Genomic DNA, 57671 nt, shown 5'->3' with positions numbered 1-57671 from the left:
ATAATATTTTGAAGCCATAACCAGGCAATAACTATTCCAATAACCGTCACAAGTAAAATTATAAAAATGGTTAGCTTCTCTTTCATTTTGTATCCCCCTCATATAAATCTACAATAAGATTACCAAATCGTTTGAAATATGTAAATGTAATACGAAATAAGTAGTTTCTATATTCATAGTGAAAACCTTAGAAATAGGGAGTTTGACAAAGCAATAGCTCAATGTTCACGCTTTCTTGGCATTTTGAAAAATAATGCTTCTGTGGTAGAATTCATTAATTGTGTGAGCCAAAAGAACGGGTCAAAATAAGAAGAAAGAGGTAGTGCATTGAGAATAGAACAGTTGAAGCAGGAATGGTTTGGTAATGTCAAAGGTGATGTATTAGCGGGGCTTGTGGTTGCATTAGCGCTAATTCCGGAGGCTATTGCTTTCTCCATCATTGCAGGGGTAGACCCAATGGTGGGGTTGTATGCATCTTTTTGTATTGCTGTTGTGATAGCGTTTGTAGGGGGGCGGCCGGGCATGATCTCCGCGGCGACTGGAGCCATGGCTTTGTTAATGGTAAATCTGATCGCGGATCATGGTTTGCAGTATTTATTGGCAGCAACCATCCTGACAGGAATTATACAAATAATTTTTGGGGTTTTTAAGCTGGCAAGAGTAATGAAATTTGTCCCGCGTTCGGTGATGATCGGATTTGTAAATGCCCTGGCCATCATGATCTTTATGGCGCAAATCCCTCATTTCCAGGGCGAGGGCTGGGTGATGTACGGGCTTGTGGCATTAACATTGGCCATCATTTATATTATGCCTAAGCTTACCAAAGCAGTACCATCTACACTGATAGCTATTATTGCGGTAACGGTGCTTGCTGTTTTTGGAAATATTGAGGTGGGCACTGTAGGTGATATGGGAACAATAACTCAGCAGCTTCCCGTCTTTCTTATTCCGTCTATTCCATTAACACTGGAAACGCTGATGATTATTTTTCCATACTCATTGGCATTGGCAATTGTCGGACTCCTTGAATCATTGTTAACCGCAAATATCGTGGATGATATGACAGAGACAGAAAGTGATAAAAATAAAGAAAGCCGCGGCCAGGGAATCGCGAATATTGTTTCAGGATTTTTCGGCGGCATGGCGGGCTGTGCGATGATCGGCCAATCCGTCATCAACGTCAAATCCGGCGGAAAAGGACGTTTATCTGCACTTGTTGCAGGCGTATTTCTTATGTTTTTAATTGTGGTGCTGGGAGGACTGGTTGTGCAAATTCCACTTGCTGCTTTGGCTGGAGTGATGATTATGGTATCGGTCAGCACCTTTGACTGGTCCTCCGTAAAAAACCTTCATAAACTGCCGCGCACAGATGCATTTGTCATGATTTCAACAGTCGGTGTTGTATTGTATACAAATGATCTGTCAAAAGGGGTACTGGCAGGAGTGCTGCTGAGTGCGATTTTCTTTGCGGCGAAAATATCCAAAGTGAAAGTTACGGATGAACTGGTAATGAAAGAACAAAAAAGAATTTACCGTGTAAATGGGCAATTGTTTTTTGCATCGGTTAGTGATTTTCCGAAAAAGTTTATTTATACGGATAGTGTAAACGAAGTTATCATTGATTTAACACATGCACATCTTTGGGATGATTCGGCAATAGGGGCATTGGATAAAGTGGAACAAAGATTTGAACAAAATAATATTAAAGTGCACTATACCGGCGTTAATGAAGAAAGTAAACAATTAAAAGAAAAAATAGGCGGCCTTTCAAAAGCAGCATCCGGACAATAATCTGTTATACTATAAAAAAACCCCTATTTTAATGAGGTGGAGCAATTGTTTCAAAAGATATTGGTCGCTGCGGACGGCTCAAAGCATTCGATACGCTCGGCGGAGTATGCACTCGAAATTGCAAAAAAATTTAATGGAAAAATTGACGTTGTTTATGTAGTGGATGGACAGATGGCAAAAACGGATGTGTTACAGGCACGGGATAAATTTGAGCTTGAAAAAAAGCGTAAAGAGAAGCTGAAAGTCATTAAGGATCTGCTGGAAGAATCAAGCGTACCTTACGAAACCCATTTTTTGCATGGTGAAGCAGGCCCGACGATTGTAAACTATGCGAATGATCATGAGTTTGACTGTGTCGTTCTTGGCAGCCGGGGATTAAATAACCTGCAGACATTTTTGCTTGGAAGCGTCAGCCATAAGGTGGCGAAACGGGTGGATTGTCCGGTATTGATTGTTAAATAAAATATCCTGGGATTTCCATTTCCAAAGAATATGGGGAAGCTATCGATTCGATAATGGGAGAGCGAATCGATAGCTTTTCTAATAGATTTTAGTTTTATTTTTCGAATTTTAATCCAGATTTATTGTCTGGTAGATTGACGGTTCTTCTCATCAGCATCTTCTGTCAAAATGCTTCATATTAAATAGAGATAAATGATCGGAATCCGGGGCTGCACCAAAATGCCTGGGACATCAGCGGTGCTGAATTGCTCCTGCTGGTAACAATTATTTCCTTATCCCTCTACAAAGCTTGTGCCACATCATAATTATTTAAATCAAGATCTATCTTTTTACCCTGTGAAAGCCTGGCTACTTGTGAGCCAATGTAAGGTCCCATCGTCAAGCCTGAAGCTCCCAGCCCATTAATCAATAGAAGTCCGTCCCAGCCGGTAAGCTCTCCGATAATGGGAAGAAACCCCGGTGCAACCGGCCGGAAGCCGACACGGGTTTCCACTACAGTGGCAGAAGCTATTCCGGGAGCGGTTTCCATTGCTTTTGTTAAAATTTCATGCATACCGCCTGCTGTAACCCGGTAGTCATAACCAGCTTCATCTTCATGAGTGGAGCCAATGACCACCCTGCCATTACCGAATGTAAGCATGTACTGATTATTTGGCGGCATAACAAGCGGCCACAAGTCCGTTTTCACATTCTGCATTTGTATATGCATAATTTGTGCACGCTGCGGCTGGACATGGAAATCAACACCCAAAGGCTTAAACAATTCACCCATCCATGCACCGGCAGCGGCGATCACTTTAACTGCATTTATTTCTTTCCCTTCAACTTCAACACCATAAATGGAATTGCCTTTAAATAATAATTGAGCGCTGCCTTCCAAAAAAACGGCACCGAGACTTTTAGCTGCTCTGATTAAGGATTCGCGAAGTTTTCTGCCGTCTACCCGGGCGGCACCACTTACATGTACGGAACCAAACCCATCCGCCAATAAAGGAAAAAGTGCTTTTGTCTGTTCTTCGTCAAGCAGGGTTATCTCGCCGATTTCCGGGGCATTTTCCCGGCGTTTTACCGCACGTTCTTTCATTGCCTGCAGTTTTTCCCCGTCTTTGTGAAGGCTGATCGCCCCCACCTTTGCGTATCCGGTATCCATTTGCCCATCTTCCGCTAAATCATCGATCAGCTGCGGATAAAATTTTACACCCTCTTTTGCCAGGTGATACCATGCTTTATTTCTTCGCTGGGAAAGCCAAGGACATAAAATCCCTGCTGCGGCATCCGTTGCCTGTCCAGCTTCTTTTCTGTCAATGACAACCACGGGGCACTCGTTTTTGGCAAGATAGTAAGCTGTTGCAGCACCGGCAATTCCGGACCCGATAACTATATACGGGGCTGTATTATCTGTTGACAATCATATTCAACACCTTCATTTGTCCGGTATGCTCTGCTTCATGCTGGGTAATCATCAGGAATATATCCCCATACGTTTTAAAATTGCCAAAGGGCATTTCAAAAGGAAGATTTTTGTTAAAAAATGTTTCATCCAGATCATTTATTCGCTTTTTTTGCTCGCTTAAATGTTCGATAATCTCTGAAAGCTCTGGTACTTGTTCGGGCCAATCAGCTGGTTTTGTACCTGTTGCGAAAAGTTCCTGGTATGCTTCCGGAAAATTTTTGGAGTGGTTTGGGAAACCAAATAACAGACTTTCTGCTGTGACAAGAATATGTCCGGCATGCCAGCGGAGTGTATTGTTAAGTTTTTCCGGCTGGATATCCACTTTGCTTTCATCAAGCCCTTTCATAACTCCCAATGTTGCCTCACGTGTGTAATTGAAATGATTAAACATAAAAATTTCCTCCTTCAAAAAATTGATTTGTGCTTATCTCAATCATAGAAATGATTCGGAAAAAAGTAAAATAAAAAAGGATTTGCTGGGGTCAATAAAGAATAACATTACAGAGGGAGGAAAAATAATGAAGGTAAATATTATTGGTGTAATTTTATTTATAACAGGCGTTGTCATTATTATTGTTGGTTTATATAGTGCTTATCAGAGTGCAAATTATGAAACTCCCATCGCGGGTGATCCATACGCAACTACGATGGATTGGCATATGTTTTTCATGATGCTGCCCAGTTCTGTGGCATATGGAGCGGCATTGATAGGGATTTCAGAGGTAATCCGTCTATTACATAATCAGCATAACGACAAATTAATAAATTCTGCCGAAAGCGTATCGGCAAATACAGCACAACCTGCTGATGTGGAAGACCCTGCCAAAGTATGGACAATCAGTGAAACAGATGAGGAAAAAATATATGAATTATATTCCGATAAAGCCATTTTGGAAATCATACCGTCACAAAAAGAGGGGTATTGTATCATAAAATTGCAGGATAAGGATGGGCCTTTAAATCCGTATATAAAGATCGTTGATGTATCTGGTCCCGATGCAGAGGAAGTGCAGGATGAACCTGTAAGACAAGAAATAATGGATTGGTACAAGGCTGAAGGATATCAAAAATAGACGGGATCCAAAAGGTGTAAACGTAAGGTTATATAAGAAAAGAAATAGAGAGCAGTGCAAAAAATATAAGGTGGAGGTGACTTGTTTTGGCAGGAAAAAGAAAGTATGGCTGGTTTATATGGACATTAATTATCGTTTTATCTGTGACGGTTATTGGATCTGTCATCCTGTTTTTTAACCTATTTAACCTTGATATTAATGAAGTATTGAATCAGCAGACCTCCACATCCACGGAAAGTGAAGAGATACCCGAAGAGACACAGCAGCAGATCGAAGAAACTCAGGAGGCGGTTGGAAAGGAACATAGCGAAATAGGAGAATTTATTACCAATCAGCATGATTTTTACAACGATACAACAGGTTATGGCGGTATAAATAATTTGGACTGGGAAGAGCAAACAGAAGCTGCCGGTGAAATAATTGCTTATATTGATCAGCATATTGATTCGGTTTCAAATGAAGCACTGCAGCAGGATTTAAATGCGGTTCGGAATTTAGCCGCAAATGTTATCGAGGAAGAGGACCCGGAACAGGTCCGTGATTTGCACCGATATTTCCATGATTTGGATATCGCATTAAACAGCTACAATCGATATGACAGGATTTGGAATATAACCGAAACACTCCCTGTAAGTAATTAAGGGAGCAAAAAAGCCATGGGCTTCGCATCCGTGTAATTCTGAAAATGGTTAATGCAGCTCCAATTATAACGCAGCTCATGACATAGGACCGGTTTTTATGATAATCTAATAGTTGGAGAGTTGAATTAAAAGAGGTGAATGGATATGGAAAAGACATTGATTTTTGGACATAAAAACCCGGACACAGATACCATTTGCTCTGCAATTGCTTATGCAGATCTGAAAACAAAAATGGGAGAAAATGTGGAGCCGGTAAGACTTGGTGAAGTCAGCAAAGAAACCAATTTTGCTTTGGAATACTTCGGGTTTGAGGCCCCGCGTTTCATTGAGAAAGTTGATTCTGATGTAAAAGATGTTATTTTAGTTGACCACAATGAATTCCAGCAAAGCGTGGATAATATCAATGATGTACGAATCAAAGAAGTAATTGATCATCACCGCATTGCTAATTTTGAAACGAAAGAGCCGCTGTATTACCGTGCTGAACCGGTGGGATGCACGGCAACCATTTTAAATAAAATGTATAAGGAGAATAAGATTCCTGTATCCAAAGAGATTGCAGGACTGCTCGTTTCGGCAATTATTTCCGATTCCCTGCTGCTAAAATCGCCCACCTGCACACAGGAAGATATCGATGCTGCCTATGAACTTGCCGAGCTTGCCGGGGTAAACCTGGAATCATATGGTCTGGATATGCTGAAAAAAGGTGCTGATTTAAGTGATCACAGTGTAAAAGAACTCCTGACCATGGACGCGAAAGAGTTTTCCATGGGTGACGCCAAAGTGGAAATCGCTCAAGTGAATACAGTGGATACGAACTCTGTGTTCGAGCTTCAGGAAGAGATTGATGCAGAAATGGCAGAAATTATTAAGGAAAAGAATCTTGATTTGTTTCTATTTGTTGTAACGGATATTTTGAATAATGACTCCGAAGTACTCGCCCGGGGAAATGGAGCGGATAAAGTGGAACAAGGATTTGACGTGACACTGGATAAAAATAGCCGAGCCCTCCTAAAGGGCGTTGTTTCAAGGAAAAAACAGATTGTTACGGTGCTGACAGATGAATTTATAAAATAAAGAGAAAAGCTGCCGCTGGAATTTAATATGCTCCCGTTAAGATAGACAGATTAGGAAATAAAAATCTGTTTCTATCTTATGGGGAGTTTTTTTGTTCCAAATTATTGGAAATTCAGATGCGGCAAGAGAAAGAGAGGTAAGAACGTGTAAATACAAACGAAAGATCTCCTGGATAAAAATCCCGCCTTTTACTACAAACCTCCAACCGATTACCGTCACTCTATTTCCAAGAAAATAGAACTCGCATGCAAAACTAATTTTGGTTATAAGTTATATAAATTATAATACCTTTATTAGCAATTTTGTATATTATTGTATTTAAATTTTAATAGTATTTTTATTAATACTGTCCAGATACCTTAAAAATGGGATTTAGAATTTTTATTCAATATATTTTCAAGTTAATTGTTTTTGGCATCTTTTTTGCATATATATTAAATGAAAGCGCTTTCTGCATATACATCATGTAGATATTCTAAAAGGTTAAAAAGCAAATTAATAAGATGCAACTTATGTATTAAATAAGGGAAGGAGATGAAGAATTACTGCATATCATTTGCCGTCTGTTCAAGATAATAAAGACTTATCAATTCTTTGCAGTGCTGCCGGCAGGTTGATATGCAATTATGTTGAAGATGAAAAAGGCCAAAATCGGAATATTAATGTTAGATACTCAGTTTTATAGACCGGCAGGAGATATTGGCAATAAGCATACTTTTCCTTTTTCCGTTGTTTACAAAATGGTAGAGGGAGCAAGTATTTCCAAAGTGGTAAAGGAAAGGGACACTGGTTTAATAGAACCATTCGTCCAAGCAGCCAAAGAACTTGAAGAAGAAGGCATCAGGGCTATCACAACAAGCTGTGGGTTTCTGGCTCTATTCCAAAAGGAAATACAGCAACAGTTAACTGTCCCATTTTATTCGTCCAGTCTACTTCAAATACCGATGGCAAGTATTACTGCTGGTGAACCAATTGGTATTGTTACAGCCTCGGAATCCAGTTTGACAACAGCTCATTTAAGCGGGGTAAATGCGCATCACCAGCATGTCATTATTAAAGGTATGGATAATATGCCGAAATTTTCGGGTGCTATTGTTCATGAGGAAATTGAATTGAATGAAGCTGCTGTTAAGGAAGAAATGAAACAGATAACAAGTGAGCTAATTTCAAGTCATCCGGGTTTAAAAGCGATTATTTTGGAATGCACGAATATGCCGCCGTATAGGGATGCAATCAGGGAAGTAACCAAGTTGCCGATATTTGATATTACTACTTTGGTAAATTATGTTTATTTGACCATTTAAGATATTACCTAAAATATAATATCCGCAGTAAGCAAAAAGAGTATTTATATAGAATATCTTGTACAAATTTAAAAAAATGGGGGAATTTTATGCTGGAGATCATTGTGCCGCTTTTGCTATTATTTACTATTGCTTTGGTAAAACAAATACCGGTAATCGGAGGAAATATAAAGATTGCATTACTTGTGGCTGCACTCTCTTCCGCGATTATTTCGGGCCTGGCACCATTGGAAACGCTGCTTGCTTTTATCGACGGAATTGACCGCTTATCCTGGGTAATCATGCTATCCATTTTTGGATCAATCTATGCCGAATCCCAAGTAAGGCTTGGTGCGATGGATACAACTTTAATTGGTCTTCGTTCTGTGTTTGGAAATTCTCCGAAGGGTTTAATTGCAGCGATTTTTATAACATTAATTATTGCAGGCTCTTTTTTAGGGGATGCTATTGCAGCTGCAACGGTTATTGGGTTTCTGGTGATTAATTCATTGAATGAGTTAAAAGTCAAACCGGAACAGATTGGGATGATTATTTTGGTAGGGGCTTCGATTGGCTCCATTATGCCACCTATTTCCCAGGGGGTTTTCCTTTCATCTTCTCTAATTGGGATTGATCCGGGCCCGGTCATTAAAATTGCCTATATTACTGTTAGCATTGGTGCATTAATAGCTATTTTTGAATCTTTCCGATTTGTAAAAGGAAGGAAGATGCCGGAGCATTTAAAAACAACACAATCAATTTCCTCCATTTTAAAGGAAAGATGGATGACACTGGTGCCGCTTGGCGTTTTAGTAGCTATTGTCATTGCGAATACAGGCTTTGATTATAATATATTTGCAGAATGGACCATTTTTTCAGCCATTTTAAATCCATTAATGGAAATTCCAATTTTACAGGGAATCACATTTCAGGTGGTAAGTGCCATTATCATTGCACTGCTTGTCAGTTTTCTCTTCCCAATTGTTCGAAAAGAGACAAAGGGCGTGTTGAAAGGCGGGTTAATTAAAGTAAGTCAAACTGTGCAAATACAGCTATGTGCGGGGGTGATGGTTGGTGTTTTTTATGCTTCAGGCCTTATTGAACAGGTTGCCGTGTTGACTGAAGGATTGGCTGCTTCCATGGTAAAGGTTGGCGGCGCCATATCCATGGTCATTGTAGGAATGCTGACGGGTTCCCAGACAACAGCTCAATCGGTTATTGTTACTTTTCTTGGACCCATTCTTGAGAACATGAGTGTGGATCCGACATTCATCGCAATTGGAGCCTCGCATATTGCAGCTGCAGGTCAGAATATGCCGCCGGTAGGATTGACCGCATTTGTTGTCTGCGGTCTGATTGGGGGAATCCTAAACAGGCAAGTAGATCCGCTTAAGGTTATGGTTCTCGCCTTGCCGAACTCTTTCTATTTTTTAATGGTTGGATTAATTGCCTGGTTTATCTTTTAGTAGATATTAATAAGAAGACTGAACCTTTCCGGCACTAATTTGTTAAATTTTTATTGGATCTTATATTATAAATAACTAACTTATGAGGAGGCAGCATGTGAGTTATAAGGTTGTTGTTGCTGGCGGTGGTCTCATAGGAGCTTCCACCGCCTACTATCTTACAAAATCAGGAGCAGAAGTCACCCTTATAGAATCAAAAGATATAGCATCTGGCACTTCGGGAGCCTGTGATCGTGCTATTATGCTTCAATCAAAAAAACCGGGGCCGACATTGGATCTTGCTATTGAAAGTATAGCATTATATAAAGAATTGGAAGCAGAATTGGAAACGGAACTGGAATACAGAAAGAGCGGCGGGATGATTATTATTGAAACTCCGGAAGAGATGGCGGCGATGGAACATATGGTGGAACGCCAGCAAAAAGCCGGAATAGACGTTAAACTTATTACCGGCAAGGAAGCACAGGAACGCCAGCCGGGATTATCCAAAGACCTCATTGGTTCCACCTGGTGGGAGGAGGATGCGGAAGTGAATCCGCTGAAAGTTTCATTTGCTATGGCAAACGCGGCGAAAAGTAGGGGAGCGAAAATTAAATTAGGTACCCCTGTAAAAAGGCTTCTCACAGAAAATAACCGGGTTATTGGCGTAGAGACACCAACAGAAAAAATATATGCTGACGCGGTTGTTGTGGCTATGGGGGTATGGACTCCCAAGCTATTCGAGCCTTTCGGTGTGGATGTGCCGATCATTCCAAGGCAGGGTCATATTCTTGTGTCGGAAAGAATGCCTTCCTTTCTGCATACCGGCATATTAAGTGCCGCTTATATTGCAAACAAATTAAAACGAAACCATCAGAGTGAAGATCCGGACCCGTTCGGAGTAGGACTGGCTATTGGACAAACCCATAGCGGATCTTTGTTAATAGGCGGCTCCCGTCAGTTTACCGGATACAATACCGAAACAAATCCCGAGGTAATCAGAAAAATAGGAGAAGCAGCAGTCCGTGCTTTTCCTTTATTGGCAAAAGCCCGGATTATTAGAGCTTTTACCGGTTTGAGACCTTATACACCGGACGGCATGCCGATTCTCGGTCCGGTGGAAGGTATGGATGGTGTTTATATAGCTGCCGGTCATGAAGGAGACGGCGTCGCGCTTGCTCCCATTTCAGGAAAAATAATGGCCCATATGGTATGCGGGGAAAATTCCGGTATGGATATCAATACATTTTCATTAAGCCGATTTTAACTGTATTTTTAAATATGTAGGGAGTGAATGGTTATTGTCAAATACTTTACGTTTGAACAGTTCAAGCAATAAATTAGAAACAATAGAATTTTATTTTAATGATAAAAAACTAAATGGTTATAAGGGAGAGCCGATTGCGGCTTCTCTTCTTGCCAATGGAATCAAGACCATCCGCACCTGTGAAATTACCGGGGAAAACCGCGGTATTTTCTGCGGCATTGGTCATTGTTATGAATGCCGGGCTGAAGTGGATGGGATACCAAATGTGCGTACATGTTTAACACCAGCAAGACAAGGAGCTAAAGTGTTCAGTCAGGCTTCGGGGATAAAGGGAGATATGGAAGATGAAAGTTGATGTTGCAATTATAGGCGCAGGGCCGGCGGGTTTAACTGCTGCGGTAGAAATTGCCCGGAACGGTTTATCTGCAGCTGTTATTGATGAATATTACCGTCCTGGAGGGAGGTTGCTGGGGCAGTACTATGAAGACCCATATGCCCCAGCTGATCAACGAACCTGGGACGGTAAAAAGGAAGCAGATCAACTTGAGGAGAAAGCACGATCACTAGGTGTGCATATTTTTATGAATGTTACCGTATGGGCTGTCAGCGGGAAATGGAGGGTAGATATGGCAGGTGGAGACCTCCCGGCCATTACTTCAAATGTGTTACTATTGGCAACCGGCTCTGTTGAAAAAGCCTTGCCTGTACCCGGATGGACCTTGCCTGGAGTGATAAGTGTTGGTGCAGCCCAGACTTTTACGAATCTGCATCATGTCGCTGTGGGAAAAAAGGTGATGATGGCAGGGATAGATCCACTTTCTTTATCTGTCATGATAGAATTGAAAAATGCAGGGGTTCATGTAGCGGGAATGGCGCTTCCTCCCATGTCTTCTGTAACAGGCAAAAATAAAACCCCTTTGCAAACAGTGGAACGTCTTCAGGATGTTGCCGGCCTTGCACCAAATTTGTTGGTCCGCAAACTGGGAAAATTTGCACTTAAACGTTTCCCGAAGTTGACAGCAAGCGGATTACGGTTTAACCTTTTAAAAGTAAATAATGTGCCAATCCATTTACGTAAAGCAATTGTGAAGATTGAAGGGGAGAAAAATGTAGAAGCAGTTACACTTCAATCGGTATCCGTGGACGGGAAACCTGCGGGTAAAACGGAAAGCGTGGAAGTGGATACAGTATGTTTATCGAACGGACTTTATCCTTTGATTGATTTGGCACAGACTGCCGGGTGCAGACTCGTTGATATGCCCGAACTGGGAGGAACTGTTCCTTTGCACGGTCCGGATATGACGACAAAAGTAAGTGGATTGTTTGTAGCAGGAAATATCACCGGAATTGAAGGTGCTAAAGTTGCTATGGCACAGGGACGGCTCGCAGCGGCTTCTATTTTACAGTCACTTGGGAAGCAGGCAGCCATCACTGTGGATGAGGCGATGACCGAAGTAACCAATGCGAGGGAAAAAGCTCCCCTTCGCTTTTTACCAGATATTGAAGAAGGCAGAATAAAAATGAATAAGATTTGGGAGGCGGAAAGCGCTCATGGATGATATGATTATTTGCAGATGTGAAGGAGTTTACTTATCAGATATCCTGAAAGCAATAGAAGAAGGCGCTTCCAGTGTTCCCGGCATTAAAAAAAGAGTCAGGGCCGGGATGGGATATTGTCAGGGGAGGGTTTGCCAGCCTGTAATCCGTGATATGCTGGAATCAAAAACAGGTGGAGAAAAAATGCCGCCGCAGCAGCGTGCCCAGACCCCTGTCCGCCCTGTTTTATTAGATGATATGATTCGAAGATAATGGATTGGAGTGAAAGTATGTACCTGCATGGAACTGCTCAAGTAAATGAAAAGGGACATTTGGAGATCGGCGGCTGCGATACTGTGAAATTAGTTGAAAAATACGGCAGCCCATTATATGTATATGATGTAGAATTAATCAGAAACAGGGCAAAGGCTTTTAAAAAGATGTTTGATAAACATGGCATAAAGTCACAGGTCTCCTATGCAAGTAAAGCTTTTTCCTCTGTAGCTATGCTGCAGCTTGCTCATGAAGAAGCACTTTCACTTGACGTGGTATCAGGCGGAGAACTTTACACAGCTGTCGTTGCTGAATTTCCAATGGAGAAAATCCATTTTCATGGGAACAATAAAAGTGAAGAAGAACTCAAAATGGCATTAGATCATGGTATTGGCTGCATTGTCGTCGATAATTTTCATGAGCTTCATATGCTTGATCACCTGCTTCAGGAAAGAAAACAGTCAGTTAATATATTGCTGCGTGTCACACCGGGCATAGAAGCACATACCCATGATTATATTCTTACAGGACAGGAAGATTCCAAATTCGGTTTTGATTTGAAAAATGGTCAGGCGGAAAAAGCACTCGCTTTTTCGCTTGAAAGTGATTATATAAATCTTCTGGGCATTCATTGTCATATAGGTTCCCAAATTTTTGAAACTGATGGATTTGTACTTGCAGCAAAGAATATTTTGGAAAGACTCGGAGCATGGAAGGAAAAATACGGCTTTACTGCCGGGGTGCTTAACCTTGGGGGAGGCTTTGGCATCCGCTATACAGAAGAGGACAAGCCGCTTCCTCCAGAGGAGTATGTGGAAGCAATGATAGTGGAAATGAGAAAAGAAACAGAGAGATTGTCCCTGCCGATGCCGGAAATTTGGATTGAGCCTGGCAGGTCGTTGGTAGGAGATGCGGGCACTACGCTCTATTCCGTCGGCTCCAAAAAAGAAGTGCCGGATGTAAGGAAGTATGTTGCGGTGGATGGCGGTATGAATGACAATATCAGGCCGGCTTTATATGATGCTAAATATGAAGGGGTACTTGCCAATCGTGTTCATGACAAAAAAGATGACGTCGTATCGATTGCAGGAAAATGCTGTGAGTCCGGTGACATGCTAATCTGGGATTTGCCTTTGCCGGAGCCGAATTCCGATGATATTTTGGCTGTCTTCTGTACAGGAGCTTATGGATACGCTATGGCGAATAATTATAACCGAATACCAAGACCGCCAGTTGTTTTTGCGGAAAAAGGCAAGAGCAGACTGGTAGTAAAACGTGAGTCCTATGAGGACCTCGTACGGCTGGATATCCCACTTCGAAAAGAATCCGACCTTACATCTGCAAAGTAATCAGGATGTAAAAATAAATATAGTTAAACAAATTGGTCTATTGCAAGTAATTTCACCCGCTTTTGTACTCCAAAGTGTTAAAAGGAGTAAATAAGCGGGTTCATTTTTATTTCCATATGTTAAAATTATATAAATTATAATAATATTTCATAATATAAAATATGCAGGAGGAAATAAGATGACATTGAATTTGCCTCTATCCATTCTTATCATTGGCTATCATAAACAACTGATGGATAAAATTATGGATTGGAATAAAAAAAGAATGATTTCTCTGGTTGGCCGGATCGATCCGCTTTCCGACCAAACAAACAATAATAGCAGTATCCAAGTAAAGCGCAGAGAGCAATTGGCCGACCGGCGCATGGATATTATTTTTATCGCGGGAAAAGAAAAAGCATATTTTGAAGAAGCACAAATGTTAAGGCAATCCCTTTGCTGGTTCAATCCTTAATAAAGAGCATAGGGCAAAGAATAGAACTGAACCCAATAGAGCTTACGAATCAAGGAATTTCTTTACTTGCAGAACATGATTGGCCAGGGAACATCAGGGAGCTCGAAAATTTTCTAGAGAGATTGATGAACGAGAGTACGTCCTCTGTCATTCCGGATTCTTTGGTGAAAAAACATATAAAAAGAGCACTGGATACTGTTGGCATCAAAAGGGAAGAAAGAGAGGATCCAGATTCTCTTTTGTCTTTAAACCAAGTGGAAGAAAATTATATTAAAAAAACATTGGATTATTATGGCAGGACCTTAGAAGGGAAAAAGGAAGCAGCACATTCTCTGGGAATTTCTATTTCAACACTTTACAATAAAATCAGAAGTTATAAACTGGAATAATGTGCAAATAAAACTGGAGATTCATCATACCTGGGGGCGTATGGATATTACCACAACAGTAATTCTTCTGTTTGTTGAATAAGCTGTAATGGGTCCTCCTGTATGAGCTTGTTTTTCCTTCAGTAACAAAAGAATAATTGCCCCCGCTTTCCCAAATGCTATACCCGAACGGAAAGGAGGAGGCAATAATGGGAAATCGTCCAAAGGGGCCAAAGCAAAACAAGAATCCGGATTTGCCGCAAAGTCCGCAGCAGCCCTATGGTGAACCATTGCAGGGATCTAAAAAAGTAAAGAATAAAAACCATTCCAGACAAAATCATAATCCGCATCATGGTTTGTAGGAGCGGGCGATAAAATAGTCCTTCCTCATCCTATCCCGTACTACGGTGAATTGTGGTACGGGATTGTTTCGTCATTTGCCTGTTTTCTATAAAAAAATTTGTTCAAATGACATATACGATCTGCTATGATGAACGATATACATGTATGAAAAGGAGAGAGTTACCTATGTGGAAGGATTTTAAGGAGTTTGCTTTTCAGGGAAATGTGATGGACTTGGCGGTCGCGGTGGTCATCGGAGCTGCGTTTGGATCCATTGTAAATTCTTTGGTGGAAAATATCATTACACCCATTGTAGGAGTTCTGCTGAATGGTGTGAATTTTACGGGATTATCATACACTGTCGGGAGCTCCGAAATTACATATGGCGTATTTCTCCAGTCCGTGTTTGATTTTATTGTTATTTCTTTTTCCATATTCCTGTTCATCCGATTACTCATGAAATTTAAGCGCAAAAAAGAAGAAGAGAGAGTAGAGGAAGAGGAGGAAGAAGCTGATCTTCAACTCGAGCTGCTTACGGAAATCAGGGATTTACTTAAGGCACAGAATAAAAGATAAGGGATTGTCTTTATTTTGCAGCTATATAAAAATATGCAGGAGGAGAATTAATATGACTTTCATAACTGATCCTTGGTTCACAGTAGAGAGAATAGATGAAACAACCTTCGCCATTAGTGAATATGGACATTGGGAAAAGGTTCATTCTTTTTTATTGCTGGGCAGTGAGAAAGCGGCGCTGATTGATACAGGATTGGGAATCGATAACATTAAAAGAATTACCGATCAGCTGACGGATTTGCCAATTACCGTGATTACCACACATGTCCATATAGATCATATTGGCTGTCATGGTAAGTTTGATGAAATTTATGTTCATGAACTTGAAAAAGATTGGCTTATTAATGGGATTAAAGGCCTGCCGATTGAACAAATTCGTAAAGATATCGGGCGGGATATAACGCTTCCCACACCAGCATCCTTTGATCCTGCTTCCTATACCCCTTTTCAGGGTCATCCATCTGAAACGATGAAGGATAGGGATATCATAAATCCCGGAAATCGTCCGTTAACGATTTTACACACGCCCGGCCACTCCCCGGGGCATGTATGTATTCTCGATGAGAATTCCGGATATCTTTTCACCGGTGATTTACTATACACTGGGACGCCGGTTTACGCGTTTTATCCAACAACAAATCCTGTTGATTTAGTTGATTCTCTGGAACGGATTGCCAATTTGAGCGGTTTGAAAAAAATATACGGTTCGCATAATCAGTTAGGGCTCGATATTCATATTTTGGAGGATGTAAAGGAGGCAGTGAAGGAGCTGCGGGAAAAAAACGCAATCAGGCACGGAAGCGGCCTGCATACTTTCGGAAGATTTGCTGTTAAGTTTTAATTGTTGTATGAAAATCAGCTTTACTCTTACCCAAACTTCCTTGGAGTACTTATAAAGAAAGAAATGGTGACCAAGCTATGTTTCAAGCCGTAAATTATTCAGTAGAAGGAAATAATAAACAAAAAAGAGCATATCAGGCCATCCAAGCTTTAAACCTTATGAACGACCTGAAGGAATTTACCCCAATACTTTGTGGAACTGTTCCCATTGGCATTGATGTTGATACCTCTGATCTCGATATCATCATGGAAGTGGATGATTTTTCCGCGTTTGAGAAGATAATCAGGGAATTATATAGTAAACAAGATAACTTTCAGTTGAAGCATACCAATATCAGGGGACGAAAAGTGGTTAAGGCAAATTTTGTTTACGACGGGTTTGAATTTGAACTTTTCGGCCAATCCCAGCCTGTACTTAGTCAACATGCCTATTTACATATGGTGATTGAAGGGGCATTATTGAAAGAAAATCCCAAGCTAAAAGAAAAAGTGATCCAGCTGAAAAAAAGGGGATATAAAACGGAGCCGGCCTTCTGTAAGGTGCTGGGAATACCCGGAGATCCTTATGAGAATCTTGTCGTATTTGGCAAAAACAAGGGTATTATAGATTAAATAATTCTGCGGGGGAACCTTTCCCTCGTTTTTTCGTATGATTAATTGTCTAAAATTTAAAAAAAGGAATGAATGACAATGCCTAAATTATTGATTCACCTGGAAGGATTGACTGTTTTGCTTTTATGCATTTATTTTTATTCCCTCACCGATTATGGCTGGTTGCTGTTTATCCTGTTATTGTTTGCACCAGACCTTTCCATGCTGGGATATCTGGCCAACAATAGCATTGGTGCTTTCGTTTATAATATTTTTCATACATACGTGCTGCCCTTGATTTTTATCGCAATCAGCTTACTGTTCTCGATCCAGGTATTATTGGCAATTGGCTTAATCTGGACAGCGCATATTGGTTTGGATCGATCAGTGGGATATGGTCTTAAATATCACACCGGTTTTAAAGACACCCATTTGCAGCGCATATCATCTCCATCTTGAGGCGGAGGGATTTTCGTACTTCGGTTTGTAGTTAAGTTATGATAAACATTATAAAATAAATTTGAATGTTCAAGGAGAGGATGAAGTGAATGGAAAGCATTATTGAAGTGAAGAATTTGAAAAAAACGTACAAAAAAAGGAAAACCAGAGAGTACATACATGCAGTGAGTGATGTCTCGTTTCATGTACATCGTGGAGAAATACTGGGACTGCTTGGTCCCAATGGTGCCGGAAAGACAACGACCATCAAAATGCTCTGCGGGCTATTGATTCCGGACTCAGGATCCATTCAGGTGAACGGCATTGATATGAGAAAAAAAAGGTTGCACGGGCTTCGGCATATAAGCGCTGTACTGGAAGGAAACCGAAATTTATATTGGCGGTTGACGGTTCGGGAAAATCTTGAATATTTTGCAGGAAATCGGGGTTTTTCAAGAAAAGATGTGGCTGTGCGGATCGATGAACTGCTGGTGCAATTTAATTTAAAGGAAAAAGAAAATGAACTGGTCAATCGCCTTTCCCGCGGGATGCAGCAGAAGCTGGCGATTGCAGTTGCGATGCTTGCCGAAAGTGAAGTGATTTTACTGGATGAGCCGACACTTGGCCTGGATGTGGAAACGGGCTACGAGGTCAGGGAAATTTTAAAAAATATTGTACGGGATGAGAATCGGACAATCATCATCAGTTCTCATGATATGGATGTCGTACAAGATCTTTGCGGGCGGACGGTTATTATTAATGAAGGAAAGATAATTACGGACGATAAAGTAGAGAATTTATTAAAGTTATTTGAAGTGCGTTCTTATACCATTACGCTCGGCGGACTTTTGACGGAGGAACAGCAGCAGCTGATGCATCAAAAATTTCCGCACGTTGTATATACGCCGGATACGGTTCAATCTACTTTGGAAATCGATCTTGCCAAAAGTGAAGATATTTATGACTTATTTAACGTGCTGAAATTGAATCACATACCGGTTGAGTCCTTTGACAGAAGTACGGTTAATTTTGAGCAAATATTCATGAAAATTTTAAAGGGGGGAGAAACACATGGTTCGCTGGCTCAATCTTCTTAAAGCTAATACGAGAAAAGAATATATTGAATTAAAACGCTATCTTCCCAATACCCTGGCCATGCTGTTTACCTTTTATTTTATTTTCCTTGGAATGTTCCTTGGCATCCAGGTTATCGGGGATCCAGGTTCTCAGGATATCAACACCCAACACGTCATCGTTAATTATATTTTCTGGTTTCTGGCCTTTATGATTATAAACAGCATTGGCTGGGAAGTCATTAATGAAGCAATGCGGGGAACACTGGAGCAGCTGAACATGTCACCGATGGGGATATGGCGTATTATGACCTCCCGTTTAATTGCAACTACTTTACTGTATGCTGTCATGATTGTCTTCTTGTTGTATTTATCCATGTTTACGACAGGTCAATGGTTAAATATTGATATAGTTTCCATTATTCCTGTATTAATACTTACATTAATCAGCATGTTTGGGATGGGCTTCATCATCGCCGGGATCTCGATTGTATTAAAACAGGTGCAGGCCTTCTTGCAGATTTTGCAGTTTATACTGGCTGCACTGACATTTGTTCCACTGAGTCTCTCCCCTTTATTGGCGTATCTGCCATTTGTAAAAGGGGTTGACCTTGTTCGTGATATTATGATTAATGGTGTGACATTAACCCAAATCCCTGCTGGTGATTTTTTGATTCTTGGTTTTAATGCCATATTTTATTTGCTGCTTGGGCTTGGCATTTTCTTCTATTGTGAACGGGTGGCAATGAGTAAAGGATTAATGGCACATTATTGATTTTTGCCTTCAAAGACAGTACGTATAGTTATTTTTATTAAAATAGGTAACTGTCTTATACAATCTCTGGCCTCTTACCATAGGTTATTAGTGTAATCAAAATGGAAAGGGGATTGTTAAATGGGACATTTTCATAAAGGTTGCGGCTGCCCTAAACAACAAGTAGTTCATCCAACAAAGCATAATTGTGTCCAGCACTGTACGCAAAGTGAAGTGGAGCATATTCATCCTTCTCATACAACTGTCATGAATCATCATACGCAGGTAAATAAACATGTATTCCCGCATTCTACATCTGTTCAGAATACAGCAAACAGTGTAGATGTGTATGGAGGTTCTTTCCAGACACCGCCTCAACAGGGAATGGGGCCTGGCGGTCAGGTAGCTGGAGCAATGACACCAGGATTCGGACCCGGCATGGGAGCAGGCGGTGGCCAAGTTGCCGGTGCAATGGCTCCGGGCTACGGAGCAGGATATGGAGCTGGCATGGGAGCTGGCTATGGCGGCGGCCAGGTAGCAGGAGCTACTCAGCCTGGCTATGGACATGGTCATGGTCATCACCACCATCAGCATGGAGCGAAACATTGGAATAAAAAAGACAAATGGTGTTAACTTATAGGGAGAGCTGGCATGCTGTATGTCAGCTCTTTATTTTCGATCTTATCAATGGAAGGTGCCGCTTACATATGAGAATTTTAACGGTGACAGGATATAAACCAATGGAATTAAATATATTTAAAGAGGACGACCCCCGAATTACCTTTATTAAGGCAGCCTTGGAAAAACGGCTTGTAGAATTTGCGGAAGAAGGGCTGGAATGGGTGCTGATCTCCGGGCAAATGGGAGTGGAATTATGGACAGCAGAAGTGGTATTGGATATGAAGGAAACCTACCCGGTAAACCTCGGGATTTTTCCGCCATTTGAAAACCAGGCAAGCCGCTGGCCTGAAGCCCTGCAGGAAAAGTATGAGGGAATCATTGCTGTGTGTGATTTTTATAAGCCGATTTATCAGGGAGAATACAGGGGGGCATTTCAATTTAAGGCGAAAAATATGTGGCTTGCCGATAAAAGTGATGGCTGTCTTCTGCTCATGGACGAGGAGTTTCCAGGCAGTAACCGATATTTTCATGAAGCGGCTAAAGGAGCCGGCGGCAATTACCCTATTTATACTATTACGCCAGCAGATTTGGATGATGTCGTAGAAGAAGTTCGGATGAGTGATCCGGATTATTGGGATTAGGGCGGGGTATGGCGCTGCTGGTAAGGCAGTATTTGAAGAGTGCCGGTTCATTAAAATGCCGAAGTTCACAGTGAAAGTGCCAAAGTTCACAATAAGAATGCCAAAGTTCATAATGAAAATGCCAAAGTTCACAATTAAAACGCCGAAGTTCACAAAAAGATTGGGTTTAATGTAAAAAAAGGAGGAACAACTGGAGATCTATATCGTCAAGTTACCATAATGAGTGCCGGTTCATTAAAATGCCAAAGTTCACAATGAAAGTGCCAAAGTTCACAGCTAAATCGCCAAAGTTCACAAAATTATTACCGAAGTTCATATTTATGAAAATGAAACAAGCTTTATTTAATCAATTTAATCATATTTAGCAGGAGTTTATATAAAAATGTCGAATAAAAATAATGAATGATAAATTCAAATGGAAAGGTGTGAAGCGTTGATAATACAACCTCTTATCATCCCCAAATATATTCTCCAAACAGAAGCTCTAGAAAGGAGATTGCCTCCGTATCATCCAAAAAAAGGAATCCTGGAAAATAAGGCACGAAGCCTTCGGGCTGGGTACAACGGTGAATTAGCCCTCGATTTTCCATTAAGTTTCCTCCTTGATGAGCAATACCTCATTTTTTATTATTTACGACTCAGTGACGCCAGCGGATCTTTCCAAATGGATACACTTATTCTCTCCACTAATTTCATGCTTATTATAGAAGCCAAAAATATGAAAGATCATGTAATATATAATGACATGGGGCAGACAATCCGAATCGAAAATGAAAAAGAACAAGCTTATACGAACCCTGTTGATCAAGTGAATTTACAGCATTTGAGATTGCTGCGCTGGATCCGTCAATTTAAATTCCCCACTATCCCCATTGAGAAAATTGTTGTATATACGAACCCCAAAATGCTCCTTAAAAATCAATCAAATGATAAATCATTATCGGAAAAGGTTATGCACAAAGAAAAAATACTGAGTAAAATTGATGAATTTGCTGCAACACATACTTCAAAATGTCTCACAGAAAATCAATTAATGGAGCTTTCATATCAATTAACCTCTGCACATACCCCAAAAGAAGAAAAGGTGATGGAGAAATATGATGTATACTTTGAAGAACTTAGAAAAGGAGTTATATGCCCAAAATGCAAAAGTATGCCAATGAGGTGGCACAAGGCAAAATGGTTTTGTGAGCATTGTCATAAAGTATCTAAAACAGCACATAAACATGCTTTAAGTGATTATGCATTATTAATAAGTGATTATATTAATAATCGGCAGGCGAGAGAGCTGCTGCAGCTGGAATCCCTATATGTTGCTAAAAGACTATTGCAGAAAGAATGTGTTGAGCAGTTTGGTGTGAAAAGCGGCAGGAAATATAAGCTGGACTTCAGAAAGCTGTTGAATGAATAACAGTAATTTTATAAAATTAAACATGTTATTCAAAGTTCTTTATCGAGCAAATTAAATACTTATGTTCCTGGTCCTCCCGTATTTCTCCTGCCTAATCCCATTTCCTGAACAACACGTCAATCTTAAACTCATCCCCATGTATATCGGCAACAGCTTTACCATCTTGCTTGCTGATCAGTTGAGCAACAATATGCAGGCCCAGTCCGAGCTGTCCGCCGGTTCGGCTTGTATCCATTCTAAATGTTCGATCAAAAATTCGTTGAAGATCATTACGCTCAAACTCACTCACATCATTGACGGCCCTTAACCGGACATATTCATCTTCTTCCATCAAATGAATGTTTACATAGCTTTTAGCATACCGCAGCCCATTTTGGATAATGTTTGTCACAATTCGATTTGTTGCCTTCCTGTCAGCAAAAACAGGAGACACTGCAGTTTCATCTACATGTATCTTTAACTCTCTTTTTTCAAAATCATTGTAGAACATTAGCATAGCATCTGCGATAATTTGATCTAAAAGCTGCTTTTCCATGACCAGTTGTTTGTCTAATGAGTCAATTTGTGAGAACTCATAGAATAAGTCGGCCATCATGGTGAGATTGTCAATTTTCTTTTGAATAATAGTTAAAAACTCTCTCTTTTCTTCCTCAGATAAAGAGGGATCGTGTAACAGTTCCGAAAATCCTTTCATTGATGTTAAAGGCGTTCTTAGATCATGAGAGATATTTGTTATTTCTTGCTTTAGTTGTTTTTCTCTTTTTTGCGTGTGCTGTTGATCTTGCTTAAATAAATGAATGAGCTGGTTGATTTTCGTGACAAATCGGCTAAGGGTTTTACTATGCGTATTTGTGCGAACCAATTCATTTGTGCCGAAGTTTTCAATGATTTCCTCTAATTGTTTCGTCATTCTTCTAATATCCCAATGGAAAAGCAGGAGCATTCCAACACTGACAATTAACAGGAAACTTAAAAAAATAATGATCAACCAGCTGCTCACTTCCATACATCCCTTCTCATCAATCAATATTTTGTTTGGCAAATCTATTCTGCCCTGCCAGTAAAGAAATCACTGAAATCACGATACCAGTAAGCCAATGACGATAATCAAATTGTGCAGCACCATTCATAAAGCTCATCAAGTTATCGTTTAAAAGTGTACTTGGCGTGTAATCGAATAGCATATATAATAAATTACCTGAAAAAATATAAAGGAATAGAAACAAGATGATAATATACACTTCACTGACTTTAAGCATTTTCAGCACATGAATAATAAAAAATCCACTGAGCACAATCGGTACCATGTTTGATGCAGCTATCAGGAAATTCCTGACTGATTGTTCTCCACTAGCCAAAAGGGTTTCTCCTAATGCAATCGTTAAAATTATACCAATTACACAGATTAACAGAAAGTAACTTAAAGTAAGAATTAGCTTGGACCAAAAGATCGTATTCCGGGAGATGCCAAAGGATACAGATTGTTTAATTAGTGACGTATCCTTTCCTGTGAGAGCGGAATTAAAGAGTAATCCTACAATCATAATTAATAATGCACCGCTAATTACGTTTGAATAAAAAAACATGCTGGTTGCATAAGGGAAATCCGGGTCCTGCTGTTGTGAATAGTACAAAATAGCAGCTGCCGCGGCAATTAACAATAAACAAATTACACTTGTCGTATGAAGACTTTTTTTGCGTAACAACCGATAACTTTCACTTTTCATATAATTAATCATGATTCATATCCCTCCACTAATCCTAAGAAGTAGTCTTCTAAGTTCAGCGTTTCTATACGAAACTCCATCACCAACACGCCGTTATCGATGAAGAGGCGATTGATTTCGCCGCCATCCTCTACATGATTTTGGATAGTGATTATTTGATCTGGAAGGATTTTATAATGAATATCACGATACGCTTGCTCTAACAATTGTGCAGATTTTGCTGCATCATTCACTTTGAACAGCATTTGTTTCCTGCTTTTTTCATCCAAGGCCTCTTTGCTTACATCATCGACAATTACACCATTCTTGATGAATACAAACCGTGTAGCAAGTAATTGCAGTTCGGTTAAAATATGACTGGATACTAGAATCGTTATTTGATTCTCCTTGTTCAGCTTCAATAATAACTTACGTATCTCCCTAATTCCTTCAGCATCCAACCCATTGATTGGCTCATCCAGCACCAAACAATCCGGACTCCCCAGGAGACACAGGGCAATACCTAACCGCTGCTTCATACCCGTGGAATAGTCTTTAAACCGTTTCTTCTTTTCATTCGCCAAACCAACAATCTGCAAAACCTCATCAATACGTTCCTTCTCGGCTACACCGCGTTGAATTCGAAAATACTCCAGGTTTTTCGCTGCAGTAAAATCAGGGAAAAACTCAGGGGTCTCTATCATGAAACCCATTCTTTTTCTTGCTTGACTTATTTCCCTGCCTGATTTGCCGAATAATTGAATGTCTCCCGAAGTTGGAAACAATTGTCCCGCAAGCATTTTAAATATTGTTGACTTGCCAGCGCCATTTTTACCAATTAATGCACAGATTTCACCCTTCCTTAATGAGAAATCAAGGGGCTTGATCACTTCATCCTTTTTAAAGTTTTTCTTCAATTGGTACGTTTGAATAATGGTATACATCTTGTTGACTCCTTCGCTAAATAGCTTGATGCTTTTAGTTTAGCTTAGATGTCTTTAATATCCTTTAAACAAAACATAAAGAAATCATAAAGAAATTAAACGAGCATAAAGCCAACTCCCCAAATTGTCTTTATATACTCATCAGAAGTGATGCTGGCTATTTTTTTACGAAGGTTTGAGACATGAACACTAATGGTATTGTCGTCGCCCAAGTAAGTCCCTTTCCAGATTCTTTCATAAATCTCCCTTTTGGAAAAAGCACGCTCCGGATGGCTGACAAATAAGGACAGAATATCAAACTCTGCATTTGTTAGATGCAATACTTTGTTTTCCAATGTTACAGATAATTTTTCCGGATTAATTTTCAGTCCGCGCCACACTTTCTCAGCCGAACGCACGGGATGGGGACTTGATTTTCGTAATTGAACTTCAACTCTGGCTATTACCTCTTTTTGATTAAAGGGCTTGGTTATATAATCGTCTGCACCCATTTTCAATACATGTACTTTATCTTCTATATCAATTTTGGCTGAAACCACAATAATAGGAATTGCGCTTTCTTCCCTGACCTGTTTTATTAATTCTTCCCCGCTCATACCTGGTAACATGAGATCCAATAATATTAAATCGTAGTGATTGTTTTGCAGCTGCAGGATCCCTTCCGTACCTGAATAAGCCACAACCGAATCCATGCCTGATTTTGTTAAAATTACGGTCAGTAATTTACTAATTTCCTGATCATCTTCAATGATTAAAATTCTTTTATTTTCCCCCATTTTTATCACCCGGCTTTTGAAAAAATACTCTATTATATATTGATTATAACCGAATTTTGTTTAATAAGATGCGAGGAGAATAAAAATAATGCATTGTAACTTTTTTGAACGTGTATATTTCCTCGTGTATAATGCCAAATACACCCATTGGGGAAGCAAGGCAGTTCTCATAACTTTAAATATTAAGCTTGCTACTCCATCTATCATCCTTATTTATTTTAACTCACCAGTAATTAAGCAGAAGGTGCTATAAATGAAAATATACGTATTAAACAGCAAACAGCAGCTGCCAATCTCTAAGGAAGAAGCCTGGACATTCTTTTCCGACCCAAGTCAACTGGAAGGTATCACGTCTGATGATATGTCCCTGAAGCCAATGCATGATCTGCCAAAGCGTATGTATGAAGGCATGATCGTTCGCTATCAGATTGAACCTTTTCCAAAATGGCATCTGCAATGGGTTACTGAAATAACACATATTAAAGAAGGAAAATATTTCATTGATGAACAGCGTTTTGGCCCTTTTCGGTTTTGGCACCATCAGCATCGCCTGATTGAAAATAGAGATGGTGTCGAGCTGCAGGACACGGTTCATTATGTAATGCCATTCTCAATTATTGGCCGTATAGCCCATCGGCTCTTTGTCCGGAAGCGCCTTGAAGGTATCTTTTCATACCGTAAAATACAATTGGAAGCTTATTTTAGAAGAAAACGTTCCTAAACATCATCTAACCAAGATCACCAGGATAATTTCTTTAAAAAGAGAAATTAAAGAAACATCTATATCTGAAGGGATGAAACAAAATGGAAGCGTTTCCTGTGCTTGAAACTTAAAGACTGAACTTGGTGGAAATAGGGGAACAATTTAAGCATGATTATTTTGAAATTAATCGATAACCACTTTTAAGTTCTGACAGTTCCCTGACCTTTGTGTTTTGACCGTATTCGCAACCTACTACATCTTTTGCGTAGTTGAAATTTCCATCAATTGAATTATTGAATTTCCGAATGCAATGAAATTTATAAACTGTAAACATGTAAGTATACCATTCTACTAAAATTTTTATACAAAAATTTAAACCAGCCAGAATATTTATTTCATTTTACTTACAACTGCAATTCATTTGAAATTTTACCCCCAATAATTACTAATTACTATGGGAAAGTTTATCTATACTTAATAACTTTTAGTAATCACGTGAGCATAAAGACCTTAAAGTATGCTGGGTCTATTTACCTAAAAAATTGACTTTAAAAGCCGGTGTGATTTACGTCACTTGGGACTTAATAATCAATTTTTCACATTCTTTATATAGTTCATTGACAGGATATTACTGGAATACTAATCTATTTAGTGAGCAGGTAAAAATGTAAATAAATTGTCATGCTTTTTACCTTGGAAAAAATTTAATAAGGGAGATGGGAACTTATGGCAGGACAAATTCGGATGACGCCTGATCAGCTACAGGCAAAAGCAAAACGTTATGGGCAAAGTTCACAGCAAATTGATCAGATTTTAAGAGACTTAACAAATCTTCAGGAAGAACTCCGCGGTGAGTGGGAAGGTCGCGCATTTGAACGTTTCGATGATCAGTTTAGAGAATTGAAGCCAAAAGTACAGGACTTTTCTCAGCTAATGATGGAAATCGAACAGCAGTTAACTAAAACTGCTGAGGCGGTTGCACAACAAGACCAAGCTTTATCCCAAAACTTCGGGCTTAGATAATAATTGTAAAATAGCGGAAAGTAAAGTGATTTGCTTTATTTTCCCAGACATGAGCTGCACGACAAATGTTGTGTGGCTCAGTGTACTTACAAATACAAAGTATATTTTTCATAGATTTTGCGGACGGTTTTAAACACCTTCCAGCAATCTATTACTTTGGCTTTAAAATGAGGATTTATACCTACATATCGATCAGGTTTAAGGGTTTTTGCCCATGCTAATATTTTCTCAAAACATCATACTTTGCTGGCAGGAGTGAAAAGAATGAAGAGTTTAGATAAGCGGTGGCTTTTATTTTTAGTGTTAATTCTGGTATTAGCCACAGGACTGCCTTATCTTTCATTAAACCAGGAGGCAAGTACTACGTCCGAAGTGAATTCCGAGGATGTACAGTCCATGTCTATTGCCCTTGTTAATGAGGACGAAGGTGCGGTTTTTAATGGGAGTGAATTAACCTTTGGCGAGGCTTTCGTCAGAAGTCTGGACAGTAATGATGAGCATAATTGGTTTGTTGTCAGCCGCGGGGTGGCTGAAAGCGGACTGGACCGAAATACATACGATATGATGATAGTCATCCCGAATGATTTTTCGGAAAAAGCTTTATCCATTGATTCTGAATCCCCAGAGCAAGTCGTTCTAAATTATCAAATCAACGCGTCAGATGATGAGTATATAAGAGCAGAAGCAGAAAGAACTGCCAGTACCATATTGAATGAATTTAACCGCAGAATTATAGATGTATATTTTGCCAGTATTATAGGGAATCTTCAGGATGCACAGGATAATATAGGAGAAATCGTCGACAAACAAACGCAGCATACATCTACTTATAATAATGACATCAATAATCCACTTTCCAATTATACAAATCAATTCGGACTGATAAAAGATAATACACAAGCATCCAGAGACAGCTTTGGCGGATTGGAAGACTTAATGGAAGGTTTTGAAGACAGGCTGGCAGAAGGCGCTGATCAAAGCCAAAACTATCTTTCCGGTCTCGATGATTTTACTTCCACTAAAGAAGGAAATGTTAATGAGTTATTGAGTTTTAGTGATGCTTTGCTGCAGTTTGATAACTCTTTGAAAACTGATGATGTAGAAGAGCAGCTTGAGAATTTGCAGAATGCAAACAGTTATATAGGAATGCAATTGGATCAAAATCAAAATTTAGAAGAAGGATCAAATATTGTCACTGATACGAACAGTTTAAGAAATGATTTTCAGATAGAGATTGAGAGAGTAAATGGAGTAAAAAATGATCTGAATAATTATTTTGAGGATGGAGTGGCAGAAAATGTTGAAGAATATTTGAATGATTTATTTATAGATAGACTTATTGATGATGTTGATGGTCTGAACGAATATATGAAAGACACTCATAATGATTTGAAATTATTGCGTGAGAGATATGAGGATTTATATAAAAACCATTTAGAATTGTTTAAGCAACATACAAATTTAGACAAAAGTATTCATGAACAAATCAAAGGTCAGATTAATCAACTGCCGTCGATTAGTAAGACGGCTATAGACAAATTAGGTTTGTCTAATCAACAAGAATTGGAAGCGAAAAACGTAATTAGAGTGACAGAAGAATATTTGAATGATTTTGTTGAGGATGACGAGTCTATTAGACCACCATCTAAAGAACATATCCTAGAGGAAGACATTCGTGCCATAAATAAGCATTTTGTGGATAATGAGATTACTATGACTGATAGCGTCATATTGCCAGACATTCAAAAAGATGAAGTCTATTTTAGTATCCAATCATTACCGGAAAACTTTGAGTATCAAAGTATAGACTTCAGTTTACCGAATGGTACTCCAGAGCCTGTTGAAGATAAAGAGTTGACCTGGAAGTTCCCAAATAATATAGAAGCTGGTCAAATGGACGTTTCTCTTACTGTTAAAATGAAGGGTTCTAATGAGACAATAAATCTGTTTCAGCCTATTCCGTGGGAATGGAAAATAACAGCTTTTGAGGAAGACGAAAATATCCTTGATGAAGATCAATTTGAGCAGACTAATGCCCCAAATGTTTCTGCTAATTCTATCGAATATAATGAATTTGAAACTGTCAGGATGAATACACCATTAGTCGCGAATGTGAGTTTAGAGCAATCAGACAAAGAAGATGAGTCAGATCCATCTGTAGACTTTGAAAAGGACAATATAGATGATACAGATGAAAATGAAAATAGTTCTTCCAATAATGAGAATGAACATCGGAACTCAAATCCTAATGATGATGAAGGAGAAAGTAAGAATCACGCAACTGATGATGTTGAGAAAGAGCAGAGTTCTCCGGAAAATGAAAAAAACGAATCGACTTCAAATGAGGATGATGGTGCTGAAACTACAGATCTAAAAGGGGAACATAATGACGGAAACACTGATGTTGAATTAGAAGAAACCGTCATTGAAAAGGTCAAGATTACTGATAACTATATTCATCGCCCAGTATTGGAACCAGTGTATGATCAAGCAACACAAATGCTTATGAATGCAGTAATTGGAAAAGTAAGTGGATATCAAAAGTTGTTACCTCTTTATGAGATGTATTTTGGTGTAGATTTGCAAAGTGAACTGCCGGAAGACCTAGATTTAGAAAAAAATGTTACTGGATCACTACCTTTGTTTTTAATGCTTGAAGATAGAGAGGGATTAGAAGTACCTATACAGGAGATTATGTCCGCGGTTAAACAGGCCGTAACTGAGGATACTGAAAACGCACTATATCTGATATACGAAGAAATTAATTCATATTTAGATTTTGCAACATCAGCAGAAGAAAATGCGAATAATTTAGCGGAAAAAATCAATCAAACCTCTCAACAAGCACTATTGCTAAATAGCAGTTTAGAAGAAACACTCAATAACGTAGCCAACTGGCGCGAACAAAGCATGAATCTTCTTGACCAGCACGGCGTAGTACAAGAAAACGATATGGGCGAGCAGCAGGCAATCATGACATTGAACAACGAATTCCAGCCGCTTCTCTCAGAAAGTCAGTCCATCGCAGAGCAAGCGCAGGGTAATCTGAGCAGTGCGGAATCTGTTTATCAGACATTGGATACGATTGATGGGCAGGCCGATAACATTGAACAGAGTGGTGCTGATCTGGTAACACAGGCTGATCAGTTATCCACGGAAATGACAGAAAAAATGTTTGAGGATCAGGAATTTGCGGAGAACTTCTCTAACGTGCTTGCAAACAGCCGCGTTGGAGAGAGACAAAATGAAAATTTATACAATTTCCTGTCGAATCCTGTACAAACAAGTAATCAGGGAACAATTACATCCGGTGATAATTTCACACCATACTTCCTGGTTCTTACCATCTTTATTGTTGTGCTGTTTACTGCCTATGTGATTTCAACACTTCACCAGAAGCGCAAGGAAGAAGACCAGTTTGCCCATCAGAAGTCATTAATGGGTGCAAACACACCAATTACCATTATTACAGCTGGTATTGGAGCATTGGAAGGTATAGCCATTGGGGTCATTTCCAGCTATCTGCTGCAAATAGGTGAAGGCAGCATGGTGCTATGGACAATACTCATCACTGCGCTCATCATCGGCATGCTGCTGGTGGCAACGTATCTGCTGAGACAAGTGAAAATGATTGGTATGTTTGTACTGCTGATTGTCATGAGTATGTATCTGTTCTTAACGAATGCTTTTGGTACCGGTATTGCCGGATTGGATTACTTGAGGGCATATTCCCCATTACAATATGTGGAAAGCCTTCTGCTGCAGGCTGTGCAGGGTAATGCGAATTACCTCCTTGCCATGCTTGTCATTGCAGGTATTATTGTAATAGGTGCATTAGCAAACTTATTTGTCCTGACTAGAGAGGAAAAAGGGGACCTGGAAAATGAAGGTTCAGAAGAAGCTAGCTAAATTCAAATCTATACTTCTATTTATTGCCAGTCTGCTGGTACTGGTGTTCTTGCCGGTATCAGCGATGGCTGATACAGAAAAACGGGGAGAGCTGCAATTTAAAGTTGACCGAATCATGGGCGGAAACGACGAGCAGACTGAACTTCGTGAAACAGAGCTGGAAAGAACTTTCCCCGCTTTATTTACAGAAGATGTAAAAGCGAAGATAGAAGATACAGAGCGGGAAAATCAGGAGTCGATGGAAGAATTGAAGGAATCCATCTTTTCTGCCAACTTCGAGGCCAATTCTACTGTGGAGGATGTAAAGGATTCATTGTTTACGGAAGGCTACACAGCGGTTGCCTCGGGAGGATCGCAGGCACAGGAGGAAACTTCCTCGAACAGCGGTTTAAACAACATACTTCTCACTGTTTTTTCCGGCCTGGGACTTCTGTTATTTGGCGGTCTTTATTTCATGATGCGGTCCATGTTTGATTAGGAGAATGATAGATGTCACAGAATACGCATATTAATGTAACCGTAGATTTCAGCAAACGCATCCCAAATGGAATGCAGTACGATTTACGTATTCCCGTTCAGCTGACGGTAAAGCAGCTGCTTCAATATGTGATGGACACATTAAGAGTGGATTACAGTTCCAACTCCAAATTTGTGATCAAGGTAATAACAAAGAATCTGTTAATCTCAGACGATGACTACTTAACCGATTATCCTGTCACAGATGGGGATGTGCTTCACATATTATAGAAGTTATCACGTGTTCGGAGTCTTCCATCAGCAGATTATTCTGCTGATGGAGATTCACGTATACAGCCAAGAATGGAATTCCCTTGGCTGTATACGTGAATCAATTGTTATTTAATAAGAAGTTTTCAAATGAAGGAGTCAACAGCCATGCAGGATAAAACGATAGAAATTGAAGATGTAACACTTCATTTTAAAAAAGATGAGAATAATTGGCTTTTAACCATGCCAAAGTCACAAACGAATGTAAGAGATATGAAGCAAATGAATTTGCTGAAGGAAGTCTCCGATTACTTTGCTCCTCTCCAGATAGAAGAAAAAGAGGATGCATACCTTTTTAATTTTTCTGTGGAGGCGCATTGGAAAAACTGGGAAAATATCCGTAAGCTTCCTACCAATGAAAAGCTTCGATTACTTAATAATACGGCGAAACTGGAACGATTCCTATCTACAAGAATTACCTTCTCTCTACATCCGGACTTAATCGTATTTGATGAAAACTTAATGCCTATTATTACATACCGGGGGATGAGAAATTTAGTGCCTCCATTAAAGATAGATGAAGCTGTCTTTTTAAAGCAGTTTAAATGCATGATTATCGCACTTTTTTCAAAGAAATACACCTTTGACCAACTGTATAATGGTTCGTTAAGAAATGTGGAAGAAACCGAATTTCAGCGTCAAATCCGGGATATGGAGGATCTTGCACAATTAAAAGAATTTCTCCGTGAGAGTTACATAAAAGAACAACAGAAAACGGAACAAACGATGTCCATCGTACCATTAAAACGGTTCAGGCTGTTTAAGCAGTTGGCCATCATTATGATTGTTGTATCCGTACTGCTCGCTGCTCCACTTGCTTATTATGGGTTTGTGAAAAGTCCTTACCAGGATAATTTGCTTGAAGCCCATGGCCAGTATTTATCCGATGATTATGGAGATGTCATTTCTATCCTGCGGGGGGAAGATCCGGAGAATTTACCGTTTCGCACCAAATATATTCTTGCCCAATCCTACATTAACGTAGAACGATTACCGGACAGGGATAAAGAAGTCATCCTCAGGAATGTGAGCCTGCGAAGTGATACCAATTATCTGCTTTATTGGATTTATAATGGACGCGGAGAATTTGAGGAAGCCATGGAAAAAGCAAAGTACATAGATGATGTCCAGCTTATTATGCATGGATTAATTCAGCAAATAGAAGAAGCCAGAAACAACCCTGATTTAACTGGTTCGGAACGTGATGAGCGTTTGCAGGAACTGCAGGATGAATTGCTGAGTTACCAGGAAGACTATGAGCTTACCGACGATGAAGAAGGTACAGAGGATATACATGAACCGGGAAGTGCCGGTGTAGAAATAGATAATGATTCTGAAGATGGGGAAGCGGAAGAAAACAGTTCGGATGAAGATGAAGAAAATACGGATGATGACGAAGAGGACGAATGATCTTTACGTTAATATATAAAGTAATTGTCCCGCGGCAAATGAGGAAAGGAAGAAAAAGATGGCACAAAAATCACTCTTGCTAACCTATAATAATCAACTGCATAAATGCCATTTACTCGATGATGAGCCAAGAGATATAACAATCGGAAAGGAATGGACCAATCATGTCACCTTTCCTGAATTGGAACAGCCATTAACGGTGAACTGGGATGGGTCTGTGTGTAAAATCGAGGAAAATAAGGTGAACGGCCATTGGCAGCAGCCTGTTGCAGGGAAAACGATGGAGTTTTTCCTGGTCAATGATGAGAATAGAAAAATTTATGATATAACAGGAATTCAATCCATATCTGCCGGAAGTGACGAATATGCAGACATTACCATAGATGGATTTAATGCTGATTTTATCTTAGTGAAAGACCAGGAAGAACCGGTATTTTCACTAAATGTGCAGGAGGGTGTTATATACCATAATTCCTCACCGGTAACAGAAAATGCATCTGTGGAAGCAGGCGATCAGTTATTCTCCGACGGGATCATTTTTATCATTGGAGAAAAAGAAATTCAAATATTGTCATCCGACAGAAATATAAAATCAAAATTAGTTTCCCTGGTTGAGGTGGATCACCCTTATCAAGGGGATTATCCCGATTATCATCGATCCCCGAGAATCATTTACCGGGAGCCGGAGGATAAGCGGGAGATCGCAAAACCGGCTAATAAACCTTCCAAACCGAGCGAGCAGCTGGCACGTACTATTGTGCCGCCACTGGTCCTGATTGTTGCACTTGTGCTTATTTCCCTTGTGCAGCCAAGAGGTATATACATCATCGTTATGCTTGCCGTTACAGTGACTACCATTATATTTTCCGTCACTTCCTATATTAAAAGTGTGAAGAAATACAAGCGTGATACGAAAAGAAGGATAGAAACCTACAAAGAATATTTGCAGCGGAAAACGAAGGAACTGTATGAGGCGAGTGAAGAGCAGCGGCATGCATTAAATTACCATTATCCGGATGTGGAAGAAATCAGAGATATGGCAGTAAATGTCGAGGCAAGAATTTATGAAAAAACGATGTTTCATCACGACTTCTTAAATTTCCGTGCAGGACTTGGCAAAGTGGAGTCCAGCTTTGAAATTGAATTTAATGAAGAGGAGTTCACCCAGGAAAAAGATGAACTTGTGGATGAAGCACGTGAACTATTGAATCAGCATGATGAAATTGAAAATGTGCCGGTGGTTACTTCGTTAATGAAAGGACCTGTCGGCTACATCGGTCACCGGAAGCTTGTGCTCGAACAGCTTCAATTACTGGTAATGCAGCTTTCTTTATTCCACAGCTATCATGATTTGCAATTTATAACGATTTTCCCTGAAGAAGAAAAAGAACAATGGCACTGGATGCGCTGGCTTCCACATGCAAGCATCCGGGATGTGAATGTCCGGGGGTTTGTGTACCATGAGCGTTCCAGAGATCAGGTACTGCATTCCATGTATCAAATATTGAAAGAGCGAAAGCAAATTCTGGAAGAAAAGGAAAACTCCAATGAAAAAACCTATTTTTCACCCCATTTCGTTGTATTGATTACCGATGAAAAAATGATTCTCGACCATACGATTATGGAGTTTTTCAATGAAGACCCAAGTGAATTCGGTGTATCGCTTGTCTTTGTACAGGACGTTATGCATGCACTTCCGGAACATGTCAAGACGGTAATTGACATTCGCGACGCCAAACACGGGAACATTATTCTGGAGGAAAGTGAACTCGTTAACAGGCGCTTTACCCTGGATCATTTTCCAAAAGGGTTTAATAAAGAAGAAGTGTCCCGTGCGCTGGCACCAATTAACCATTTGCAAAATCTGAAAAACTCCATTCCGGAGAGCGTGACATTTTTGGAAATGTATGGCGTGGAAAAAGTGGAAGAGTTGGCGATCGGCCATCGCTGGAAAATCAACGAGACGTATAAAAGCTTAGCTGTTCCGCTTGGCTTGAGAGGTAAAGAGGATGTTGTGCAGCTGAACCTGCATGAAAAAGCACACGGTCCCCACGGGCTGGTTGCGGGTACGACAGGTTCAGGTAAATCAGAAATCATTCAATCCTACATTATTTCACTCGGTGTGAACTTCCACCCGCATGAAGTCGCCTTTTTGCTGATCGACTATAAAGGCGGGGGAATGGCGAACCTGTTTAGAAATATGCCGCATCTCGTTGGAACGATTACCAACCTGGATGCCGCTCAATCCATGCGTGCGCTTGCCTCCATCAAAGCGGAGCTGCAGAAAAGACAGCGCCTGTTTGGCGAGCATAATGTCAACCATATTAATCAGTATCAGAAGCTTTACAAGCAAGGTGAGGCCAGTGAAGCGATGCCGCATCTGTTCCTGATTTCCGATGAATTTGCCGAGCTGAAATCGGAGCAGCCGGACTTTATGAAGGAACTTGTCTCCACTGCGCGTATTGGGCGTTCCCTTGGGATTCATTTGATCCTGGCTACACAGAAGCCGAGCGGGGTTGTGGATGACCAAATCTGGTCCAACTCGAAATTCAAGCTGGCATTAAAGGTGCAAAATGAAGGAGATTCCAATGAAATCCTGAAAACACCGGATGCCGCAGAAATTACCCTGCCGGGGCGGGCCTACTTGCAGGTCGGGAACAACGAAATTTACGAGCTTTTCCAGAGTGCTTTCAGTGGCGCAGATTATGTCCCTGATAAAGATGATCATGAATATATTGACACCACGATCTATGCCATCAATGATTTGGGTCAATACGATATTTTAACAGAGGATTTAAGCGGACTGGAAAATAAAGAGGAAATTGAAAAAGTACCAACAGAGCTTGATGCCGTTATTAACCATATTGCAGATTACGCAAAAGAACAGGAGATAGAGCAGCTGCCAAGACCATGGCTGCCGCCGCTTCCTGAACGTGTTTTTGCAGAAGACTTACATCCGCTTGATTATAAAGAAGAATGGGAGCAGCCGAAAAAACCGATGAAAGTTACCATTGGTCTGCTTGATCAGCCGGAACTCCAATCACAGTCGCCATTGGAACTGGATTTAACAAAAGATGGCCATATGGCTGTCTTTTCCAGCCCGGGGTACGGAAAATCCACGTTCCTGCAGACAGTGGTCATGGATCTGGTGCGGCAGCATAATCCCGAACATTTGCATGTATATTTGCTGGATTTCGGTACCAATGGACTGCTGCCATTGAAAAACTTCCCGCATGTGGCGGATACGATTCAGTTGGATGATGTGGAAAAAGTCGGCAAGCTGATTCGTATTTTGACAAACGTGATTAAAGAACGCAAACAGAAATTGAGTAAATACGGTGTGGCCAACATGGAGATGTACGAAAGAGCGAGCGGGGATGTCATCCCGAATATCTTTATTGTGATCGATAACTTTGACTCTGTTCGCGATGCAGACTTCTCCGATGAATTTGAAAAACTGATCACCCAAATCGCCCGTGAAGGTGCAGGTGTTGGATTATATCTGGCCATCAGCGCAGGCAGACAAAGTGCCATGAAAATGCCGCTTCTGTCCAATATTAAGACGCAAATGCCGCTGTATTTAATTGAGGATACAGAGGCGCGGGCCATTGTCGGGAAAACAGATATTGAAATTGAGGAAATCCCGGGGCGCGGTCTCGTGAAACTGGAAGATCCGGCATTATTCCAGACAATGCTCCCGACAAAAGGAGCGGAATCGCTGGAAATCATTGATACGATTCAGGACACGGCCAAAGAAATGGATGCTTATTGGGAAGGCGAGCGTCCGGAGGAGATACCGATGATGCCGGATGGTGTCCTCGACTTTGAGAATTTCAGACAGCGCAGAAGGACAAAGGATCTGCTGGAAAACAAATTGCTGCCAATTGGGCTGGATTTTGAGGAAGTGGAACCAATTGCATTTAAACCAAAGGAGCAAGGGCATCTGACGGTTGTAAGTGACAGACGGGATGGCCTGGAAAAAATGAATCAGTCATTGGCAAAGAATATGACAGGTCTTACAGGCTCCTATAAGACTATGCTGATTGATACAAATGAGAAGAAACTGGCAGAAATCGGAGAAGGTCTGAACGCTTATGTATCCGATCATGACGGGGTAATTGCTGTAAAGGAAAATTTGATTGCAGAAATCAATAACCGCCTTGAAAGCAATGATGCTGCTGAAGAATGGGTCGTGCAGATCGTTGACTTAAAAGATTTCACGGAAAGAAGCAATTTAGAAGATAATGAAATAACCATTTTGATCGAACAGTCCGGCAGAGTGGGAATCCACTTTGTTATTGGCGGAGATTACAGTTATATCGGGCAAAGCTTTGAACAAATTCCAAAGTATGTCAGAAACCAGGCTACCGTTGGTTTAGTAAGTATGCGACTGGGTGATCAGGATATATTCAAACAGCCATTTATGAGGCAGGAAAAATATCCGGCGCCGTTTGAATGTTATTTTGCCATGGATCATCAGCATATTAAGATTAAAATACCGGAGTAGGGGAGGGAGAGGTAAAGTGAGTGTGGATGTAGGTTTGTTACGTAGGCAGAGGACTACTGTTTTAAATGGGATGCAAAATTCCAGAGAGCAAATAAGCATACTATCCGATAAAATTACGAGGCTTCGTACAGCTTCCAATAACTTAGAGTCGTCCATCACTGAACTGGAAACGAGTAAAAGTAACATTGATAATCTATCAATAAATAACAGTAGATGGAAAGGAACAAATGAAAACAATTTTAATGGTCGCTATTCAACTTATCAGGGTCATGTTGGAAATTTTGTTCAACATACGAAGAATGCAAAAAGTACGATCGATGAAGAAATTAGTCAGGCAGAACAAAGTAAAGCTGCATACACGGCTGGTTTGAATAATCTTCAATCAACGCTTAATTCTTTGGATGCACAAATTAGAAATGCTGAAAGTGGGTGAATTTAATGCCGGAAGTAGGAATAAATTTTGATGTATTTCGTTCAAATGTTGATAACCTAAGAAGTTCAGCTTCCAACTTGGAAAGCAGTATTAAAACGAGCCGAACCTTTGATAAAACCAATATTTCACCGTTTATTGATGATCTGGAAAATATCATTCAGGCTGCAGAATTAATTGATAAATATAAAACATTACTTAATGAGGACATTAATACTTTAGAACATGTCGGAGAACAGATGAGGCAGAATGATGAAGAATTGGCAAACAGGAATAACTACGTTAGCCATGGTCCACAACCACTGCGTAATTAAGAAAAACGAATAGCTCTGCTGGATTTTTTCTTAAAGGTATGGTTTGGATTATAATGCTATAAATGATACCTGTCATTATATAACTTCAAAATATGACTGTCATTAATCCGACATTATAAAACAATGGGGAAATGAGTTTACTAATGTAGTTTCAGTTTATGTGCCAATCACTACCAGTGTATATGAAAATATTATAAATTAACTTTTATTGATCGTAGGGGTGGGGGATGTAATATGGGTATGAAAGTTGATATATCAGAAGTTCGTACTCTTTCCGATGACGTGAAGAGTGCTGCCGATGGAGTCTATTCGGCTTTGGAATCCATTCGATCTAGTATCTCTCAAATAGATGCAATGAATTCTTTTTCAGGTAAGGCTGCCAAAAATGCAAAAGGATATTTTAATGAATTACATGGCTCATTAATTGATAGCTTAGAGGAATTGTATATTGATCTTGAAGCTAATTTAAAGGATCATTTAAATGCATTTGAAGGAAGTGTGGATTCTAATACTAGTGCAATTGTGGAAAGTGATTATTTAAATGAAATAGAAAATGATGTTGATTTAGAGTACACTAAATTAAGCAGCTATCATCAATCCATTGAGCGTACTATTCAAAATGTAAGAGATATAAGTAGTGCAACTGCTCCAGAGCTTTATACAGTAACCAGTTCTAAAAGAGAAGCCGAAGAAGTGATAATTGACCTTGAAAGTAACTTATCAAACTTTACAAAAGAAGGGAAAGGTCAAATTTCAAGAACACAGGAATTGTTGCAGAGAATTGAAAGAACAATAAGTACGGCAGGTACTGAACAGGGAGAAGCTAGATTTACTGATTATAAGAGTGGCTCTGCAAGGAAAGAGGTATTAGATCTAAAAGGTTTTGTTGAAGGGATTAAAAAGGGTGAAGAAACAGTTACAGGTCTAACCTCAAGTTATGCTATTTATCAAGCAGCAAAAAATCGCGGATTAAGCGTATCAAAGTATACAAAAAATGGAAAGGTTATGTATCGTATTAATGCATCAGAGGATGCATTAAAGGCATTAGGTGTAAAACCTGATTCCAATGCTAGAAAGGCAATAAAACAAAATAGAAACCATCGTCAAGCTCCATTAAATTATTATGATAAAAAAAGTGGAACACAAGTCTGGTCAAAAACCGGAAGAGATGTTATAAATAAACACCCTGCTATGACAGCTTATAATGACAAAGCGTCTTTTAAAGATAAGGCCAAATACGTAGGAAAATCCACATTAAAAGGTTCAGGCCAGGGATTAAAGGATGCTGTTGATGTTAAAGGTATAGCTAATAGCGGGTTTGCAAAAGGAGCGACTAAAGCACTTGGTCCATTGGCTGCTGGCTTAAGCTATTATGGGAACTATCATGATGCACAGGCTGATGGGTTGAGTGGGAAAGAAGCTCATTCCCGAGCTGTAACAAATACTGCAGTAGATGTTACTGTTAGTAGTGCCGTGCAGGCTGGTTTTACTGCTGCAGGTACTGCTTTTATTCCGATTCCTGGGGTAGGAACTGCAATAGGTGTTGTTGCTGGAATAGGAGCAAATGCACTATTGAATGTGGAATTTGGCGGAAAATCAATAATGGATCGAGCTAAAGATGCTGTTAACAAAATAAAAGGTTGGTTTAGTTAGAATATATAGAAAGGAGGTTTCAAAATTTTGTTTAAAAAACTATCAGAAACGGATTTTGCTGCATTAAGAGGACCTTTCGAATCTGGAAGGCAGAGTCCTGGTTCGCTAGGTTCAATGTTAATTTTATCTGTCTTCTTGCAAGGTTTAATGTTTTTTTTAACATATGTGGTTGCTGCGGATAGATCAAATTATCCATATATGGAAATCATTTTTATCGTACATCTTATAATAACAGTCATACTTATTTTGTTTTCAATTATCTTTTCGATTCGTGCTGTATACATGAAATATCAAAAGGTTCAATACTTGGTTACTATCATGGTTTCTCAAAATCTGTTCGGTGTATTTTTTTATATTGCCGCTTTATTTCTTATAAGTTCTGATCGCCTTGGTTTAAGTACTTCAATAGAATCGGTTATATTTTTTACTTTTATAACGATTTTACTTGGAGTTTTAATCTTCATCGCAACTTTTATACGTTTTTATATCCTATTACGAAATGGTAAATATCGAAAAGGATCTCAAAGAGATATAATAAGAGAAAAATTTGAAACTAAATCTTATATACCAATAGCGATCATTGGAGGGATAGCAGTAGTATTCGTAATTCAGTATATAGCGAGGAACAGTTATGTATTCGATATAAATGTTATTATCTTATTAATAATAGGGCCATTATTATTCTATGCGATGCTCTTTGTTCTCCCTGAACAACTGGTTTTACTTTACTGTAAACACCGTTTCGACAGTTTTAATTATAACAAAAACGGAGACTTAAATCCCATGGGAAGAAAGGGTGCATAAGATGAACATTGAAGTGCGACCGCTTATTTTTAATAACATATTAGTCTATGAAACAAAACAGCTGCGAACAGATTGGCAGGAAGGTTTATTTGTGATGGAAGACTTTACGTTAGCTGAAGATATTTACAAGAACGGTCCCATTTTCTTCTCGGTAACTTCTGAAACAAATGAGGATAAATTTGGCCACTTTACCTACTACCTGCCGATTAATGATCGGGTTACCTTGAAAGATGAAACCCACTTTCAATTTCATGAAAGTTTTATTGTGGAAGAAGCCTTGGCTATGCGCCAAGCAGATCAGGAAGTGGATTTTCATGCAGCATATCAAAAGATAAAGAACTATGCTGCCACTGAAGATATTCCAATTGAAGATACATATTTTGTGGTTTTATTAGAGGTGTATGGAGATATTATCATTGATTTGTATGTTCCGATTCAGGATCGGAGTGAAGAAAAATGATTATAAACAACCACCAAATTGCTCATAGAAATGTGGTATCCAAATATTATAATTTTCTGCCCGAGGAAATTGATGTTGCCATAAAAGACTTTGATTCAATACTTGAAGAACAAGGTTACCATACAAATGGAACTATGTTTTTTTCTATTATCAGCGATCCAACTGAAGAAGTTATGACCGCAGAAATATTTTTAACTATCGATGAAGATCATTTTATAAACAAAACAGAGGAAGAAATGTTTTTTCGCAGTTATTTTTTAGTTTCACCAATGGTTATGACTCGTGTAATGGATAATTTTGATGAAGTGTCACAGGTGAAGTATTGGGAGATTATCAATTACATAAAACGTAATAGATTAAAGCAGCAAACACCTATGTTTGTAGAATTTAAAAACAGTCACTCAGGAAGAAATTATGTGGAAATGAGTGTTGGAGTAAAGTAATAATTTACATAGTAGCGTGTAAGACAACAGGGAGAGAATTATTATGAAAAAATTATTTTTACTATCTGTATTATTATTCTCTTTAGTTGTTGCAGGATGCAGTGATTCCGATGGGGATAATACTACCGGAGAGCAAAGGGAAGAGAATATAGATACAGAAACAAGTGAAGAAGAATCAGGTGCAGCTGGAGAGGTGGAAGATTTGAATTTACAACTTCAGAAAGCGGATGAAGAAGCTGGCGTGACTGTTGAAAATAATGCTGTATACAGTGCTTTGTCTGAGGCAGTGGAGGCCGACCCACAAATGGGTGTTCCTAACGACTTTAGTTTATATCCTTTTGATATTGCAGAATTTGAAGATGGAAGCACTTCTATTATATTTCTTGCTATTAATCGGTTGGAAGACGGAATTCTAAATGTATCTTTTGATTTAACTTTTGGGAACCAGGATGGAGAGTACATCTTTGAAGATGTTAAGGTTTATTTACCGGAAGACCAGTTTGGTGTAATTGAAGCAGATAGTTCAGTACCATTTTTACTGGATATTACGCCGGAGGAAGAAGCATTTTTTTCAACTTTGGATATGGATAATGTACATATGGAAATGGCAAATTTCGAAATGGATATTGTTGAATAAAGACCAAACAAAGGACATCGGGTGGATCACTCTTTGTCCTTTCTTGTGAGAAATATAAATTACTGTTGAAATCCAATTCTTATCTTACGATACCTACAGGTAATATTACAATCAAGTGAAAAGCTTATAATAAGGCAGTTGGACAGGCATCTTTGGTTTTAGGAAAAATGAACAGCGATCTGCAAATCTGGGGAATATATTTAAATGCGAAGGGTGAAATATGAATGGCCAACAAAATAAAAAAATGGGGGCTCTCCAATTTACGTAAACAATTCCAGAAATATGCCTTTCCAGGCTTCAAAGTTACCCATGGCCCTTTTATTACTGTCGAAGATAAAATGTATATGGTAGTGGGACAAAATATGTTCCAGTCGCCATTATATTCACACTTTGATGTGCTTGATTTAAATGGAGAACGCGCAGATGAACAGACTGCAGAAATGGTTTTTGTTTATTCCTCAATGATTCAAATAACATCATATTTAAAGCAGCTAGAGAATAAAGTCGAAAAATCACGGGCAAATGAAAGAACTTTGAATGATGATTTATGGATGGGAATAGATATTGAATGGATGGTCCGTTCAAGGTTTAAAAAGGAATACGGGGAAGATTTTAATAAATTAAAACGGATTAATAGAAAGATATTGCCATTGTTTCAAGAATTGCAGACACGAGCTGAAGAATTATCAAAGTCGGAAAACTTGACGATCGATTCCTTTCAGGATTTTACTCAGGCATGGAGTACATTTTGGAAGGGATACGAAGAAAGAATGTCTTTTCTGTTTACGTTTAGAAATTTTTTGCAGGAAAAGAACATTCAGGAGGAAACAATGGCTGGCTCAGGCTTTTACCATGTCTATCAAGAGGCAAATGCAATATATAGTATATTTTCGGAAAGTATCCCTATGGAGTCACCATTTATTAAGGACATTGATGATTTGATTGTATGTACGGCTCAACTTGGACGTGTCCAACCTGAGAAAAAATATGAGACTGGTGTAAAGCCAATTTGGAACATTTCATATAGTTTTTTTTCTCACGTATATAAGTTGATTAAGTATATATTCCCGGTTCCTATCATTCTAGTATTTTTGGGCGTTTTAAGTACTTATGAATTGGTGAAGATAGCACTTGTTTTTATAACGTTTTTATTGCCATATCTGATCAATAAAAATGTACTTAAATCAGCTGCCAAAAAACAAATGCAGCAAAAGCGAATAAAATTACTAGGGAGACTTCCCATTGTACAAACAAAATATCAACAAGCATTTTTTGCTTGGAAGCATGCGGAAGAAGAAAGGCAGCGGACAACACATTGTTACGAATTTCAAGCTAAAACAGCCAGAGTACAGAACATATTGATGGGTACAGGGCTAGTTATTTTTTTGTTTGGCATTGTAACAAGGCAAGCGGTGCAAGAATATACAATGTGGTATATAGGAATAGGAGCTGGACTTATTGTGTTGGGAGCCTTTCTTCTTAAATGGAGTTGGATGAACATTCAGGTTTGGCCAGATAAAATAATACTTGGGAAATTAGAGATGCCGGTCCAGTCTATCGGCTTAGTTAGATTGAATAAGCACCGAGGGAGATTCTCGGTCGCTGTGAGATCGGAAACAAGTCCCTTGGTATGGCGTGTTCCAAAGGAAAAGCGAGAGTATATAATGAATTACCTGGAAGATTGGTGTAACAGAAATTATGTCACTTGTCTATTGCGTGACGACAAGACAGAATAAAAACTGCTTGGAGGAAAGGTGTAGGAGCTTCCCAACTATGTGAGCCTATAATGAGACAAAGTCTTCTTTGAGAATGTTGATAATAGTGTAGGAAGGTCCACTGTAAGAAGTGCAAAGCAAGGTCTAAAAGTGCTGTTCATGTAAAAAGGATTGCTAAGTGCAGGGAGGTGCAAGATAATGTTGCAAAAGTTTGAAGAAGAAGCTTTTGAGTTTTAAGGGGGCCCTTTGAATCTGGAAGGCAAAACCCCGGAGCTTTAGGAGTGATGCTGTTAATATCAACCTTATTACAAGGGTTAATGTATGCATTGACTCACTTTGGAGCGGCTAATAATTCTATATTTCCATATACAGAAAATCTGTTTTTGATTCATACAGTAATTACAGGCTTACTTATTATTTTTTCCATTATATATGGTATACCCTATATATATAATAAAAATCAAAAAACACAATATTTAATAACAATACTAGTATCACAAAATTTATTTGGAGTTTACTTTTATCTGATGGCATTATTCTATATAGGACAAGGGTTTAAAGTTTCAGAGTCTTCGCTTTTAAACTTCACCTATATAACATTAGCAATAGGCCTATTAATTTTTGTTACAACTGCAATTCGTTTTTATATATTGCTAAAAAAAGGCCATTATAGAAAAGGGTCAAAAAAAGATAATTTGAGATTAAAAGCGGAAGAAGGAGTCCGGTCATATTTACCTATATTTATTATAGGGAGTGTAGGCTTGCTTTTTATTCTACAATATTTAATACGACTTTTTGGACTTGGTGATATATATACTGTTTTTATACTCTCAATATGTATATTGTTATTATATACAATGCTCTTTATTCTCCCTGAACAACTGGTTTTACTTTACTGTAAACACCGTTTCGACTGCTTTAATTACAATAAAAACGGAAATTTGAATCCCATGGGAAGAAAGGGTGCATAGGATGAACAATGAAGTGTGACTGCTTATTTTTGATAATCTCTTAGTCTATGAAACAAAACAGCTGCAAACAGATTGGCAAGAAGGTATATTTTGATGGCAGATTATACTCGAGGAGGATAGATTTGTGTTCTGAATTACTACACCGTAAACTCCAAGCCTAAAATTAGGATAGAATTAATTGGATGAAATGCTGGACTTGATCTGAATATAGGTGAACCTGATTATGCAAAATAATCATTGTAAGGGAGTTTTTAGTTTGATAGAAAATAAACTGGAGTTTTATCATTCAAAAGGAAAGCTTTTTCTTGGAACCATTTTTTCGCTATTATTTGTTGCTTTTGGCATTTTCATGGTGGGGATTTCATATATAGAAGAATCTTTCTTATTTATCGCTTTATCACTGTTTATTATTATTTTATTTAGTTTCTTTGCCGTTGCGAGTATATTGAAAATGATCAGGAGTTATCCTTATATCACGATAACCGATGAATGTCTTCAATTGGATCCATTTACGAAAAGTGAAGTAACCATTTACTTTACGGATATTGAATCTATAAAAGTATCTGAAGTTTCATTTCAAAACATCATAGAGATTGTTTTATATGACGAGGATGATTATTTTTATCAATTGTCCTTTCATAATAAAATGAGATTATTTATGAATCGGGTAACTGGATTTTCTCTATTTACTGTTAGCGCAAAAGCCATTCGAAAACAGGAAAGATCTTCATTTTTAGAGATATTTAATCTCATTATACAACAAAAACTAAAGAACGAAGCTTCAATCATTGAGACTGCACGAAAGCTAAACAAAGAAACGGCCTTCATGGAAGAATATGACCCAACTCCTCTGGTCAATCGATCCATCGATCGTTCATACTTTTTAAAATCTTACAGGTATGGATTTTTCATATTTGCACTCTCGTTTATATTATTCTATCTGCTCATTAGTAAAAGTGATAGTTATTTATTTTATATTATAATAAGCTTCATTTTATACCCTTTTGCGAGAGTTTTACCCGATTGGTTGTTCGGGTTTAAGGTAAGACATAGATTAGAGAAGCAAAAAGGCTTTACTTTTTATTTTGACCAATTAATATTTATGTTCGACTTTTTGTTATTCCATATTAGTTTATTTATTGCTCCCATTGGCATTTTATTCTTATTGTTGCGTTTTATCATTATTCGGATAAAGCGATTAAAAGGTTAGATGGCTGAAAAATTAACTGTCCGCAGAACGCCGGAATAGTGTAACGATCGGAGAGTTTTATTTCCTGCTACATATGATATAATTCTGCAATTTAAAACTAAAAGGATGGCAATATTGCAGCAGCTAGCAGCAGTCCTAGTGCGTTCCTGATGAAAGGTCTGTTTGAGTAAGAGTGGGAAAATCAACTAATCTAAAAATAGAGGGGATGAGCATAAAGTGGTTCCAATTTACGCAAGAAACCAAGATGGAAGGGGATACACTATTTATTTGGATACCGATACAATGAGGGTATACAGAAGTGATCACCAGGAGACCAATCAATATAAATATTGGATTGGATTTGTTGTAACCATTGCCTTTCTGAGGGGGCTTGCGGAATTCAACCTGCCCGTTAGTTTGCTTGTAAAATCAGCCGTGGTAATAGTGGGGGTTCCAATAAGTATTTTTATTGGCAGAGCGGTGTATCGTAAATCTGTTCAAAACATGAGGGAGATTTATCCAACAAAAGATATGCTGGAAGACTATATCGTAAAGGGAAAAAGCTTAATGACAAAAGAAATAATCATTGCCGGCATTATTTTAATTGTTTCTCTTACATTTTGTTTCTTATACCTCGTATTCAACTTTCTGATGTGGTTGATATTATCCTTGATGTTCTTTGCTATAGTAGGAATGTTTTCCAAAAACATTACTGTAAAACGATGGAAGTTATATAAATATGGACTCAGTGCCATAGGTGCATGAATTTAACCGGTTGAAGAAAATTTTGTGTGTGAAAGATATGCGACAGGAAGCATGCTGGTAGATTCATGGCAGTGTTTTATAGTAAAATCAATATGACAAAGCTAAATAAAAAGTAATAGGTGCCCATATTTAATGGGAGAATAGGGAATGAAGTGAAAAGCTTCAGCGGACCCGCCACTGTAAGGGTGAGTTTCACCAGACATGCCACTGAAATTATATTTTCGGGAAGGCCTGGTGTAATGTTGAACCCGAGCCAGGAGACCTGCCTGCTGCTTGAACGTATATAGATGATGGAAAAGTCTGTAGTGTATTTGCTATGCAAATAAACTGCAGACTTTTTTCTGTATAGCAGCAGAAAAATGATTCCCTATTCCGGAGAAGGGCACACTAAGCCCATAAACGCAAAGGGCATGCCGGAAAAGTGATTTTTTCATAAAGGAGATGGATAAAATGGACCTGTTACAACAAACCATTGGAAAGATTGAAGAGCTTGATCAAATAAATATGAAGGAGGCTGAAACAAGGCTGGATCAACTGGTGAAACCTCCAAAAAGCCTTGGAAGGTTAGAAGATATTGCCATCCAGCTTGCAGGGATTACAAAAAACATTTATCCGGAAGTGAACAACAAAAAGGTGATTGTTATGGCTGCCGATCATGGGGTGTACGATGAAGGGGTTTCCAGCAATCCGCAGAACGTAACAATAATACAAACGCCGCTTTTTCCAAAGGGACTTACAGGCGTGTGTGCCATCAGCCGTGTCTCCGGTGCTGGAGTAATTGCAGTAGATATTGGTGTAAAAGGAAACCTCCCAGGAGATACGGGTGTAATCAGCCGCAAAATAAAACATGGTACAGATAATATGGCCAAAGGTCCTGCCATGACAAGGGATGAAGCAATAAAGTCTATAGAGGTAGGAATAGAAATTGCGAATAAGGAAATCGCAAACGGGGTGCAATTATTGGGGGTCGGTGAGATGGGGATTGGCAACACAACAGCATCCACTGCGATTTTATCTGTACTTGCAGGGGTTGATCCCGTTGAAATTACAGGGATGGGTGCCGGAATTGGAGATGGCGGGATTGATCACAAAGCAAAAGTGATTGACGGGGCGATCAAGCTCAATCAACCGGATCCTCATGACGGTATTGACATTTTAAGTAAGGTGGGAGGTTTGGAAATTGGCGGGATGGCCGGTGTTATTCTTGCGGCTGCAGCCAAACGAATTCCCATTGTTGTAGATGGTTACATATCTACTGCAGCAGCTTTGATTGCCGCGTTAATTGAACCTAAATCAAAAGAGTTTATGATTACATCACATGTCTCCCCGGAGCCTGGTGCTAAAAAAGCGAGCGAGCTGCTTGGTATTTCCCCATTAATGGAGATGAATATGCGTCTTGGAGAAGGGTCAGGAGCAGCACTTGTTTTCCCTATACTCGAATCGGCATGCAGCATAATCAAACGTATTGCGACGTTTGACGAGGCGGGAATGAAAATTTGAGGGAGCATACAAATAATTAATCCGGTGCCTCCGATTCTATGGGAGGCAAATGCTGCTCTTTTGAAGTAAATGATAGTTTTTATGAATTTTTTTCGGAAAGTATGTAAATTTGTATTTGGACAGGTAAGATTTTTTGTAACGTCGATAATAATTTATAAATAGATTTATGAAAATAGGAGACATGTGCTATGTTCGAAAAGCAGGAAAAGTACATAGAAATAAATTAACCTATTCATTGTGTATATTTGCTTAAAACAGGTCTAATCTTCATACAAAAAAATGTATATCCTTTAAAATCATGTTTTGAAAAATGCGGGACCTTCTGTTCATTTCGTGACATTTGGCTCGGATAGGCTGGAAGTGGTATTTATTTTTCGGTATGATATAAGAAATTACTATATTTGACACAATCATGACTGTTGATATGCCGGCATACATAAGGTTGCTTACATACATATACTGTAAGAAAGGGGGACTCACATGTTTCAGCACAAACCTATAGGAAACAATAAATTGAAATGTATTTTTCTGGAAGCTGCCAGTGATCAGGAAGCATACATTTCTATCAGCTATGGTGCGGGTTATGGAGATAGATTAGTAACGGAGAATAATGAAATGATGTGGGTTGGCGGCGGCAGTTCGAACATATTAACGAACATAAAAAAGAAGCAGCTGCAGGAAAAGTTTCCAGGCTTTGAACTGAATGTCCAGATTACAATGGATACTTCAACGATAAATATAAAAATAACAGACGGTATGTTTACCGATGCCATTGACCCTATTTTGGAAACCCTCTTTACCGAAAAGGTGACAATGGAAGCATTTCAGCAGCAGAAGGAAACATCCACTCATGATTTTGCACTACATATGAAAAATCCCGCCTTTAACAGCATGATGGATATTCAGGAGTTTGCCATTCCAAACAGATTATTCAATACAGATTTATTGCAGCAGGATTTAGTGGATGTGTTATATGATGACATTCTATTATTAAATGATACGTTATTTCGACCCGAAAATGCCATTATGGTAGCAGCATACCAGGATCGGAATTTTAATGAATCCAACTGGCTGGAAGAAAAAATAGAAGGCGAGACTGCCGGGGAACGAACGGTTCATCATGTTTTTAAGAGAAATAATTTCAGAAATATGGTGAGGCAAGTATATGATTCCAGGGAAGAACGTGCTATCGGGACACTGCTTTTTCGGAATAAGCCTATCGATTATAAAACAGAAATGGAATTAATTTATTTGCAAGTGATAGCCGACATTATTTTCCAGGAAAACTATTATGTTAATATCGGCAAAGACTATGCAAGCATTGTATACGAAAACAGAGGGAAATTAGAGTTTCTGCCCAAGGTTTTGACAATGAAATGGGATGAGAAAGAGTTTTATAAAGCCCGGGATGATTACTATACACGTTTGCAGTATGTAAAAACAAATGATGCAGGGAAATTTATTTCCATCCTCGGTCAATATTTTGTAAGAGATATTAATTTTCTTAGCATGATGAATATATTTGACAGTGTAACCTATGAAGCTTTCTTAGAATATATGCAAGCTATTAAAATAAAATTGGCAGAAATGAAGATTATTTATTCAGGAGGGGGTTGATTAAATGGGCAGAGAGGTATATGTGCATCCCCATGAAGTAGAGCAGCATAAAAATGAAATGCAGTCGTCTGCAAATGGGGTAAAAGATGCATCGAAACTGGACAAAAATGAATTAAGTGAAACACAGCTGGCCAGCATTACGAGGTATAACAACATTTTGACTCAGTTTGAACAAGTACTTGAGGAATATTTTACCCTTGTGGAAAGTGACCTGGTGAAAGTGGATGATATCAAGGAAAGAATGATTGAACAAGATACCAGGCTTGCTGATTGGCGGCTTTTCAATTAAACCTAAAGGAATGAGGTACAGGGCTGTATGAAAAAGTTAGCGAATGCCGAGATTTCTACTTTGAAATCAGATGTGGAGTCGTATAAGGAACGATTATTGGAAAGTTTATATGATCATTATAATAAAATCATAACTTTTACTAGCAGTAATGCCTTTAGAGGTGCAGCGGGGGATTCTGTTTTTAATTACTATAATGAAGTGCACTTATACCTACTGAATAAAATAATGAATGTGGCTGATGAAATTTCCAATGAAGCAAAAACAATGGAAGAAGCTTTTTTAAGTTATGAGAGCAGCAGTGATGGACTGGTGAATTCCCAGCTGATACGCGAGAAAAAAAGAGAAATAAATAATACGTTGATTGAATTCGATGGGTTGGACAGTGAAATTCAGCGAATTAATGGAGAAATAATGGGGATTGCCGGCGTATCAAATGTAAATGGCAGCACTGTGGTACAGCAATATGAGGATAGCATGCAGCTGATGACGGATATGGCTGATAACCTGGAAGAAAAAGACAGTGATGTCAATGCGAATCTGGACAGACTGGAAAATAGAGTCCAGGAATTAAAAGATGCCATACAAGATATAGCTTCCAACTTTAAAACCACTGCTGGTTTTTCCGATTACCGGGTTGAAAACATCCAAACTTCAGATTGGTATGGAAATGAAACTACACAAGTATATGATAAACTGTATGCAGAATCTCCATATCAGGTGGAAACGGTTGATGATGGCTTCTATGTTACGGAAGTTGGGGTTGTAACAGATGCCGGAACCGGCATCGCAGGAGCTGGTGTCAACAGCTACGGAGCGGAGTTTACGAGAGATGGTGCAAATTCAGAGGGAAGCGGCTATTACAATTTGCTGGAAGCACGGGCCGATCTGGAAGGTGACTATACTGAAATAGGGGTTCATGCAAATGTAGTCTCTGTTAATGGATCGTATGAATTTAACGAAGACACGGGTCTCGTCGCAGAAGGAGATGCCGCAGTTGCCAGAGTAGATGGTAATGTGATGTTAGGCACTGATGATTGGAATGCACATGCAGAAGGCGATGCCGGGGCATTTACCGCAGAGGGCAATGTAAGAGCGGACACCGGAGGTATTGGCCTAGGCGGGGAAGTATCTTTAGTACATGCAGAAGGAGAAGTCGGTGTTACACTGGCGGATACTGATATAGATGTAGGAGTCAGTGCAGGAAAATTTGGAGGGGGAGCAGAGCTTGCCTGGGACAAAATTGAAGTGGAACTCCATATGGGGGTAGGAGCTTCTTTATCAATAGAATTTCCATGGTAATCTAAAGGCAAGGAGCTGATTCTATGAATTTTAAAAGTTATATGAAGCTGGGGATTTTATCCATTATAGTTAACTTAATCAGTGTATATAATGCAGTTTTTGGTTTATGGTCCATTATCATGATCATTTTTGCATGGTTTATTGTTAAAAATCGGGATGCAGCCGCAAAGCCGGCTCAGGATAAGAAAGTATTGGGACTTGTTCAGACTGTAATGCTGGGTATATTTATCTTTATGAGTACTGTGATGGGCGGTATGGCCATTTACATGCTGCACTACCCTGTATGGAATTATTTTTCATCTTATATGGTATTATTCATTATTTTAGCAGTGATCGGGCTGATTATTTATTATTATTTTGTTATTCGTTTACTGATGGAATCGGTTCGTGTGGTCAAGAATAAGAGGATTTCTTCATGAAAACGAGATATGTGTTTCCTGTTTGTTTACTTGCTTTGCTTGTGAACGCGTTTAGCATTTATAATTATTTACTTGCCATTTGTACAGTATTTCTACTATTGCTCCTGTTGATTCCTCGTGTGTTTATTTTATTAACAAATGCAGCGAAAAGACAGGATGAAAATAATCAAAACTTTGCTGTAAGACAAATTGGAAACTATGGGAAACAAAAGACCACGAGACAGCTGAACAGATATTCTATTGTGTTTTCGCTGATTGTTATAAATTTGGCAGCAGCAGGATTAACGGTCCTGACGTATGTAAATTGGGATGCAACAGGGAGTTTTATTGCACAGCATATTACATGGAGAGAAATAACACCGGTACTGGGTGCGATAGGTTTTATTTTATTTATTGCATCCGCGGTTCTTGTTACAATCTATGGCATAAAAATGTTAAGAAAAGAAGAACTGTTTAACGTTTAAAGCAATGGGGTTTAGGATAAGGAGGGTGAACGGATGGAGAGATCAGCATTACAGCGTGATTATAATAGCACACTTTCCCAGATTAATATGTGTCAGGCACAAAGCAGATCCATAGAAGAACAGCTGGAATTTGTACGCAGAAAAAAATCGGAACTGGGAAATCTGAAAGAGGAAATCAGACAAAACAAGGAAAGAGCCCGAAGAGTGGACATGGGGATTATGGTTACGGAATGGCGCGGCGAAAATTACGGTACGTACCATGATGCGTATGTTTATGATCTATGCAACACCAGGTACACGAATTATATAAATGAGGTAGATCATAATCTGGACGCACTTGTGAATGAGGAAAAACGTCTGGAAAATGAACAGCTGGAAAATCAAGGGCTGATGGGAAGGCTTCGTCAAGGTTTGAATTGGATTACTTCTGAACTCGAAAAAATTACAAACTAATAAAAGAAAGGGAGAAATTTGTGCAAAATATTGAATTGGTATTACCGGATGCCCATAAAAAAATGAAAATCACACCAGGCATGCAAAAAGAAATGGATGATGTTCAGCGTGAACTGGAAAGGCACAGGGAAAAACTGCTCCCGGGAACCATTAATTTCATTATATCCAAAGGGTTTTACCGCCCCAAAAAGAAGGTATTAACGATTGCTGCAGTAATCGTTAATACAACGGAAAAAGATATTGAAGGAATAAAGATGGATTTATTTTTTAGCTTAAAAAACTATCCGGATGCCAAATTTCCAAAGATGAACGCTGTTCTGAACAAAGAGTTTTTAGGGGTTATTGAAAAAAACCAGGCATTTATTCTGCATTTTGATGTGCCATCAGAAAATCTGGGTGAGGCAGATTTAGTATTTCAGCCAAACGAGATTACCGGTAAAGTGGAAAACATTGAATATCATTATGTGAAGTGATTTAAAGAAAGTCAGATTAAAGGAGACGTCGATTGATGAAGAAATTTTTACTTATCCTATTCAGTTCATGTGTCCTGTTTGCTTTAGCTGCTTGTACGGATGCAGGTGAACAGGAAACAGAAGATCAGAATGAGGAAGAAGCGGCTAATGAAACTATAGAGGATAACGGTGCAGCAGAGCAAGCCGCCGGAAATAGTAGTTCAGAAGAAGAAACCGATAGTTCCCAGGATGCAGAGGCTAATGAAGATGTGGAACAGGAATCCCAGGGAAATTCAGGTTTAACATTGCAGCTGACAAAAGTCGATGAAGAGAATGGCTCTACATTGGAAAGCGATATCTACAAAGAAATAAACCAATTAATTGAAGAAAATCCGGATATGGGAACAGAAAATGATTTTAGTGTGTTCACCGTTGATATTTTCAATTCCGATGCCGGAAGAAGTCTGGTTTTGTTGGGTATCAACCGGACACCGCTTGAATTAACAAATATATCCTTTGACCTGAACCTCGGAAGTGCCGAAGAATTTGTACTTGAGGCTCAGCCGGTTCACTTATCTGAAGAAGAGATGGGGATTTTCCCCGTGGATGGGGTAATGCCTTTTGTGATAGATATCTCCAATGAACAGGCAGAAGCACTTTTGAGTATTAACTCGGCTGATCTTTTGCTTACACTTGATAACTTTGAATATGAAGAAGCTGAATAACTGATAAGGTTTTTACATAGGATGGCGGCTGCATGGATGGTGCACCGCTTTTTTGTTTATACAGGATTTTTAAAAGGCGATTACATCCTGCAAAACAAGCGTACATTATTTTGCTCATCTTTTTATGCTGCATGGGAATGCTATAAAATGTAAATTTAATTAAGGAGGATGAGCAAATTGATGAAAAAGCTATTACTTCAAGTATTTGCAGCTGTGTTTGCGATTATTTCCGTGCAGGCAGGCTTCAGTATGACCGTTTCTGCAGTGGAAGAGCCGGTACCTGTTTGGGAGGTAAAAAAGGATCACCATAACAAACATAACATTGAGAAATATAAAGCGCTGATAGAACATGAAGCGGAACAGCTGGGCTTGGAAATTGACGGGAGGAAACTGGAAGATCTGGCAAAGGAAGTTTTTGAAGTAAACCTTCAAAATGCGATAAGGGAAATGGGTCTGGACCCGCAAGGAAAAGACATTGAGGAACTAAAACAGCAGCTGCATCATGCGAAGGTAGTGAAAAAGGCGGAAGAGCTGGGAATAGGAACAGATGGAAAAACACCGGAAGCGCTGGCAAAGGAAGTACATGAGGTGATGGTCCGTAATAAAGCGGGTGAATTGGGGGTCGATACTTCCGGGAAAGATTTTGATACAATCAAAGGCGAAGTTACCATGCTACTCATCACCAAGGAAGCAGAATCCATGGGAATCGAAGTAGGGCAAAAAGATGCGGATGTTTTAAAGCAGGAAATCAGAGACCAAAAAATCAAACAAACTGCCGAAGAGCTGGGAATCGATACAGAAACATTAGATGCAGATCAGCTGCTCGATGAAGTATTGCAGAACCATGCTATTGAGGCAAAGGAAAAGAAATTATATCCGTTCGACAAGAAACATGGCTCATATCATTAAATAGAGGGGCTGGAACATAACTTTAAGTCCGGCAGATCTGAACATATTTTAAACAGCACCGCTGGTAAGCTCCGGAAGTTACTTTGTTTTCCACATCAGCACGGCAGAGACATCTAATCAAACTCTTTGGCCATTTTTTTCGGTGTCTTCTTTGCCGCAGGCGGCTGAAAACCTCCTAAGGGCGCATGACGCCCTGTGAGGTTTCATCGGTGCCTTTTCCATACTAATCTTTACCGCGGGCAAGCATTTCTCAGGAATCACTGTATATTCCCGGAGCTGCTGCATCTGTTTGGTATTTTTCCAGTAATTTAATGATGTCCCAGTCTCATCCGATTATTATTTCTGCTGGCTTTGACAAAAAGGTATAAAATTTGCAGGATTTTTCCCGTGTAAAATAGAAGTTTATTATTAAGATAATAGACTTTACGGAGGTAATAAAATGGCAAGCTTTGATGACTTTATGAAAATTGATCTGCGGATAGGGACCGTTTTAAAAGCAGAGGCTTTTCCCGAAGCCCGCAAGCCTGCAATAAAATTGGAAATAGATTTTGGCGAGCTTGGTGTGAAGCAGTCGTCTGCACAAATTACAAAAAGATATGAACCGGAAGATCTGGTGGGACGCCAGGTAGCCGCGGCAGTTAATTTCCCGCCAATGCGCATTGCCGGCTATAAATCGGAAGTCCTCGTACTGGGCGGTGTGCCGGAAGAAGGGGATGTTATTCTTTTACGGCCGGATGAGGAAACGCTAAATGGTACAAAAATTTCCTAATACAGGGGGGGATATATTTGAAAGATATTATTGTTTCCTGGAGCGGGGGAAAAGACAGTGCACTGGCACTGAATGAACTGTTGCATGATAAGAATTACAGGGTGAAAGGTCTTTTCTCTACAACCTCGATTGCAAGCGGACGATTGCCTGTTCATGAGGTGAAAAAAGAATTTATTCGGCAACAGGCAAGGGAAGCAGGACTTCCGTTTTTTGAGGCAGAAATTCCGGATAATGCGAGTAATGACGAATATGAAGCGTTGATGGGTAAAAAATTCAGCACTTTTAAAAGTCAGGGAGTACATATGATTGCTTATGCAGATTTACTGCTTGAGGATATAAAAGCATACCGGGATGAGCTGCTTTTGCATCATGGGATGGAAGGATTATATCCTCTATGGAAAAAGGATACAGAAAAAGTGGCACATGATTTTATTTCTAAAGGTTTTCGCGCCATTGTGACTACTGTTGATACAGAAAAAATGCCTGCAAAAATGGCCGGCAATCAATTTGACAAACAATTTATTGAAGCGCTTCCGAAAGATGTAGATCCATGCGGGGAAAATGGAGAATTTCATACATTTGTTATTGATGGACCAATTTTTAAAAATCCCATTCCCGTGAGGAAAGGAAATACATTTGAAACTTTTTCAGCAAGATTTGTGCATATAGAATTAAACAGAAGATGAAGAATGGAGGCAATATGATGGCACAGTTAAAATATGAAATTATCAAGACAGTTGGCACCTTATCCGAGTCACCAAAAGGCTGGACAAAGGAACTGAATCTGATCAGCTGGAATGAGAGGGAACCTAAATATGATATTAGAGACTGGTCCCCTGATCATGAGAAAATGGGAAAAGGTATTACATTGACTGAAGAGGAACTCGCAAAACTGGGCGATGCAATAAAATCGATGTAATACTTAAGTATAGCAATAATCATATAATAGATTACAAGATATTATGCATAAAATGCAATACGGCAAATTGAAAAAATAAACAGATGAACTTTACGGGAGGATGAGAAATGAGTGTCATAGAAGAATTAAAGAATCTGCTGCCCGCTGATCGGGTTACAGCAAATGAAAATGTTTTAGCACAGCATAGTTCGGATGAATCCTATCATACTCCACAGGAGCCGGATGTTGTCGTATTTCCTGAAAGCGCAGAGGAAGTCAGTGAAATTATGAAACTGGCATCAAAACATCAAACACCTGTCGTTCCTTATGGACTGGGCACCAGCCTGGAAGGTAATGTGATTCCATACAGTAACGGTATTATGCTGGACTTTTCTTTAATGAATAAGGTGCTGGAAGTAAAAGCAGATGACTTTCTGGTGAAAGTCCAGCCGGGAGTCACACGTACCCAATTGGAAAAAGAATTAAAAAAGTATGGACTGTTTTTTACGGTAGATCCGGGTGCTGATGCAACAATCGGCGGCATGGCTGCAACAAATGCAAGTGGAACTACTTCCGTAAAATATGGGATTATGCGGGATAATATAAGGGATATGGAAGTGGTACTTGCGGACGGGACTATTATACATACAGGCAGCCTCGCTCAAAAATCATCTTCGGGCTATCACTTGAATGGACTATTTGTAGGATCAGAAGGCACGTTGGGCTGTTTCACGGAACTCACATTAAAAGTACAGGGCATTCCGGAAAAATCCATGGCAGGCAGAGCTTCTTTTGAATCTGTAGATAAAGCAGTAAATGCGGTGATTAGTGTGCTGCAGGCTGGAATTCCCGTGGCCAGGGTAGAGCTCGTGGATGAAGCATCCATGGTCCAAATCAATACATTCAGTGAAACGGATTATAAAGAAGTACCTACACTTTTTCTCGAATTTCACGGCAATGAGGCAGGTCTGAA

Annotated in this window: 64 protein-coding genes, 1 pseudogene and 1 riboswitch (2 of these 66 running past the window's edge); of the genes and pseudogenes, 57 read left to right on the top strand and 8 right to left on the bottom strand. The window is 39.3% G+C overall.

The annotated features are described in order from the left end of the window. Positions 1 to 86 carry the beginning of a hypothetical protein gene (locus GHD25_RS09120; RefSeq protein WP_164216076.1) on the bottom strand. Its footprint begins 91 nt before the window's first position, so 86 of the gene's 177 nt are visible here — the first part of the coding sequence; the start codon lies at positions 84 to 86; the stop codon falls past the left edge of the window. Positions 87 to 327: 241 nt separating this feature from the next. Here GHD25_RS09120 and GHD25_RS09115 point away from each other — a divergent pair, with 241 nt between their 5' ends. Then, a complete protein-coding gene (locus GHD25_RS09115) occupies positions 328 to 1791 on the top strand; it encodes a SulP family inorganic anion transporter (protein WP_164216075.1) in 1464 nt (487 codons plus the stop codon). Between the two features lie 45 nt (positions 1792 to 1836). Then, the gene (locus tag GHD25_RS09110) at positions 1837 to 2253 is read left to right on the top strand and encodes a universal stress protein (protein ID WP_164216074.1); all 417 of its coding nucleotides are present in this window, start codon (positions 1837 to 1839) and stop codon (positions 2251 to 2253) included. A gap of 280 nt (positions 2254 to 2533) precedes the next feature. Here the strand turns inward: GHD25_RS09110 and GHD25_RS09105 are convergent, their stop codons facing one another. Together GHD25_RS09105 and GHD25_RS09100 are read right to left on the bottom strand one after the other, a co-directional pair. Continuing rightward, positions 2534 to 3661 carry an NAD(P)/FAD-dependent oxidoreductase gene (locus tag GHD25_RS09105; protein WP_164216073.1) on the bottom strand — a complete coding sequence of 376 codons (1128 nt, stop codon included), beginning with the start codon at positions 3659 to 3661 and terminating at the stop codon, positions 2534 to 2536. Next, entirely contained in the window at positions 3648 to 4097 is a 450-nt protein-coding gene (locus GHD25_RS09100; protein ID WP_164216072.1) for a DinB family protein, read from the bottom strand. Before GHD25_RS09100 ends, GHD25_RS09105 begins: the two co-directional genes overlap by 14 nt. A gap of 127 nt (positions 4098 to 4224) precedes the next feature. Here GHD25_RS09100 and GHD25_RS09095 point away from each other — a divergent pair, with 127 nt between their 5' ends. The 22 genes and pseudogenes from GHD25_RS09095 (at position 4225) to GHD25_RS08995 (ending at position 20348) form a co-directional block, all read left to right on the top strand. Beyond that, complete coding sequence (locus tag GHD25_RS09095; RefSeq protein ID WP_164216071.1) at positions 4225 to 4779, top strand: hypothetical protein; 555 nt, start codon at positions 4225 to 4227, stop codon at positions 4777 to 4779. An 86-nt stretch (positions 4780 to 4865) separates the two neighbouring features. Then, positions 4866 to 5420 (top strand): hypothetical protein, encoded by a 555-nt coding sequence (locus tag GHD25_RS09090; RefSeq protein WP_164216070.1) that lies wholly within the window; start codon positions 4866 to 4868, stop codon positions 5418 to 5420. Positions 5421 to 5564: 144 nt separating this feature from the next. Beyond that, a complete protein-coding gene (locus GHD25_RS09085) occupies positions 5565 to 6497 on the top strand; it encodes a manganese-dependent inorganic pyrophosphatase (protein ID WP_164216069.1) in 933 nt (310 codons plus the stop codon). Between the two features lie 626 nt (positions 6498 to 7123). Further along, the gene (locus GHD25_RS09080; protein ID WP_346426779.1) at positions 7124 to 7801 is read left to right on the top strand and encodes an aspartate/glutamate racemase family protein; all 678 of its coding nucleotides are present in this window, start codon (positions 7124 to 7126) and stop codon (positions 7799 to 7801) included. 20 nt (positions 7802 to 7821) lie between these two features. Further along, complete coding sequence (locus GHD25_RS09075) at positions 7822 to 9246, top strand: TRAP transporter large permease subunit (RefSeq protein ID WP_164216096.1); 1425 nt, start codon at positions 7822 to 7824, stop codon at positions 9244 to 9246. Positions 9247 to 9343: 97 nt separating this feature from the next. Further along, complete coding sequence (locus GHD25_RS09070; RefSeq protein ID WP_164216067.1) at positions 9344 to 10492, top strand: NAD(P)/FAD-dependent oxidoreductase; 1149 nt, start codon at positions 9344 to 9346, stop codon at positions 10490 to 10492. A gap of 34 nt (positions 10493 to 10526) precedes the next feature. Beyond that, positions 10527 to 10847: a (2Fe-2S)-binding protein gene (locus GHD25_RS09065; RefSeq protein WP_164216066.1), complete on the top strand. Its 321-nt coding sequence runs from the start codon at positions 10527 to 10529 to the stop codon at positions 10845 to 10847. Then, positions 10837 to 12051 (top strand): NAD(P)/FAD-dependent oxidoreductase, encoded by a 1215-nt coding sequence (locus GHD25_RS09060; RefSeq protein WP_164216065.1) that lies wholly within the window; start codon positions 10837 to 10839, stop codon positions 12049 to 12051. Before GHD25_RS09065 ends, GHD25_RS09060 begins: the two co-directional genes overlap by 11 nt. After that, a complete protein-coding gene (locus GHD25_RS09055; protein ID WP_164216064.1) occupies positions 12044 to 12301 on the top strand; it encodes a (2Fe-2S)-binding protein in 258 nt (85 codons plus the stop codon). The genes GHD25_RS09060 and GHD25_RS09055 overlap by 8 nt, the downstream gene beginning before the upstream one ends. Positions 12302 to 12318: 17 nt before the next feature. Next, positions 12319 to 13650 carry a diaminopimelate decarboxylase gene (gene lysA / locus GHD25_RS09050; RefSeq protein ID WP_164216095.1) on the top strand — a complete coding sequence of 444 codons (1332 nt, stop codon included), beginning with the start codon at positions 12319 to 12321 and terminating at the stop codon, positions 13648 to 13650. A gap of 178 nt (positions 13651 to 13828) precedes the next feature. Next, the gene (locus tag GHD25_RS09045; RefSeq protein WP_164216063.1) at positions 13829 to 14104 is read left to right on the top strand and encodes a hypothetical protein; all 276 of its coding nucleotides are present in this window, start codon (positions 13829 to 13831) and stop codon (positions 14102 to 14104) included. After that, positions 14086 to 14229: pseudogene (locus tag GHD25_RS20390) on the top strand (AAA-type ATPase lid domain-containing protein); the annotation flags it as partial. The gene GHD25_RS09045 and the pseudogene GHD25_RS20390, both read left to right, overlap by 19 nt. Further along, positions 14230 to 14493, top strand: coding sequence for a helix-turn-helix domain-containing protein (locus GHD25_RS09040; protein ID WP_164216062.1), 264 nt, complete (start codon positions 14230 to 14232; stop codon positions 14491 to 14493). A gap of 188 nt (positions 14494 to 14681) precedes the next feature. Then, positions 14682 to 14834 (top strand): small acid-soluble spore protein P, encoded by a 153-nt coding sequence (locus GHD25_RS09035; protein WP_164216061.1) that lies wholly within the window; start codon positions 14682 to 14684, stop codon positions 14832 to 14834. 166 nt (positions 14835 to 15000) lie between these two features. Beyond that, complete coding sequence (gene mscL, locus GHD25_RS09030) at positions 15001 to 15390, top strand: large conductance mechanosensitive channel protein MscL (protein WP_164216060.1); 390 nt, start codon at positions 15001 to 15003, stop codon at positions 15388 to 15390. Between the two features lie 52 nt (positions 15391 to 15442). Next, positions 15443 to 16231 (top strand): MBL fold metallo-hydrolase, encoded by a 789-nt coding sequence (locus GHD25_RS09025; protein ID WP_164216059.1) that lies wholly within the window; start codon positions 15443 to 15445, stop codon positions 16229 to 16231. Between the two features lie 77 nt (positions 16232 to 16308). Next, positions 16309 to 16842 (top strand): DUF4269 domain-containing protein, encoded by a 534-nt coding sequence (locus GHD25_RS09020; RefSeq protein WP_164216058.1) that lies wholly within the window; start codon positions 16309 to 16311, stop codon positions 16840 to 16842. A 78-nt stretch (positions 16843 to 16920) separates the two neighbouring features. Further along, a complete protein-coding gene (locus GHD25_RS09015; protein ID WP_164216057.1) occupies positions 16921 to 17280 on the top strand; it encodes a DUF4260 domain-containing protein in 360 nt (119 codons plus the stop codon). Positions 17281 to 17369: 89 nt separating this feature from the next. After that, on the top strand, positions 17370 to 18356 hold the full coding sequence (locus GHD25_RS09010) for an ABC transporter ATP-binding protein (RefSeq protein WP_164216056.1): 987 nt from the start codon (positions 17370 to 17372) through the stop codon (positions 18354 to 18356). Then, complete coding sequence (locus tag GHD25_RS09005; RefSeq protein WP_164216055.1) at positions 18331 to 19107, top strand: ABC transporter permease; 777 nt, start codon at positions 18331 to 18333, stop codon at positions 19105 to 19107. The genes GHD25_RS09010 and GHD25_RS09005 overlap by 26 nt, the downstream gene beginning before the upstream one ends. A gap of 120 nt (positions 19108 to 19227) precedes the next feature. Further along, on the top strand, positions 19228 to 19719 hold the full coding sequence (locus tag GHD25_RS09000; protein ID WP_164216054.1) for a CotD family spore coat protein: 492 nt from the start codon (positions 19228 to 19230) through the stop codon (positions 19717 to 19719). A 74-nt stretch (positions 19720 to 19793) separates the two neighbouring features. Next, positions 19794 to 20348 carry an SLOG family protein gene (locus tag GHD25_RS08995; protein ID WP_164216053.1) on the top strand — a complete coding sequence of 185 codons (555 nt, stop codon included), beginning with the start codon at positions 19794 to 19796 and terminating at the stop codon, positions 20346 to 20348. 452 nt (positions 20349 to 20800) lie between these two features. Here the strand turns inward: GHD25_RS08995 and GHD25_RS19950 are convergent, their stop codons facing one another. Continuing rightward, a complete protein-coding gene (locus GHD25_RS19950; RefSeq protein WP_240452287.1) occupies positions 20801 to 20938 on the bottom strand; it encodes a hypothetical protein in 138 nt (45 codons plus the stop codon). On the opposite strand from GHD25_RS19950, the gene GHD25_RS08990 reads away from it, so the two are divergent. After that, entirely contained in the window at positions 20875 to 21759 is an 885-nt protein-coding gene (locus GHD25_RS08990; protein ID WP_240452286.1) for a nuclease-related domain-containing protein, read from the top strand. The two genes, GHD25_RS19950 and GHD25_RS08990, sit on opposite strands and share 64 nt — an antisense overlap. A gap of 91 nt (positions 21760 to 21850) precedes the next feature. On the opposite strand, the gene GHD25_RS08985 is transcribed toward GHD25_RS08990, so the two are convergent. From GHD25_RS08985 to GHD25_RS08970, 4 genes are all read right to left on the bottom strand, one after another. Then, a complete protein-coding gene (locus GHD25_RS08985; protein ID WP_462943524.1) occupies positions 21851 to 22765 on the bottom strand; it encodes a sensor histidine kinase in 915 nt (304 codons plus the stop codon). 13 nt (positions 22766 to 22778) lie between these two features. Beyond that, the gene (locus GHD25_RS08980; protein ID WP_164216050.1) at positions 22779 to 23498 is read right to left on the bottom strand and encodes an ABC transporter permease; all 720 of its coding nucleotides are present in this window, start codon (positions 23496 to 23498) and stop codon (positions 22779 to 22781) included. Then, positions 23495 to 24409 (bottom strand): ATP-binding cassette domain-containing protein, encoded by a 915-nt coding sequence (locus GHD25_RS08975; RefSeq protein ID WP_164216049.1) that lies wholly within the window; start codon positions 24407 to 24409, stop codon positions 23495 to 23497. Before GHD25_RS08975 ends, GHD25_RS08980 begins: the two co-directional genes overlap by 4 nt. Positions 24410 to 24504: 95 nt before the next feature. Then, positions 24505 to 25185, bottom strand: a complete 681-nt coding sequence (locus GHD25_RS08970) for a response regulator transcription factor (RefSeq protein ID WP_164216048.1) — start codon at positions 25183 to 25185, stop codon at positions 24505 to 24507. Between the two features lie 253 nt (positions 25186 to 25438). On the opposite strand from GHD25_RS08970, the gene GHD25_RS08965 reads away from it, so the two are divergent. From GHD25_RS08965 to GHD25_RS08810, 32 genes are all read left to right on the top strand, one after another. After that, positions 25439 to 25906: an SRPBCC family protein gene (locus GHD25_RS08965; RefSeq protein WP_164216047.1), complete on the top strand. Its 468-nt coding sequence runs from the start codon at positions 25439 to 25441 to the stop codon at positions 25904 to 25906. A gap of 708 nt (positions 25907 to 26614) precedes the next feature. Beyond that, the gene (locus GHD25_RS08960) at positions 26615 to 26911 is read left to right on the top strand and encodes a WXG100 family type VII secretion target (protein ID WP_164216046.1); all 297 of its coding nucleotides are present in this window, start codon (positions 26615 to 26617) and stop codon (positions 26909 to 26911) included. A gap of 264 nt (positions 26912 to 27175) precedes the next feature. After that, a complete protein-coding gene (gene esaA / locus GHD25_RS08955) occupies positions 27176 to 30820 on the top strand; it encodes a type VII secretion protein EsaA (protein WP_164216045.1) in 3645 nt (1214 codons plus the stop codon). Continuing rightward, positions 30795 to 31298: a type VII secretion protein EssA gene (gene essA, locus GHD25_RS08950; RefSeq protein WP_164216044.1), complete on the top strand. Its 504-nt coding sequence runs from the start codon at positions 30795 to 30797 to the stop codon at positions 31296 to 31298. The genes esaA and essA overlap by 26 nt, the downstream gene beginning before the upstream one ends. Before the next feature lie 11 nt (positions 31299 to 31309). Continuing rightward, positions 31310 to 31567: an EsaB/YukD family protein gene (locus tag GHD25_RS08945; RefSeq protein WP_164216043.1), complete on the top strand. Its 258-nt coding sequence runs from the start codon at positions 31310 to 31312 to the stop codon at positions 31565 to 31567. Positions 31568 to 31696: 129 nt separating this feature from the next. Next, positions 31697 to 33016, top strand: coding sequence for a type VII secretion protein EssB (gene essB / locus GHD25_RS08940; protein ID WP_240452282.1), 1320 nt, complete (start codon positions 31697 to 31699; stop codon positions 33014 to 33016). 58 nt (positions 33017 to 33074) lie between these two features. Further along, on the top strand, positions 33075 to 37523 hold the full coding sequence (gene essC / locus GHD25_RS08935; protein ID WP_164216042.1) for a type VII secretion protein EssC: 4449 nt from the start codon (positions 33075 to 33077) through the stop codon (positions 37521 to 37523). Positions 37524 to 37539: 16 nt separating this feature from the next. After that, positions 37540 to 37956 (top strand): YwqH-like family protein, encoded by a 417-nt coding sequence (locus tag GHD25_RS08930; RefSeq protein ID WP_164216041.1) that lies wholly within the window; start codon positions 37540 to 37542, stop codon positions 37954 to 37956. A gap of 5 nt (positions 37957 to 37961) precedes the next feature. Further along, the gene (locus GHD25_RS08925; protein WP_164216040.1) at positions 37962 to 38267 is read left to right on the top strand and encodes a TIGR04197 family type VII secretion effector; all 306 of its coding nucleotides are present in this window, start codon (positions 37962 to 37964) and stop codon (positions 38265 to 38267) included. Positions 38268 to 38501: 234 nt separating this feature from the next. Continuing rightward, a complete protein-coding gene (locus tag GHD25_RS08920) occupies positions 38502 to 39920 on the top strand; it encodes a T7SS effector LXG polymorphic toxin (RefSeq protein ID WP_164216039.1) in 1419 nt (472 codons plus the stop codon). A 27-nt stretch (positions 39921 to 39947) separates the two neighbouring features. Beyond that, positions 39948 to 40724, top strand: a complete 777-nt coding sequence (locus GHD25_RS08915; protein WP_164216038.1) for an MATE family efflux transporter — start codon at positions 39948 to 39950, stop codon at positions 40722 to 40724. A 1-nt stretch (position 40725) separates the two neighbouring features. Beyond that, positions 40726 to 41184 (top strand): hypothetical protein, encoded by a 459-nt coding sequence (locus GHD25_RS08910; protein WP_164216037.1) that lies wholly within the window; start codon positions 40726 to 40728, stop codon positions 41182 to 41184. Further along, positions 41181 to 41627 (top strand): DUF5085 family protein, encoded by a 447-nt coding sequence (locus GHD25_RS08905; RefSeq protein ID WP_164216036.1) that lies wholly within the window; start codon positions 41181 to 41183, stop codon positions 41625 to 41627. The genes GHD25_RS08910 and GHD25_RS08905 overlap by 4 nt, the downstream gene beginning before the upstream one ends. A gap of 43 nt (positions 41628 to 41670) precedes the next feature. Further along, positions 41671 to 42264, top strand: coding sequence for a hypothetical protein (locus tag GHD25_RS08900; RefSeq protein WP_164216035.1), 594 nt, complete (start codon positions 41671 to 41673; stop codon positions 42262 to 42264). Between the two features lie 224 nt (positions 42265 to 42488). Further along, positions 42489 to 44000 (top strand): hypothetical protein, encoded by a 1512-nt coding sequence (locus GHD25_RS08895; protein WP_164216034.1) that lies wholly within the window; start codon positions 42489 to 42491, stop codon positions 43998 to 44000. A 260-nt stretch (positions 44001 to 44260) separates the two neighbouring features. Next, on the top strand, positions 44261 to 44950 hold the full coding sequence (locus GHD25_RS08890) for a DUF1129 domain-containing protein (RefSeq protein WP_205601345.1): 690 nt from the start codon (positions 44261 to 44263) through the stop codon (positions 44948 to 44950). Between the two features lie 256 nt (positions 44951 to 45206). Next, positions 45207 to 46160, top strand: coding sequence for an STM3941 family protein (locus tag GHD25_RS08885; protein ID WP_164216033.1), 954 nt, complete (start codon positions 45207 to 45209; stop codon positions 46158 to 46160). 216 nt (positions 46161 to 46376) lie between these two features. Then, positions 46377 to 46904 (top strand): hypothetical protein, encoded by a 528-nt coding sequence (locus GHD25_RS08880; RefSeq protein WP_164216032.1) that lies wholly within the window; start codon positions 46377 to 46379, stop codon positions 46902 to 46904. Positions 46905 to 47004: 100 nt separating this feature from the next. After that, positions 47005 to 47188, top strand: a riboswitch (cobalamin riboswitch). A gap of 166 nt (positions 47189 to 47354) precedes the next feature. After that, positions 47355 to 48404, top strand: coding sequence for a nicotinate-nucleotide--dimethylbenzimidazole phosphoribosyltransferase (cobT, locus tag GHD25_RS08875; protein WP_164216031.1), 1050 nt, complete (start codon positions 47355 to 47357; stop codon positions 48402 to 48404). A 480-nt stretch (positions 48405 to 48884) separates the two neighbouring features. Then, positions 48885 to 50021: a hypothetical protein gene (locus GHD25_RS08870; RefSeq protein WP_164216030.1), complete on the top strand. Its 1137-nt coding sequence runs from the start codon at positions 48885 to 48887 to the stop codon at positions 50019 to 50021. Positions 50022 to 50025: 4 nt separating this feature from the next. Next, complete coding sequence (locus tag GHD25_RS08865) at positions 50026 to 50310, top strand: DUF5344 family protein (protein ID WP_164216029.1); 285 nt, start codon at positions 50026 to 50028, stop codon at positions 50308 to 50310. Between the two features lie 27 nt (positions 50311 to 50337). Continuing rightward, positions 50338 to 51609 (top strand): T7SS effector LXG polymorphic toxin, encoded by a 1272-nt coding sequence (locus tag GHD25_RS08860; protein WP_164216028.1) that lies wholly within the window; start codon positions 50338 to 50340, stop codon positions 51607 to 51609. Positions 51610 to 51632: 23 nt separating this feature from the next. Next, on the top strand, positions 51633 to 52028 hold the full coding sequence (locus GHD25_RS08855; protein ID WP_164216027.1) for a hypothetical protein: 396 nt from the start codon (positions 51633 to 51635) through the stop codon (positions 52026 to 52028). After that, positions 52025 to 52492 carry a hypothetical protein gene (locus tag GHD25_RS08850; RefSeq protein WP_164216026.1) on the top strand — a complete coding sequence of 156 codons (468 nt, stop codon included), beginning with the start codon at positions 52025 to 52027 and terminating at the stop codon, positions 52490 to 52492. Before GHD25_RS08855 ends, GHD25_RS08850 begins: the two co-directional genes overlap by 4 nt. Positions 52493 to 52525: 33 nt before the next feature. Further along, positions 52526 to 52945: a DUF5082 family protein gene (locus GHD25_RS08845; protein WP_164216025.1), complete on the top strand. Its 420-nt coding sequence runs from the start codon at positions 52526 to 52528 to the stop codon at positions 52943 to 52945. A 20-nt stretch (positions 52946 to 52965) separates the two neighbouring features. Then, positions 52966 to 53418 (top strand): hypothetical protein, encoded by a 453-nt coding sequence (locus GHD25_RS08840; RefSeq protein ID WP_164216024.1) that lies wholly within the window; start codon positions 52966 to 52968, stop codon positions 53416 to 53418. A gap of 35 nt (positions 53419 to 53453) precedes the next feature. Continuing rightward, positions 53454 to 54122, top strand: a complete 669-nt coding sequence (locus GHD25_RS08835; protein ID WP_164216023.1) for a hypothetical protein — start codon at positions 53454 to 53456, stop codon at positions 54120 to 54122. Between the two features lie 180 nt (positions 54123 to 54302). Further along, complete coding sequence (locus GHD25_RS08830; RefSeq protein ID WP_164216022.1) at positions 54303 to 55031, top strand: hypothetical protein; 729 nt, start codon at positions 54303 to 54305, stop codon at positions 55029 to 55031. A gap of 439 nt (positions 55032 to 55470) precedes the next feature. Further along, positions 55471 to 55800, top strand: a complete 330-nt coding sequence (gene csaA / locus GHD25_RS08825; RefSeq protein WP_164216021.1) for a chaperone CsaA — start codon at positions 55471 to 55473, stop codon at positions 55798 to 55800. Positions 55801 to 55817: 17 nt separating this feature from the next. Next, positions 55818 to 56486 carry a Dph6-related ATP pyrophosphatase gene (locus GHD25_RS08820; RefSeq protein ID WP_164216020.1) on the top strand — a complete coding sequence of 223 codons (669 nt, stop codon included), beginning with the start codon at positions 55818 to 55820 and terminating at the stop codon, positions 56484 to 56486. Between the two features lie 17 nt (positions 56487 to 56503). Then, entirely contained in the window at positions 56504 to 56719 is a 216-nt protein-coding gene (locus GHD25_RS08815; protein WP_164216019.1) for a YdbC family protein, read from the top strand. A gap of 107 nt (positions 56720 to 56826) precedes the next feature. Next, on the top strand, positions 56827 to 57671 hold the 5' portion of the coding sequence (locus GHD25_RS08810) for an FAD-binding oxidoreductase (protein ID WP_164216018.1). The gene runs 520 nt beyond the window's last position; only the first 845 of its 1365 coding nucleotides appear in the window; its start codon is at positions 56827 to 56829; its stop codon lies off the right edge, out of view.

Source organism: Virgibacillus aidingensis (genome assembly GCF_010994035.1).
Lineage (GTDB): Bacteria > Bacillota > Bacilli > Bacillales > Amphibacillaceae > Virgibacillus_N.
This window is presented reverse-complemented; position numbering and strand designations above follow the sequence as displayed.

What these genes read in the sequence shown, in the direction of transcription:
- GHD25_RS09100 (WP_164216072.1), bottom strand. Translation starts at nt 4,097, where the DNA reads ATGTTTAATCATTTCAATTACACACGTGAGGCAACATTGGGAGTTATG.
- GHD25_RS09095 (WP_164216071.1), top strand. Translation starts at nt 4,225, where the DNA reads ATGAAGGTAAATATTATTGGTGTAATTTTATTTATAACAGGCGTTGTC.
- GHD25_RS09085 (WP_164216069.1), top strand. Translation starts at nt 5,565, where the DNA reads ATGGAAAAGACATTGATTTTTGGACATAAAAACCCGGACACAGATACC.
- GHD25_RS09080 (WP_346426779.1), top strand. Translation starts at nt 7,124, where the DNA reads ATGTTGAAGATGAAAAAGGCCAAAATCGGAATATTAATGTTAGATACT.
- GHD25_RS09060 (WP_164216065.1), top strand. Translation starts at nt 10,837, where the DNA reads ATGAAAGTTGATGTTGCAATTATAGGCGCAGGGCCGGCGGGTTTAACT.
- GHD25_RS09055 (WP_164216064.1), top strand. Translation starts at nt 12,044, where the DNA reads ATGGATGATATGATTATTTGCAGATGTGAAGGAGTTTACTTATCAGAT.
- lysA (WP_164216095.1), top strand. Translation starts at nt 12,319, where the DNA reads ATGTACCTGCATGGAACTGCTCAAGTAAATGAAAAGGGACATTTGGAG.
- GHD25_RS09045 (WP_164216063.1), top strand. Translation starts at nt 13,829, where the DNA reads ATGACATTGAATTTGCCTCTATCCATTCTTATCATTGGCTATCATAAA.
- GHD25_RS09040 (WP_164216062.1), top strand. Translation starts at nt 14,230, where the DNA reads ATGAACGAGAGTACGTCCTCTGTCATTCCGGATTCTTTGGTGAAAAAA.
- GHD25_RS09035 (WP_164216061.1), top strand. Translation starts at nt 14,682, where the DNA reads ATGGGAAATCGTCCAAAGGGGCCAAAGCAAAACAAGAATCCGGATTTG.
- mscL (WP_164216060.1), top strand. Translation starts at nt 15,001, where the DNA reads ATGTGGAAGGATTTTAAGGAGTTTGCTTTTCAGGGAAATGTGATGGAC.
- GHD25_RS09025 (WP_164216059.1), top strand. Translation starts at nt 15,443, where the DNA reads ATGACTTTCATAACTGATCCTTGGTTCACAGTAGAGAGAATAGATGAA.
- GHD25_RS09020 (WP_164216058.1), top strand. Translation starts at nt 16,309, where the DNA reads ATGTTTCAAGCCGTAAATTATTCAGTAGAAGGAAATAATAAACAAAAA.
- GHD25_RS09015 (WP_164216057.1), top strand. Translation starts at nt 16,921, where the DNA reads ATGCCTAAATTATTGATTCACCTGGAAGGATTGACTGTTTTGCTTTTA.
- GHD25_RS09010 (WP_164216056.1), top strand. Translation starts at nt 17,370, where the DNA reads ATGGAAAGCATTATTGAAGTGAAGAATTTGAAAAAAACGTACAAAAAA.
- GHD25_RS09005 (WP_164216055.1), top strand. Translation starts at nt 18,331, where the DNA reads ATGGTTCGCTGGCTCAATCTTCTTAAAGCTAATACGAGAAAAGAATAT.
- GHD25_RS09000 (WP_164216054.1), top strand. Translation starts at nt 19,228, where the DNA reads ATGGGACATTTTCATAAAGGTTGCGGCTGCCCTAAACAACAAGTAGTT.
- GHD25_RS08995 (WP_164216053.1), top strand. Translation starts at nt 19,794, where the DNA reads ATGAGAATTTTAACGGTGACAGGATATAAACCAATGGAATTAAATATA.
- GHD25_RS19950 (WP_240452287.1), bottom strand. Translation starts at nt 20,938, where the DNA reads ATGGAAAATCGAGGGCTAATTCACCGTTGTACCCAGCCCGAAGGCTTC.
- GHD25_RS08985 (WP_462943524.1), bottom strand. Translation starts at nt 22,765, where the DNA reads ATGGAAGTGAGCAGCTGGTTGATCATTATTTTTTTAAGTTTCCTGTTA.
- GHD25_RS08980 (WP_164216050.1), bottom strand. Translation starts at nt 23,498, where the DNA reads ATGATTAATTATATGAAAAGTGAAAGTTATCGGTTGTTACGCAAAAAA.
- GHD25_RS08975 (WP_164216049.1), bottom strand. Translation starts at nt 24,409, where the DNA reads ATGTATACCATTATTCAAACGTACCAATTGAAGAAAAACTTTAAAAAG.
- GHD25_RS08970 (WP_164216048.1), bottom strand. Translation starts at nt 25,185, where the DNA reads ATGGGGGAAAATAAAAGAATTTTAATCATTGAAGATGATCAGGAAATT.
- GHD25_RS08965 (WP_164216047.1), top strand. Translation starts at nt 25,439, where the DNA reads ATGAAAATATACGTATTAAACAGCAAACAGCAGCTGCCAATCTCTAAG.
- GHD25_RS08960 (WP_164216046.1), top strand. Translation starts at nt 26,615, where the DNA reads ATGGCAGGACAAATTCGGATGACGCCTGATCAGCTACAGGCAAAAGCA.
- esaA (WP_164216045.1), top strand. Translation starts at nt 27,176, where the DNA reads ATGAAGAGTTTAGATAAGCGGTGGCTTTTATTTTTAGTGTTAATTCTG.
- essA (WP_164216044.1), top strand. Translation starts at nt 30,795, where the DNA reads ATGAAGGTTCAGAAGAAGCTAGCTAAATTCAAATCTATACTTCTATTT.
- GHD25_RS08945 (WP_164216043.1), top strand. Translation starts at nt 31,310, where the DNA reads ATGTCACAGAATACGCATATTAATGTAACCGTAGATTTCAGCAAACGC.
- essB (WP_240452282.1), top strand. Translation starts at nt 31,697, where the DNA reads ATGAAGGAGTCAACAGCCATGCAGGATAAAACGATAGAAATTGAAGAT.
- essC (WP_164216042.1), top strand. Translation starts at nt 33,075, where the DNA reads ATGGCACAAAAATCACTCTTGCTAACCTATAATAATCAACTGCATAAA.
- GHD25_RS08925 (WP_164216040.1), top strand. Translation starts at nt 37,962, where the DNA reads ATGCCGGAAGTAGGAATAAATTTTGATGTATTTCGTTCAAATGTTGAT.
- GHD25_RS08920 (WP_164216039.1), top strand. Translation starts at nt 38,502, where the DNA reads ATGGGTATGAAAGTTGATATATCAGAAGTTCGTACTCTTTCCGATGAC.
- GHD25_RS08910 (WP_164216037.1), top strand. Translation starts at nt 40,726, where the DNA reads ATGAACATTGAAGTGCGACCGCTTATTTTTAATAACATATTAGTCTAT.
- GHD25_RS08905 (WP_164216036.1), top strand. Translation starts at nt 41,181, where the DNA reads ATGATTATAAACAACCACCAAATTGCTCATAGAAATGTGGTATCCAAA.
- GHD25_RS08900 (WP_164216035.1), top strand. Translation starts at nt 41,671, where the DNA reads ATGAAAAAATTATTTTTACTATCTGTATTATTATTCTCTTTAGTTGTT.
- GHD25_RS08895 (WP_164216034.1), top strand. Translation starts at nt 42,489, where the DNA reads ATGGCCAACAAAATAAAAAAATGGGGGCTCTCCAATTTACGTAAACAA.
- cobT (WP_164216031.1), top strand. Translation starts at nt 47,355, where the DNA reads ATGGACCTGTTACAACAAACCATTGGAAAGATTGAAGAGCTTGATCAA.
- GHD25_RS08870 (WP_164216030.1), top strand. Translation starts at nt 48,885, where the DNA reads ATGTTTCAGCACAAACCTATAGGAAACAATAAATTGAAATGTATTTTT.
- GHD25_RS08865 (WP_164216029.1), top strand. Translation starts at nt 50,026, where the DNA reads ATGGGCAGAGAGGTATATGTGCATCCCCATGAAGTAGAGCAGCATAAA.
- GHD25_RS08860 (WP_164216028.1), top strand. Translation starts at nt 50,338, where the DNA reads ATGAAAAAGTTAGCGAATGCCGAGATTTCTACTTTGAAATCAGATGTG.
- GHD25_RS08855 (WP_164216027.1), top strand. Translation starts at nt 51,633, where the DNA reads ATGAATTTTAAAAGTTATATGAAGCTGGGGATTTTATCCATTATAGTT.
- GHD25_RS08850 (WP_164216026.1), top strand. Translation starts at nt 52,025, where the DNA reads ATGAAAACGAGATATGTGTTTCCTGTTTGTTTACTTGCTTTGCTTGTG.
- GHD25_RS08845 (WP_164216025.1), top strand. Translation starts at nt 52,526, where the DNA reads ATGGAGAGATCAGCATTACAGCGTGATTATAATAGCACACTTTCCCAG.
- GHD25_RS08835 (WP_164216023.1), top strand. Translation starts at nt 53,454, where the DNA reads ATGAAGAAATTTTTACTTATCCTATTCAGTTCATGTGTCCTGTTTGCT.
- GHD25_RS08830 (WP_164216022.1), top strand. Translation starts at nt 54,303, where the DNA reads ATGAAAAAGCTATTACTTCAAGTATTTGCAGCTGTGTTTGCGATTATT.
- csaA (WP_164216021.1), top strand. Translation starts at nt 55,471, where the DNA reads ATGGCAAGCTTTGATGACTTTATGAAAATTGATCTGCGGATAGGGACC.
- GHD25_RS08815 (WP_164216019.1), top strand. Translation starts at nt 56,504, where the DNA reads ATGGCACAGTTAAAATATGAAATTATCAAGACAGTTGGCACCTTATCC.